Source organism: Corallococcus sp. AS-1-12, assembly GCF_020036995.1.
Classification (GTDB): Bacteria; Myxococcota; Myxococcia; order Myxococcales; family Myxococcaceae; genus Corallococcus.
In genome coordinates, this window is sequence record NZ_JAIQDD010000036.1 from 1 (window position 1) to 55,566 (window position 55,566).

Sequence of the window (55,566 nt, forward strand, 5' to 3'; positions counted from 1 at the left end):
CGCATGCCACGCGCCCGCACCCGCTCGCCCTTGCCCACGTGCACCCGCAGCACCTTCGGGTCGTGCTGGGCCTTGAGTCGCACCAGGAAGTGGGCTCCGGCCTCAATCGCGTCGAGGAAGCGGCCGGTGTCCGTGTACCCCAGGTCCATGAAGGTGAGCGTGCCGGGACTCAGCGCCTCGTCGGGCAGGGCGCGCGTGTCCTGCGTGCGCTGCGGCGTCACGCCGTCAGCCACCGGCAACTCGTCCTTCAGCGACACCAGCGCGTGCCACTTGAAGGCGGCGGGCCTCGCCTCGCTGGTGGACGGGGCCCAGTCCGCTGCCAGCCGCTGCAGCAGCTGGCACGTGGAGTCGGCCACCTGCACGTCCGTGAATTCGTCCAGCAGTGCCCCCAACTCGTTGAAGGGCTTGTCCTCGCCGACGGCCTCTCGCACGGCCTGGACGGCCCGGCTCGCCACCTCGCGCATCAACTGCCCGAAGGCGTGGTTGAAACGCTCGAAGAAGGCGCTGGGCGACAGCTTTTGCCCGGTGAGCGCGATGTAATTGGCGAAGGCCGTCGTCTGCGTGCCGGGCATGGGCGTCACCGCGGCCACGGTGGACTCCACCAGCGCCACCAGGTCCACCTTGCGCTGGCGCTGCAACGCCCCCAGCCGGCGCGCGGCCTCCAGGATGTCCTCGGCCGACACCAGTGCCCGCAGTCCCTCTGCCACCTTCGCCCTCGGAGTGCTCTTCTTCATGCCGATAGAATGTTCCTCGTCCCTCCGTTTCGACGGGCCTGCCTGCTCGGCTGCACCTATGTCTTTGATTCTGCTTTGCTTTTCGCCGCCGCGTTAAACGGACGCGGATGGGGGACCCAGAGGAAGCCAGGTGGCGTAATCCTCCGCATCCAAGACGAGCTGGACGTCTGTTGCCTCTGGCCAGAGATCCCAGGATATCTCCCACTCAATGGGCTTCGCGCCCCACTCCACGGGAGAGGGCATGCTCGGAACGATTGCCCCATTCACCGTGATGAATTGCTTACGGCCCTTGAGGTGCAAGGGTTCATCCACGCCAGGAAGTGGGAAGGTGAAGAAGTCCGCAGGGAACACGCTGGGAAACATGGGGCCAGCGACTGCGGACGGATAGGTTTGATCCAAGAGCCTTGCGACGGCAGCACAGCTGAGAAGGGTTCCCTGGTCGGTATAGCCTTTGAATTGGATGGTGGAGTCAGAAGGGAATGTCATGTGAGGCGTTGAGAAGGGACTGGCCGTCTCCGCGCATTTTCCCTCGTTTGATTCCACCACGCTCCCAGCGCTAGAAACCACATAGCTGGACGAAAGGTTGTAGAAGCCGGAGTCGACGCTGCTGAGGCCCATGGAGAGGAAAGGAATCATCATGACCCGCAGCGGGGCCTGATAGAAAAGTCTGTCCGACCAGGTGAGGTTATTGGCCGGCTCACCGATGCTGCCGGCCGAACGGGTTTTGACGCGGTAGGTGCCGACCCAGTTTGTGACGGAAAGGACTCGGTCCTTGGGCGTTTCGAGCGCTTGAAGCACGAACCCTGGGCTAGAGGATTCTTGGGCGGGCTTGTCCGGCGCTTGGCACGCCGCGAGGAATGCAAGGCCAATGATAAGGCTTCGGCGAAGCTGGGCTGTCATGCTGGGAGTGTCTGCCTGGGTGAGGGTGTCTTGAGTTGCAGGCTTTCAGACGCTCCCGAGGTCAATCCCTGAGCTTTGCCTTCAAATTATTTCCAGACGTCTTCTTTTCAGGCGGACTGTTCCAGCTTGCGCAGCGTCTCCACCAGCTTCTGCATGCGTTCGTGGTGCGTGCCGGGCCAGAAGACGCGCTGGCAGCCGGGACACTGCTGGAAATGCCTGTGGCGTTGGGTCACGCCTTCCGGGACGCGGCCCTGCACTTCTTCCGGCGTCGCGGTGGACAGCGGCGCGTTGCAGGCGATGCAGCGGGAGAAGGGCCTCATGCGCGACGTCAGGCCGTACCTCCGCACCACCTCCACCAATTGGTGCGCTGGATCCGTCTCCCGCGGGTAGTAGCCCAGCACCACCTCCGAGCGCTTCAGCACGCCCAGGTCCCTCGTGAGCAGCACCCGCGCTTCGTCGCGGGACACGCGCGCCAGCGTGTCGTCTGGGGAATCGTTGCGCCAGAGGGTGTCTAAGCCGAGCATCCGCAGGAAGCCCGAGAGCCTCCCCAACCCCACGTCCAGGATGAAGCGCGGCATGTCCGGGATGGGCGGGCCTACTCGTGCCACCCGCGGCGCTGACGGATCCGACGCCGGATACACGTCAATGCGCGTGTCCGCTTCCGCCCTGTCCCCGAAGCCCACCGGCTCGCCGTCCACCAACACCACGTCCACCTCCGGATGCGGCGGACCCAGCGACTCGATGAGGTCCTTCACGGACGGGCTGCCCTGCAGGACGTGCGTGAACGTCTGCCCCCGGCGCTCCGGTGCGACGAAGTCGTTCAGTGCGCCGTGGATCCGCACCGTGAGCTGCCGTGATGACATCCTGGACTCCTTGTGTCCTGCTGCGTCGTAGCCGGCGCCCTGATGTCTTCCTTTGAATCCCCGCCTTCCCCAGCTAAGGGCCGGTGAAACTCTCGGATTCTTGAAACACGATGATGCAATCCTCACGGGCGGTCAGGGGACAGCCTTCCTGCAAACTTCTATAATCACGCGCCAGTCGGCGTGCCGAAGCCGATGGGTCACCCCCTCGACACCCTCGGAAGCAAGGATCCAGGCCTCGTATGGCAATAAAGCTCTCCCCGTTCCTCCGCCCCTTCCTGGCGCTGGGTTTCCTGGCGCTCGCATGCGGCGAGGGTGACGAGCCCATTCCTCCTCCGGACGCGGGGACCTCCTCCGATGCCGGGACCCGCCCTGACGCGGGCACCACCGAGGATGCGGGCTCCGACGCGGGAGGGTCCACGGACGACGCGGGCACCACCGAGGACGCTGGGACCGACGTGGATCCGGGCACCGATGATGCCGGCACCACGGAGGACGCTGGCACCACGGAGGACGCGGGCACCACGGAGGACGCTGGCACCACGACCGACGCGGGCACCACGACGGACGCGGGCACCACGACCGACGCGGGCACCACGACCGACGCGGGCACCACGACCGACGCGGGCACCACGACCGACGCGGGCACCACGACGGACGCGGGCACGACGACGGACGCGGGCACGACGGATGGCGGCTCGGACTCCGAGGCCGGCTACACGCAGATCCGCCTGATGGCCGCCAATCTCACCAGCGGCAACGGCCAGGACTACGACCCCGGCCACGGCATCCGGCTGATGCAGGGCGTGAAGCCCGACGTCGTGATGATCCAGGAGTTCAACTACAAGACGGACTCGGCGGCGGACATCCGCGCCATGGTCGATATGACCTTCGGCCCGGGCTTCTACTACTACCGCGAGACCGGCGCGCAGATCCCCAACGGCATCATCAGCCGCTTCCCCATCATCGACTCGGGTGAATGGACGGACACCCAGGTGTCCAACCGCGACTTCGCCTGGGCCCGCATCGACATCCCGGGCCCGCGCGACCTCTGGGTCGTCAGCGTGCACCTGCTCACCAGCGGCTCCGGCGTCCGCAACACGGAGGCCACCAACCTGGTGAAGTACATCAAGGCCAACGTCCCGGAGAGCGACTACCTGACCATCGGCGGCGACTTCAACACCGACTCCCGCTCCGAGTCGTGCATCACCACCTTCAAGCAGGTGGTCGACACCGCGGGCCCGCACCCCGTGGACAAGAACGGCAAGGACGGCACCAACGCCAGCCGCAGCAAGCCCTATGACCACGTGCTCGTGGACGCCGACCTGCGCCAGTACCAGGTGCCCACCGTCATCGGGAGCAGCACCTTCACCAACGGCCTGGTGCTCGACAGCCGCGTGTACACGCCCATCTCGGAGATCTACCCGGCGATGAACACCGACAGCGGCGCGTCCAACATGCAGCACATGGGCGTCATCAAGACGTTCCGCACGCCCAACTTCTAACGGGCGCTCCGGAAGGCAACGCGGGCCGGTCATCGGGAGCTCCCCGGTGCCCGGCCCGTGCCGTTTCAGAGCATGTCGCTCCACTTGTGCCGGTGGCGCTCCAGGAAGCGGGCCACCGGCGGGATGCGCGCCACCAGCGGCGTCAGCACGAACACCGCGCCCAGCCGCAGCGGCTTGATGACCTGCGTGGCCACGTAGGCCGCGCCCCACGCCCCCGCCTGCGCCCCGGCGCCCTCCGGCTGGAAGCCGGCGCGGATGGCCGTCCAGAAGCCCACCATCGACAGGCCGAAGCTCAGCCAGTACAGGGCGAAGGCCACCGGGCCGTACTCCAGCAGCAACGCCTTGAAGCGAGCCATCAACGGCGGCTTCGCCGCGGGGGGCGTGGTGGTTTCGGGTGGGGCGATGTCGGGAGTGGAAGGTTTCACGTCGGGCTCAACAGGCGCCATGGGCGCACCATGCCCGAAACGGGCGGACTCCGGGAGGGAGAGGGCAGGCGGGCCGGCGGCCTGCGGCCCGGGTCCGGGTTGTCAGGGCTCCCGGGGGCGCGATAGAGGTTCGGACACCCCATGAAAGCCTCCCTCCGTCTCCTCCTCGTGGTGGTCCTCGCCGTGCTGGCGGCGGATCAGGTGACCAAGTACCTGGCCGTGTCCCGGCTGACGGAGGCGCTGGATGGACGCAGCGGCCTGTCGCGCGTGTCCGGCTTCCTGAGCGAGCGGAACCTGGACAACGACCCTCCGGTGGAGGGCGTGTTCCGCAAGAACACCCGGCCGTACCGCTTCATCGAGGACTACTGGCACTTCCGCTACGTGGAGAACCCGGGCGCGGCGTGGGGCATGTTCTCCAGCCTGCCGGAGACGGCGCGCAAGGCGTTCTTCCACGTGGTGAGCCTGGTGGCGCTGGGCTTCATCCTGACGCTGTACCGGAAGACGGAGCCGTCGCAGAAGATGGTGCGCGTGGCGCTGGCGCTCATCACCGGCGGCGCGCTGGGCAACTTCGTGGACCGGCTCATCCGGGGCTACGTCATCGACTTCATCGACTGGCACTGGCGCAACCAGCCGGGCATGCGCTGGCCCACGTTCAACGTGGCGGACGCGGCCATCTGCGTGGGCGTGGCGCTGATGCTGCTGGACTCGCTGCGCCGTCCGGAAGCCGCCGCCGCGCAGCCGCTGCCCCAGGGCAGCAGCCCGCAGCCGTGACGCGCGGGGGTGGGCTGGTATAAGCCCTCTCCGTGCCGCGCAAATACGTCATCCTCCTCGCCCTCACGCTGGGCGTCATCGTGCTGGACCAGTGGACGAAGTACCTGGTCGTGCGCGACCTCACCACCCGCTTCGACGGGGCCACCACCCTGTCGGAGCGGCTGGGCGCGTTCTACTCGCCCGCGCAAGAACCGGGCTTCCGGGGCCTGCACTTCCAGCCGAAGACGCACGTGGAGGTGGCGGAGAACTTCTTCCGCCTGCGCTACGCGGAGAACCCGGGCGCGGCGTGGGGCATGTTCCGCGACCTGCCGCCGCACCTGCGCGGCCCGCTCTTCCACCTGGTGAGCCTGGGCGCGGTGCTGCTCATCGTCTTCTACTTCCGGAAGCTGTCCGGCACGGACCCCACGGAGGTGTGGGCGCTGTGGGGCCTGCCGCTGGTGCTGGGCGGCGCGCTGGGCAACTACATCGACCGCGTGGCGCGGGCCTTCGTCATCGATTTCCTGGAGGCCCATTGGTACGACAAGGCCGCCTGGCCGTCGTTCAACGTCGCGGACATGGCCATCTGCATCGGCGTGGGCATGCTCGTGGTGGATGCCTTCGTGCGCAAGGAGAAGCCGGAGTCCTCCACTCCCGCGAAGGCCGCGTAGTGGCGTGACGGGGCGGGGAATGTCCCTGCCGCCCGTCCCGGTTGTCCCCGCCGTTCGTCCGGGCCTCCCGGGCCAGAGGTCCCCCCATGCTCCCCGTCCTGCTGCGCCTGTCCTTCACCACGCTGTGGATGCAGCTCCTGCTGTACGCCGCCGCGGTGGGGGTGGTGGCCTCCGTCGCCGTCAACGGCTGGAAGGGCACGCTGGGGCCGGTGGACGAGCAGACGGGCCAGGAGGGCCCCGCGCCGCTCCAGGACAAGCTCCTGCGCGCGGTGGGGTTCGCGGCGGTGGGCGGCTTCCTCGCGTACTTCGGCCTGAAGTACGCGCTGCCCGCGGACGCGTTCCCCGGCGGCAAGGGCGAGGGCATCCCACTGCACACCTACGGCCTGCTGCTGGCCCTGGGCTTCTCCACCGCGGTGGCGGTGGCGGGCCGGCTGGCGCAGGACGAGTGGCGCCGCGTGACGCTGGTGCCGGGCAAAGGATGGGTGGACACGGAGGGGCCCCAGAAGCGCGAGCAGGTGATGGACCTGGCGTTCTGGGTGCTGGTGGGCGGGCTCGTGGGCAGCCGCGTGCTGTTCGTGCTGGTGAACTGGCAGGACTACGCGCGGGACTGGACGCAGGTCTTCTCCCTGGGCGGCGGGCTGGTGTTCTACGGCGGCCTCATTGGCGCGGGGCTGGCGGCGTTCCTCTTCGCCCGCAGGTACGACCTGGACTTCCTGCGGCTGGCGGACGTGTGCATCCCCACCGTGTCGCTGGGGCAGTGCCTGGGGCGCCTGGGGTGCTTCTCCGCCGGGTGCTGCTGGGGCGACATGGCCGGGAGCCACTCGCACACGGGCGTCACCTTCCCGGGCTCCGGGCTGGCCCAGGACCTGTTTGGCCGGCTGGGGGACGCGTCCAGCCTGGCGTATGGCTCGCAGGCGGGTGACGGCCGCTTCGTGGTGGAGGCCACCGGGCAGGTGCTGCACGAGTGGGCGCCGGGCGCGGTGCGCATCTCCGACTGGGTGGCCCAGCATGGCACGACGCTGCCGGTGTACCCCACGCAGCTCTTTGAATCGGTGGGGCAGTTGGTGCTCTTCGTGGCGCTCCTGTACGCGCGCCGCTTCCGCCGCTTCCACGGGCACATCTTCGCCCTGTGGCTGATGGCCTACGCCTGCCTGCGCACCACGGTGGAGCTGTTCCGGGGCGACGTGGAGCGCGGCACCCTGCACGGCCTGCTGGAGTCGCTGGGGGCCCAGGGGCTGGCCGGGGCGGTGCCCCTGGAGGCCTGGTACAACGTGTCCACCAGCCAGTTCATCTCCCTGTGCATGTTCACGTTCGGTGCGCTGCTGATGGCGCGCCACCGACCGGCGGGTGAGGCCGCTGGCCTGGGGCCTACACCGTCGGCGGCCTGAGGTTGCGAGCCGCGCCCGGGTTGGGGACACTCCCGGGAACATGCCGCCGCCCGACAACGCACGGCCCGCCGCCAAAGGTGGGGCCCGGCCCGCGCAACAGGACGCCAGTTCCTCCAGCGAAGCCGCCCTCCAGCAGTGTGAGGAACTGGAGGCGGCCATCGCGGAGCTGCGCCACAGCTACGAGCAGTACTTCCTGGGCATGGAGCGGCAGGCGCCCATCCGCGCGCATGAGGACCTGAAGAAGCGGATGTTGAAGCTCAAGGGCGCCTTCATCCGCAGCACGTCGGTGAAGTTCCGCGTGCAGAGCCTCCACAACAAGTTCCTCACCTACGAGCGGCTGTGGACGCGCACGCTCCAGGAGATTGAAGCCGGCACCTACCGCCGCGACCTGGCCAAGGCCCGCCGCCGCGCCGGGACGAAGCAGGCCGGCGCCACGGGCGACCGCCCGAAGGGCGTGGTGGAGCTGCCCGAAGAAGTCGACGACATGGACTTCGAGGAGATTGAGGAGCTCACCGGCCGCCGCCCCATCAACGAGCCGAAGCTCGCCTCGGAGTACCTGGAGGCGCAGGCCCCGAGCGGCACGCCCTTCCGGGGGACTCCGGCGGTGGCGCCCGTCGCGGCGCAGCCGGCCGGCGCGCCCCGGGGCACGCCCGCGGGGCTGGTGCCGCCGAAGCAGTCGGTCCCGGCGGTGTCGCCCGTGAGCGGGCTGCCCTCCATCGCGCCCGTGGGGACCCCGGCGGCGGGGACGTCGAAGCTGCCGTCCGTGACGCCGGCGGTGGCCGCGGGGGGAACTCCGGCGGCGGGACGTCCGGCGGTGCCTCCGGGCATGGCCACCAAGGCTCCAGCGGCGGCCCCCCAGCAGCCCGCGCGTCCGGCGGCTCCTGCCGCGGCGGCGCCCCGTCCCGCGGCGGCCGGCCCCGGTGGCGGCATGTCCGACGACAAGCTGCGCGCGGTGTACGACGCGTACGTCACCGCGAAGCGCCGCTGCCAGGAGGACACGTCCAAGCTGTCCTACGAGTCGGTGGCCGCCACGCTGCGCAAGCAGGTGCCGGAGCTGCTCAAGCAGCACAACGCGAAGGCCGTGGAGTTCAAGGTCGTCATCAAGGACGGCAAGGCCTCGCTCAAGGCCGTGCCCAAGTAGCGAAAGGCGCGGCATGAACCACGACCTGGAGTCGCTCAAGGCGCGGGTGGCGCGCCTGTCGGTGATGATCTTCGACATCGACGGCACGCTCACCGACGGCCGCATCTTCTGGGTGCCCAACTCCGGCTGGACGCAGATGTACAGCGTGCGTGACGGCATGGGCATCAAGCGGCTCCAGGAGGCGGGCATCGAGGTGGCCGCCATCTCCGGCGGCGACAGCCTCTCCGCGCAGATGCGCATGCAGTCGCTGGGCCTGCGCCACGTGCACTTCGGCAGCCAGGACAAGGTGGCGCACTTCGAGAAGCTGCTCGGCATCCTCGACGTGTCCGCCGAGCACTGCGGCTACATGGGGGACGAGGTGGTGGACCTGCCGCTGCTCAACGCGGTGGGCTTCTCCGCCACCGTGCCGGAGGCGCCGGACGAGGTGCGCGCGCAGGTGCACTACGTGGCCCAGCGCGCCGCGGGCTTCGGCGCCGCGCGCGAGGTGTGTGAGTTCATCCTGAAGCACCGGGCGCGCTCCGCGCCCTGAGGGCGGATTCACAGCCTTCCTGCCCCACCGTCAAACCGGTGGGATGGGAAAGATGCCCAAACGTTCGCTCCTGGAAACGCCTACCTCCCGGCCTGGCGTTCGGGTTGTCGCTCCCAGGGCCCGTTCCTACCTTGCGCTGCCTGGACGGCCGGTGCACGGCCCGAGACACCTGGGAGGCGACGTGGGGATGCGGCGGATGTGGCTCGGACTGGCGGTGGCCGTGGGGCTCGCCGTCTCCACCGGATGCGGGCAGTCCCCCGAGGACTCCGAGGCGCGGCTCGCGGTCCTGGAGGCCGAAGGTCAACAAATGGACCAGGCCCTGGACGCGGTCGAGGACCGGCTGCTGGGCAGCCAGGGCCGGCTCGCCATGTGGAACGAGCTGGGGCGGCGCCACCAGGAGGTGAGCGCCATCCAGTGCAAGGTGGCCGACGCCCACATGGCCGCCATCCTCAAGCACGAGGACAAACAGAACCAGAAGGCGCGGGTGGTCAAACAGCGCAACTCGATGGCGTCCGTGGACACCGCCGTGCTCACGTCCGGCAAGGCGCCCTCGCGGCAGCGCAGCAACTGAGCTTGGGTTTCTAGCCGGGGATGCGCGCGGTGTGCTCGCGCATGCGCTTCTCCACCGCGATGACGCCCCGGAGGAAGATGCCGGGCGCCAGCCGCCGCAGCCGCCAGAACCAGCGCGCATCCGCCATGGGCAGCACGTGCGGCGCGTTCCGGTCCACCGCCTTGAGCAGCCGCGCGGCGACCCACTCCGGTCCAATCTTCGACTGGTCCACCAGCTTCACGCTCATCCGGCGCGTCTCCGGGTCGGAGTAGGGCGCGGCCGCGGCGGCGATGTTCGTGCGGAAGAACGTGGGGCACGCCACCGTGACGCCCAGCCCCAGCGGCCGCAGCTCCGCGTAGAGCGTCTCCGACAGCGCGACCACGGCCGCCTTGGACGTGTTGTAGGCCGCCAGGTTCGGCGCGTACACGAGCCCCGCCGCGGACGCGATGTTGAGCACGTGCCCGGAGCCCTGCTTCTTCAGCCGGGGCACGAACGCGTGGCAGCCGTGGATGACGCCCCACAGGTTCACGTCCAGCACGCGCTTCCACTCCGACAGGGGCAGCGTGCCCACCGCGCCGCCGGTGGCGACGCCCGCGTTGTTCACCACCAGGTCCACGCCGCCGAACGCCTCGTCCGTGGCGCGCGCCAGCGCCTCCACCGCGTCCGGGTCCGTCACGTCGCACGGGTGCACGCGCGCCTCGCCGCCCAGCGCCGTGACGCGGCGGGCGGTCTCCTCCGCGCTGGCCGCGTTCATGTCCGACACCATGACGCGCGCCTGACGGGCCGCCAGCGCTTCACACAGCGCGCGGCCCAGGCCGCTGCCGGCGCCCGTCACCACCGCGCGAGGACGAGAGGGAAGGCTCATGGTTCAGGGCTCCTGGGGAAAAGGGGGGGGAGGGCGTGACGCGACAGGGCTAGCACGGAGGGCGAAACGCGGCCATGCGCGGGTGCTCGCCGCCCCGGGTAAATCCTGTTTTCCGACGGGCGGGCAGGCGGGCGCACGGTTCGTGACCCGGGGGCGGAAGTTGGCTAGAACCCACGGCCGTGCAACGCGCCTTGGTGGCAGCAATGGCGGTCGCGGCGGCGGCGCTCCTGGGATGCAACGACCTGGAGAACTGCGGCTCGACGTCGGTGGACATCACCCGGACCGACGGGGGCCTCTACCGTTGCGTGACGTCCGAGGACTGCCCCAGGACGTCGCGCGTCTCCGTGTGCGTGACGGACGTCTCCTCGGAGCGCGAGTGCGTGCGCTGTGACGAGACGCGCTGCGTGCGCCTCATCCCGGAGGCGTGCCAATGACGCGACTGTCGCGTTGGGCGTGCGTCCTGGCGGTGGGGGCGCTCGCCGTCACGGGGTGCCGTGACAAGCCGGTGGACCACATGCAGCGCGCCCGCGACGCCATCTTCGAGAAGCGTCCGGACGAAGCGCTGGTGGAGTACCGCAAGGCCTACGAGATGCTGCTGCGCGACGAGTCCCCGGAGGCGCTGGTGATGCGCGCCCGGGCGCTCAAGGGCGCCGCCGACGTGTACTGGCTGGAGCAGCGCAAGGTGAAGGAGGCGGTGAGCGTCTACCGCCAGCTCATCCAGCAGTGCCCGGAGTCCCCGGAGGCGCTGGACGCGCGCATCATCCTGGCGGAGCTTCTGCGGGTGCACTACCGCGACCTGCGCGGCTCCATTGATCAGCTCACCGCCGCGCTGCACCGCAACCCGCCGCAGAGCGCGGAGCTGCAGTACCAGGTGGCCAAGACGTACTTCGAGCTCCAGGACTATCCGCAGTGCGAGCTGGAGGCGAAGAAGCTGCCGGACCGCTTCGCCACCAGCCCCTACGTGGACGACGCGCTCTTCCTCCAGGCGCAGGCCCTGGCCATGGTGGAGGGCAAGCGCCAGGAGGCCCTGAAGACGTACGCGGACCTGCGCACGCGCTTCCCGGACTCGGAGCTGGCGCCGTACGCCCTCTTCGAGATGGGCAAGCTGCGCGCGGACGCGGGTGACAACGAGAAGGCCATCGAGACCTGGGTGGAGTGCCTGAAGACGCACCCCGACCCGACGCTCGTGCAGGACGCCATCGCCCGGGCGCGCCGCCGCCTGGCCAACCTCACGGTGGAGGGGATTGGCAAGAAGGAGGTGGCGTTCGACCGCAGCAAGCAGGCGCGCACCTCCGTGGAGGCCATGGGGGGCAGCGCCGAGGAAGCCGCCCGGGACCGCGGCGACTGACTTCTCGCGTGGGAGGCATTCACATGAACGTGCTGGTGACAGGGGCCACGGCGGGCATCGGGCAGGCCATCGCGCGCCGCTTCGTGAAGGAGGGCGCGCGCGTCATCGCCGCCGGGCGGCGGAGCGACCGGCTGGAGGCGCTGCGGGCGGAGCTGGGTGAGCGGCTCCTGCCGGTGACGCTGGACGTGACGGACAAGGCGGCGGTGAAGGCGGCGTTCGCCTCGCTGCCGGCGGACTTCGCGCCGGTGGACGTGCTGGTGAACAACGCGGGGCTCGCGCTGGGGATGGAGCCCGCGCAGGCGGCGCGGCTGGAGGACTGGGACGTGGTGGTGGACACCAACGTGAAGGGCCTCCTGTACTGCACGCGTGAGGCGCTCGCGGGCATGGTGGCGCGCGACCGGGGGCACGTCATCAACATCGGCTCCATCGCGGGCGAGTTCCCGTACCCCGGCGGCAACGTGTACGGCGCGACGAAGGCGTTCGTGCACCAGTTCACGCTCAACCTGCGCGCGGACCTGCACGGCACCGCCGTGCGCGTCACGGACATCCAGCCGGGGCTGTTGGGCGGCACGGAGTTCTCGAACGTGCGCTTCCGCGGCGACGACGCGAAGGCCGCCGCGCTCTACGACAAGACGCAGCCGCTCACGCCCGAGGACGTCGCGGACACGGTGTACTGGGTGGCCACGCGCCCGGCGCACGTGAACATCAACGTCATCTCCCTGATGCCGGTGGTGCAGGCCTTCGGGCCGCTGCTGGTGAAGCGCGGCGGCTAGCTAGCCCGGCACGGGCAGCGCGGCTTCCAGGAGCGGCGCGGGCACCGACGGGTCGTCCGCGTCCGCCACCAGCAGCACGTGGACGCGGCCGCCCTCCACGCGCGCGTCCACGCCCTCCAGCTTCACGGGCGCGTCCACCGCGTCCAGGTACACGGGCGTGCCGTCCGGCGCGAGCACGCCCACCGCCGAGCCCTTCACCGGCCCATCCGCCACGCGGTCGCGCGAGGCCTCCGCCGTGGCGGTGAACACCACGCGCCCGTCCGGCAGCGGCGACGCGTCCGTGAAGGACAGCCGGACGCCGTTGGCCTCGCCCAGCTCCCAGCGGCGCACGGTGCGCACGGCCTCCGGCCCCATCACGCCCGCGTCCAGGCTGCCCAGCACGCGGTCCAGGTCCAGGTCCACCAGCGCGTCCACGCCGCCCTCGCCGTTGCCCCGGTTGAGCAGCCGCAGCCGCTTGCCCGCCACCGCCGCGCCTTCCACGTTGAGCGCCACCAGCTCGCGCTCCAACTGCGTGTAGAGGGACGTGCAGTCCACCGTGCGCGGTTCGCCCGCGAGCGTCCCGTCCGCGTTCAGGGGCAGCACCGCCGCGCGGCGCCGCGCGGGCGTGGACCCCGAGGGCAGGGCCAGGAGCGCCCCGTGCGCGAAGGACGCGGACGGGCCCAGCCGGCACAGCGCCTCCAGGTCCGGCTTCGCCGCCTTGCGCTCCGCGTGCCCCTCCGGGAGCTCCCCGGGGAAGAGGCGCACGGTGTGGCCCGGCGCGTCCCCCGTGGCGGGGAACACGGCCAGGTGGAGCGCGTCGTCCGCGACGACGTAGAGCCAGTCCCCGGCGCGCACCAGGCCGCTGGCGGCGGAGACGTGCGCGGGGCGGCCGGGGGACTCGGGCCGGGCGAGGGTGAGCGTGCGGCGGCGGGTGGTGGGAATCATGGGAGCTGGAGCGTCGCCGACTACAGCAGGGTGCCGCTCAGGAAGAGGCTGGCGGCCGTGAAGTAGATGACGAGTCCGGACACGTCCACCAGCGTGGCCACGAAGGGCGCGGACGCGCTCGCGGGGTCGAAGCCCACGCGCCGGAGGATGAACGGCAGCATGGAGCCGGACAGCGTGCCGAACATCACCACGCCCACCAGCGACACGCCCACCGTCATGCCAATGAGGAACGCGTGCTCGCCGTAGCTGTGGAACAGCCCCTGCCACACCATCACGCGGGTGAAGCCCACCGCGCCCAGCACCGCGCCCAGGGCCAGGCCCGTGGTGAGTTCGCGCCGGGCCACGCGCCACCAGTCCTTCAGCCGCATCTCCGACAGGGCCAGCGAGCGGATGATGAGCGTGGTGGCCTGGCTGCCGGAGTTGCCGCCGGAGCTGATGATGAGCGGGATGAAGAGGCTCAGCACGACGGCGCGGGCGATTTCGTGCTCGAAGTAGCCCATGGCCGTGGCGGTGAGCATCTCCCCCAGGAAGAGCACCATCAGCCAGCCGGCGCGCTTCTTGAGCATCGCCATGAAGCCCACGTCGAAGTAGGGCGCGTCCAGGGCCTCCATGCCGCCGACCTTCTGGATGTCCTCGGTGGCCTCCTCCTGGACCACGTCCACGATGTCGTCCACCGTGACGATGCCCTTCATGCGCCGCTGCTCGTCCACCACGGGCATGGCCATGAAGCTGTGCTCGGAGAAGGTGCGGCTCACCGCCTCCTGGTCCGTGTTCTCCGCCACGGTGATGACGTCGCGCTGCATGACGTCCGCCACGCGCTTGTCCGGCGCGGCCTGGAAGAGCTGGCGCAGGGACAGCACGCCCTGGAGGCGCTGCTCGGCGTCCAGCACGTAGGCGTAGTAGACGGTCTCCACCTTCTCGCGCGCCTGCTTGCGCAGGTAGCCGATGGCCTCGTCGATGCTCATGTCCGGGCGCACGCGGGCGAAGCGCGGGTTCATGAGGCCACCCGCGTCGTCCTCCGAGTACGCCAGGAGGACGTTCACCTCGCGGCGGCTGGCGTCGTCCAACTGCGACAGGATGGCGTCCACCTGCTCCGGCTCCACGGCCTGGACCAGGTCGGCCAGGTCGTCCGGGGGGAGCAGGCGGACCCAGGTGCGGCGCTCGCCCTGGGGGAGGCTGAGGATGAGCTCGCCCTGTTCGCGCGCGGTGAGGCCCAGGAAGAAGTCGTCCGCCACCGCCGGGGGCAGCAGGCGGAAGCCCTCCAGGCGCTCGTCCACGGAGAGCACGGCCCACGCCTCGTGAAGCTCGTCGGGGGACAGCGCGTTCTGGCTCTGGGGACTCTCCACCATGACGACGGCCTCGGAAGAAGAGGGGGAGGGTGCGCGCCTCGCTGCGATGCGCGCGGGCCTCTCTACACCCCTGCCGGGGGCGCGGCGAGCGGAAGGCGCGAAACATCGAGCGGAAAGTCCCGTCCGCCTGCCTGCCCATCCCACCCGTGTCCACGGGTTCACGGGAGGGCGCCCCGGTCCTGACGGGGCGCCCGGGGGTGGGTCAGGGCTTCTGCTGGATGAGCTCCACCTTGTAGCCGTCCGGGTCCTCCACGAAGGCGATGACGGTGGTGCCGTGCTTCATGGGGCCGGGCTCGCGGACGACCTTGCCGCCGGCCTGCCGGATGGCGTTGGCGGTGGCGTAAATGTCGCTGACGCCCAGGGCGATGTGGCCGTAGGCGGAGCCCAGCTCGTACTTCGCCGTGTCCCAGTTGTGGGTGAGCTCCAGGGCGGGGTGGGTGTCCTCCGGGCCGTAGCCGACGAAGGCGAGGGTGAACCGGCCGTCCGGGTAGTCCTGGCGGCGCAGGAGCGTCATGCCGAGCACGCGGGTGTAGAAGTCGAGCGACTTCTCCAGGTCGCCGACACGGAGCATGGTGTGGAGGATGCGCATGCGGTGGCTATAACCGCGGGGACTCAAGCTCCGCCAGCAGCAGCTTCACCGCGCTGCTCGCGCGCCGGGCGGATTGATCCGCATCGACACCCGGGGCCGCCACGAAGCGGGCGTACTTCCGCGCGCCCGCCGCGTCGAGGTCGGCGAATTCCTGGGCCAGGGCGGCGAGGGCCTGCTGGAACAGCGGATCCGTGTGGATGGGGCTTTGCCGGATGACGGGGGCGAGTCCGGCTTGTCCTCCGGGCCAGGACTCGACCATCCAGACGATGTCGTAGGCATCCTTGTTCTTGAGCCGGTTGCGCAGGGCGTCCACCTTCGCGGCGAGGTAGGCGGCTGGACCCGCGACCCTCAACCGCTGGCGCGTGCGGCCACCGCCTCCTGGAAGCGCGACGACGACTTCCTTCTCGACGAAGTCCCGGTCGATGAGGGTTCCGGTGGAGAGGACCAGCGCGGAGAGCTTTCCTCCCACGACGCCTCCGGGCCGGTACAACCGGCCTGCCTCGCGTCCGGGGGCCAGGGGGCAGAAGAACTCGACCGTGAGGGGATGGGTGACGCCCCCCTTCCAGCGCCAGCTCGAATGAGGATGCGGACGGAAGCCCGCGGCCTTCAGCGTCTGCTCCAGCCGCTCGTAGTGCCCCACTTCTCCTTCCACGAGCGCGACCCTCAGACAAAGGTCGAGGTCCTGCGTGCCGATGTGGGGCTCGAGTCCGGGACCCGGCTCGGGGACGAGCAGGGAGGGGACGAGGCCGCCGATGATGACGACGTGGGCGCCCGCGAAGCCGAACGCACGCACGACGTGTACAGCCTCCGCGAGCAGGGCCGAGCGGACCGAGGGGTCGTACTCGCCCAGGTGTCCGCCTTCAGTAACCAAGGACCTCCTCGCGGAAGTGCCGCGCGAGGTCCTCGCCCCGGCGCTCCGTGCGGACGTCCAGATAGATGCGCACGGGCGGCGCGAGCAGGACGCCATCCCGGGACGTGGATGCCCAGGTGCCGACCCTGCCCGTGTCGTGGATCAACATGAGGTTCGCTCCTCGCTCCGTCACTTCCGCGTCCAGGTGCTTCGCTGCCTGGTCCAGGGGCACCTCGGGTGAGATGCGGATGCGCGACACGGGGACGCTGGTGGGCCCGACGCCAAACATGCTGACCGCCGCGGACCCCGTGAATGCATGGGCGATGCCGGCCTTGCCGAGCCGCGTGCGGGTCTGTTGCCAAAGCTCCTCGGGACGCCGCGCATAGAGGGCCACGTGCAGGGAGCGCTCCCTGCGTGTCGCTGGAGCCTGCCGCTCGAGCCAGTCGAGCAGTCCGGTCCGATCCCGGACGGTGCGTCGCTTCGCGGGACCCCGGCCCTCCGCGCGGACCAGCTCCAACTGTTCGAGCCAGGTCAGCAGCTTGTGGGCCTGCCCCAGGGACACCGAGGCCTGCTCCGCGAACCGGGAAACGGAAAGCGGCTGTTCCTCCTGGAGGAGCACCTGCACGGCCCGGACGCCATGGACGCCAAGGGTCGCGGTGCCCGGGGGCTTGTCGCGCGCGGCGGTGCGCTCCGCCTCGATGTGGAGCAGCACTCCCCGGGCATGCAGGTGGAGATGGCCGCGCGAGTCCAGGTAGCCGACCCCCTGCGCCTCCAGCGCGTCGCGAACGTCCTTCTTGAGCCAGGGGCCGACGACGAAGGGGAGGTCCCGGGACGGTCGCGCCGTCGCGGGACGATGCGCCCCGAGCAGCAGCGGCAACTGGTCCACACGGAGGCCGGAGGCGGCCTCCAGCAGCGTGAACGTCGCCACTTCGCGGCCCTCCCATTCGAGGGACGGGCGCGCCGCGCCGCGCACCTGGAGCCAGGGGCGCGCCGGCAGCCAGGACATCAGCCTGGGAGGAAGATGGAGGATGGCGGGCATCTTTCGCTCGCAATGGCTCGTGGATGTTCAGGAAATCCAATTGCTTGGAAGCTGGATTTTCATTCCCGGGATAGATTCACTCAATGGTGAAAATGCGTCTCCAGTGAATATTGGCGGGGAGGGGCCATGCCTGGTCGTGCCCCAAGGGCCTGGACGTCGTGTGGGGTCGGTAGCGGCCAGGCATCCGAAGAGTGGCGGCGAGGCACGGCGGGGCGCGTGTTATGGAACCGGCCATGAAACACGCTCAAAGCCAGGCCCTCTTCGCCCGTGCGCAGGCGCGCATCCCGGGTGGCGTGAACTCTCCGGTGCGTGCCTTCCGCGGCGTGGGAGGCGACCCCGTCTTCTTCAAGGAAGGCTCCGGTGCGTGGCTCACCGACGTGGACGGCAACCGCTACGTGGACCTGGTGGGAAGCTGGGGCCCGCTCATCCTGGGCCACGCGTACCCGCCCATCGTGGAGGCCATCCTGGAGGCCGCGCGGCGCGGCACCACGTTCGGCGCGCCCGTCGCCTCGGAGGTGGAGTTCGCGGAGCTGCTCTGCGCCACGGTGCCCTCCGTGGAGAAGGTGCGCCTGGTCTCCAGCGGCACGGAGGCCACGGTGGCCGCCATCCGCGTGGCGCGCGGCTTCACCGGCCGCGACTACATCCTCAAGTTCGAGGGCTGCTTCCACGGCGCGGGTGACCCGTTCCTCGTGAAGGCGGGCAGCGGCGTGGAGACCCTGGGCCTGCCGGACTCGCCGGGCGTGCCCGCCGCGCTGGCGTCGCTCACGCTCACCGCGCCCTTCAACGACCTGGAGGCCGTGGAGCGCATCTTCAAAGAGAAGGGCCAGGACATCGCCTGCGCCATCATCGAGCCCGTGGTGGGCAACATGGGCGTGCTGGTGCCTCGCCCCGGCTACCTCGAAGGGCTGCAGAAGCTCTGCCAGAAGCACGGCGTGCTCTTCGTGCTGGATGAGGTGATGACGGGCTTCCGGCTGGCTCGCGGCGGCGCGCAGGAGCTGTACGGGCTCAAGCCGGACCTGACCACCATGGCCAAGGTGGTGGGCGGCGGCATGCCGCTGGGCGCGTACGGCGGCCGGCGCGACATCATGGCGAAGGTGGCGCCGGAGGGGCCCGTGTACCAGTCCGGCACACTGTCCGGGAACCCGGTGGCGGTGGCGGCGGGCCTGGCGTGCTTGAAGGCGCTGGCGGCGCCGGGGACGTACTCGCGGCTGGAGCAGTTGGGCCTGCTGCTGGAGGAGGGCTTCCGCGCGGAGGCGAAGGCGGCGGGCGTGCCGGTGACGGTGAACCGCGTGGGCAGCATGCTCACGGTGTTCTTCACGGCGGAGCCGGTGTTCGACTACGCGTCCGCGAAGAAGGCGGACACGGCGAAGTTCGGGCGCTTCTTCCACGCGATGCTGCAAGAAGGCGTGTACCTGCCGCCCAGCCAGTTCGAGGCGGCGTTCGTGTCGCTGGCCATCGGCGAGCCGGAGGTGGCGCACGTGCTCGCCGCGGCCCGCAAGGCGTTCCGCGCGCTTGGCGACGCCCGTTGAACCCGAGGCCCTGAGCGGGCCCGTGCGCTTCGGCCCCTACACCCTCGTGCGCCGCATTGGCGCCGGGGGGATGGGGGAGGTCTTCCTCGCGCGCGAGGAGGGCGTGGGGCGCGCGGTGGTGGTGAAGAAGGTGCTGCCGGGGCTGGTGGACAGCCGGCAGTTCGTGGGCCGCTTCCGCGACGAGGCCCGCGTGGTGGTGCGGCTGGCGCACCCGAACATCGCCCGCGTGTACGCGATGGGCGAGGTGGACGGGCAGTTGTTCCTCGCCATGGAGTACGTGCTGGGCAAGACGCTCAGCCGGCTCGCGTACCGCCTGCGGCAGCGTCAGCGGATGATGCCCCTGGGGCCGCTGCTCCAGATGGGCATCCGGCTGTGCGAGGGCCTGGCGTACGCGCACGACGCGACGGACGAGGCCGGGCACCCGCTGCACCTGGTGCACCGCGACCTGTCCCCCGCGAACGTGTGCGTGAGCTACGCGGGCGAGGTGAAGATCATCGACTTCGGCGCGGCGCAGTCCACGCTGAAGGAGCAGCAGACGGCGCCGCGCGTGGTGATTGGCAACCTCACGTACATGGCGCCGGAGCAGGCCCGCAAGCGCACGGTGGACCGCAGGGCGGACCTGTACGCGGTGGGCGTGGTGCTGTGGGAGCTGTTCTCGTGGAAGCCGCTGTCGCAGCGGGGGGACCCGCTGGAGCGCTGGCGGCGCGCGGCCTATCCGCAGTGGGAGCCGGCGGGGCGCTACCGGCCGGACCTGCCGCGCGCGGTGGACGCGTTCCTGGCGCGCGCGCTGGCGTCCGAGCCGAACGACCGCTTCCCCACGGCCACGGCCATGGCGGAGGCCCTGGGCGCGCTGAAGGAGAAGCTGGCGCCCAACGTGACGGACCAGGACCTGGTGCGGCTGATGTCGGCGGCCTTCCCGCGCGAGAAGGTCATCGAACAGCAGATGCTGGACGACCTGTTGCGCGAGCAGCCCGAGCGCGCGAGCACGCGTCAGGAGTTCCCGTCCGTGCTCGCGCCCCCCGGCGCCATGGACGCGGCGGAGGCGCTCCGGGCACAGGAGGACATCGCGACGGAGGCGCTGGACGCGGCGAGGCTGCGGCAGGCGGAGGGCGCGGGCCTGGAGCCCGGAGCGCGGGACGCCTCGAAGCCACCGCCGCCGGAGCACTCCTCCGTGGGCGAGCGGACCGAGGCCCTGGACGCGGCGAAGGTGGAGCAGGCGCTGCGCGCGGCGGCGGCGGCGCAGCGGCTCCGGGCGGAGTCCGGCGACGCGGCGGAGCTGCCGCGCAAGGCGCCTCCGGCGCGGCTGCACAACCTGGAAATCACCATGGACGCCTGGCTGCCAGGCATTGGCGCCGCGGAGCCCACCACGCCGGGACTTCCTCCCCAGACCCCGCCGGCGGCATCCCCGCCATGGACTCCCGGGCCCGGCGAGGACGAGGCCACTCCCCAGGAGGCCCCCGGCCCCTTGGAGTCCCGTGGGGGCCCGGGCTCCGAGGACACCACCGACCCCGGGGAGCGCACCCCCGCGCCCACGGAGTCCTCCTCGGGCAGGCAGGCCGCGGTGGAAGAACCGCCCCGGCCGGATTGGAATCCGGACGCGGACGCGAAAGACTCCGCTCCACACCTTCGAGCGTCTCACAGTGAGGGGCCCCCCCCGGCCCCGGAGGACTCACCGATGCAGAACCGCCCCTCGCGCCCGGGCTGGACTCCCGGCGCAGGCAGTGAGGACTCCACCACCAACGAGCGGCCCGCGCGCAAGAGCGCCACGGGCCTTCCCGCCGCCGGCAAGGGCGGCTGGACCCCGGGCTCCGGCGAGGACGACGCCACCGAGGGCGCCGGCCCCATGGCTTCGCGCCCGGACATGGACGACGACGCGGACGACGAGGGCACCGACGTCGACAAGCCCGGCCGCCCGAAGGCGAACCCCGCGCCGCGCGCCCCCGCATCCCAGCCCCGTCCGCAGACCTCGGTGGGCCCCGCGCCGCAGTCGCGTCCCGCCACGTCGGTGGGCGCCGCCCCCCAGGCGCGTCCCGCGGAGGCGTTCCCGGACGCCACCCGCCCCATGTCCCAGGACGAGCTGCCGGTGCCCTGGACGCCGCAGGGCGCGGGCGAGGCCACCGAGGCCCTGGAGGCCGCGAAGATCTTCGGCGCCCTGTCCCAGACGGCGGGCAACATGCCGGCCTACCTGGACGAGAAGGCCACCCCCTACGTCCCGCCCAAGGAGGCCCCGCGCCGTCAGGCCCCCGTCGTGGACGAACGGCCCCACGAGACGCGCCCCATGCAGGTGCGCACCAAGACGCGCGAGACGCTCGTGGGCTACGACATGGACATCTCCGAGGCGCTCCGGCAAGCGGAGCTGAAGCGCCGCGAAGCCGAGCTCGCCGCCCAGAAGCGCGACAAGAAGAAGCCCGTGAAGAAGGCCCCGGGCGGCAACCCGCTCCAGGGCCTGTGGCCCCTCCCGCCCCAGTACCGCTTCTGGGCCATGCTCCTGGTGGTGGCCCTGGCGTGCGGCCTGGGCTTCGGCGTGATGTGGCTCTTGCTGAGCGGCGGCGAAGGCGGCGCCTGATCAGTCCAGCGCCGGCAGCCGGTACTGGACGCCCAGCGACACCGTGGCGGTGCTCAGCCAGTTGCTCGTGAAGCCGTCGCCGAACTCGTCGTCGTTGTCGTCCGACGTGCCTCGCGCGCCGCCGCCCAGGTAGCGCAGGTTGAGGAACACGTCGATCTGCTCGGTGACGCGCACGCCGCCGCGCAGGCTCGCGTCCAGCAGCGCGCCCGTGGTGGCCGAGTCGCTGTCGCCGTTGATGATGGCCGCCGGCGCGTAGCTGCCATCCGCCTCCAGCCCCACCCACCAGTTCTGGCTCAACGGCCAGCGCACGCGCACCTTGAGCAGCGGCACCGGCCCCACGTCCCGGCTGGTCCGCCGCAGGGTGCCGTCCGCGGAGGTGAAGACGAACGTCGCGTTGCGGAGCTGGAGCGAGGCGCCCACGGACAGCTCGCGCTCGGGGCCGCCGAGCAAATCGTAGAGGTAGCTGGCCCGGTAGAACGGGAACGCGTAGCGCACGTCCAGCGGCGTGTTCTCCGGGAACGTGAGCTCGTCAATGGTGACGTCCCGCCGCAGCACGACCTGCGTCTGGATGTCCAACGGCTGCACCAGGAACACCAGCGTGTGCCGCCCGCGCAGGGACAGCTCCGCGCTCAGGCGCACGAACGTGTAGAGGTTGTCCTGCCCGCCGTCCTCCGGGAAGCGGAAGAGGGTGCCGTCGCTCCCCTGACGCAGGCTGTGCGCCAGGACGTCCAGGAAGCCCAGCTCCGCCACCGCGCGCAGCTCCACGCGCGGCGCCTCCTTGCGCGGCACGTCCTCCGCCGCGCGAGCGGAGCCCGCCATCCCGGACAGCCACGCCACCACCCCTGCCAACACGGCCTGCGACCCGCGCATCGTCTTCCCCTGGGAAGTGCATCCTCGAGGCCGGCAGCAGACGCGACCGGGACGCGCGAAGGGGACTTTCGAGCGGGGACTGTTCACTCCCGCGCGCACCGCTGCGTCAGGCGCCCGTCAGGGGCAGGGGCGGCGCCACCGGCGGCTCCAGCGGCAGGAAGAGGCGGAAGATGGTGCCCCTGCCCGTCTCCGGCGCGTCCAGCGACACCTGGCCCACGTGCGAGTCGATGATGCGCTTCACCACGGCGAGCCCCAGCCCGGTGCCCTGGGCCTTGGTGGTGAAGAAGGGCTCGAAGACGCGCGCGCGCAGCTCCGCCGGGATGCCCGGCCCCGTGTCGGAGATCTCCACCTGCACGCCGGGCCGGTCCATCCACGCCTTGCGCGCCACCACGCGCAGCGTGCCGCCCTGGGGCAGCATGGCCTGCACGGCGTTGAGCGCCACGTTGAGGAAGCACTGGCGGATGAGCCGCTCGTCCACCGTCACCGGCGGCACGTCCTCCTCCATCACCCACTCCACCCGCACCGGCGGCGGCGAGGTGCCGCCCACGTCGGAGAGCGCGCTGCCCACCGCCTCCTCCAGCAACTGCGTCACCGACACGGGATACAGGTGCGGCGACGGAGGCCGCGCGAACGTGAGCAGGTCCGCGACGATGCGGTTGAGCCGGTCCGCCTCCTCCCCCACGATGTCCACCAGCGGGAGGGCCGGGCTCTCCGGCCCGATGATGCGGCGGATGGTGGCCACCGAGTTGAAGATGGCGCCCAGGGGGTTGCGCACCTCGTGGGCCACCACCGCGGACAGCTCGCCCAGCGCCACCAGCCGCTCGCGGTTCACCAACTGCTCCTGCGCGCGCGCCAGCTCCGCGTAGCTCTGCTTCAAGTCCTCCACCAGCCGCGCGCCCTCCAGCGCCAGCGACAACTGGTTTGCGATGGCGTCCGCGCGCTCCAGCTCCGCGGGCGTGAAGCGGCGGGGCCGGCGCGTCTCCACCATCACCGCCACGCCCACCATCTGGTCGTGCACGGCGAGCGGCAGCACCATGTAGGCCAGGGCCTCCGCGGCGCGGCGCAGCTCGTCGTCCACCCGCGTCTCCAGCCGCGCGTCCTCCACCCGGAGCGGCTGGCGCGTGCGGAACACCTGGCCCGCGAGCGAATCCGACGACAGGTCCAGCGGCACGTGGCGCCCCACCAGCTCCGGGTGGCTGCCCGTCGCCGCGCGGATGGCCAGCCTTTCGCCCTGGGCGTCCGGCAGCAGCACGTACGCGTCCGGCACGTCCACGATGCGCGCCAGGCTGGTGACGCCCGTGGCCAGCAGCCGGTCCAGCTCCAGCGTGGCCGCCAGCGCCTTGCCCACCTCGTGCATCAGCGCCAGGTCCTCCGCCCGGCCGCGCACCTCGTCCAGCAGCCGGTGGGACTCGATGGCCGCCGCGAAGTGCGTGCCCATGGCCTGGAGCGTCTCCACCTCCAGCGCGGTGAGCCGGCGGCGCCCGTGGAACAACACGCTCAACGTGCCCACGCCGCGCGAGCGCACCCGCAGCGGCACCGACACCAGCGTCTGGAACGCCAGCGCCCGCAGCGCGTCGCGCGTGGGCGCGGGGCACGTCTCCGCGTCCAGCACCTGCACCGCGTCCGGCATCCCGCCCGGGCGGGGCAGCGACCCCAGCCGCGCGCGGCGCACGCGCGCCACCGCGTCCTCGGACAGGCCTCGCGCGTAGACGAGCTCCAGCGGCTCGCTCGACTCGTGCCGCGTGTCCGCGGGCAGCAGCAGGCACACCGCGTCGCAGCCCAGCAGGCCGGAGATCTCCTCCGTGCCGGAGCCGAAGAAGGCGCGCGGGTGCGGCGCGGACGCGGCCTGTGACGCCAGCCGCCCCAGCGCGGTGAGCGCCGTCGCGCGCACGCTCAGCCGCTGGATGGTGCGCGCCGCGTCCAGCGCGGAGGACACCTGCTGGCCGAACAGCCGCACCGCGGCCACGTCCTCCTCGCTCAGCCAGTCCGCGGCCAGCACCAGCATGGCCATGGGCGCGTTCTCCACGTCGATGCGCACGCCCACCGCCCGGTGCGTCTCCACGCGCCGGAACACCGCCAGCACCGCGTCCATGCGCGCTTCGGACACGAACCGGGACGCCTCCACGCCCAGGTCCTCCACCCACGCATCCCCGTCCCGCCAGGTGCGCACCAGCGCGGGCGACCAGCCGCCCGGGGCCTCCACCCGCACGCGGCCTCCCAGCGACGGCGCGTGCGGCACCAGCCGGGGGGACAGCCCCGCCACGGACAGCTCCACGCCCACGCCCCGGGGCGTCAGCCACGCGAAGCCCAGCTCCAGCGCCTCCAGCCCCCGGAACACCTCCTCGCGCACCGCGTCCTCGGAGTGCAGCGCGCGCACCGCGCCCCCCAACTCCGCCAGCCGCCGCAACACCATCCGGCGCCGGACCCGGGACGTCACGTCCCGCACCTGCACCACCCAATCCCTGGCATGCGGATGCACCGTCAGCTCCACGCGCATCCCGTGATTGCCCACGGCCAGCCACGCCTCGTAGGTGCCCGCCACGGGCGAAGACCCCAGCCGCCGCGCCAGCCGGTCCGCGGGGTCCTCCAGCGGCCCCGGCTCCCACAGCAGCGTCGTGACGGGCCTTCCCAGCAGGTGCTCGCGCGCGAGGCCCAGCAGGCGGGACAGCGCCGCGTTGGTGTGGATGAGCAGGCCGTCCCGAAGCACGAACACGCCCAGGGGCATGTCGTCGAAGAGGCGGTACACCGCCTCCGGCTCCTCGGAAACCGTCCCCACCCGACGGTTCGTGCGCTCAGTGCTCCTCACCCCCCCACCTTCGCACCCCTGCCCCCCCGCGGTGAAGCCACCCCCGCCCGTCAATCGACCACCAGCGCACACCCGCCGCTCCCCGCCCTGGAGCGGCGCGGCGCCTCACGACCCGGCACGTTCTCAAACCCTCTCATGACGCCCCAACCTGAATCCTTGCATGTATTGACAGGGTTTATGAGAACACCTAGAAACATGGAAATGTGACAGTGCGGTTTCAAAGGGGAATGTCTTGAACCTGCCCCACGCGGCTTCCGGCGTCATCGTCCAGCAGCAAGGTGAAGCCTTCTTCCTCCTGGACACGGAGGGCGGTGAGGTCTTCCGGGTGAACGAGACCGCCGCGCGCATCTTCGAGCTGTGCCAGGGCGACACGTCCCTGGAGGGGGCGGTGGCGTCGCTGGCGCTCCGGCTGGGCGCCGCGGGCCAGGAGGAGGCCATCCGCGCGGACGTCCAGCGCACCGTGACGCAGTTCCAGGAGCTGGGGCTGTGCGAGCCCTCGCGCCCCGTCTGACTTTCGCCGTCCGCTGAAGGGTGTCTTCCCCTCGTGAGAGGGACAGGCCGGGCCATGTCCTGGCCCTTGGGAATCCCGTGTGCCCGGGTCGCCCCGGGTGCGCGTGATGCCAGACGTGAGACGTGTTTCACGGCTGGAGTGAAGCACCGGAGTGTTGGCAGGCAATGTCAGACCCCCTGTCCACACTCCGCCATGTTTCACCGCAGTGGCAGTGAACGCAGCAATCCATCCAGGAGAAGCACCATGTACATCCAGTCCCAGATCGTCCGCGTGTCCGCGTCGTCCGACAAGTGCACCTGCTCCAACGGCATGGTCATCGCCGCGACGACCGTGAGCGCGGAGTAGTCGCTCCCGTCGTTTCCCAACTCCAGACATCCATCCCAGGAGAACCACCATGTACATCCAGTCCGAGATCGTCCGCGTTTCCGCCGCCACCGACAAGTGCACCTGCTCCAACGGCATGGGCGTGATCGTCATCGCGGAGTAACGCGTTTCACGGCCGGGAGGAGGGCCTGTGGTCCTCCTCCCGGCTGTGTCTTTCCCCGAAAGCGCCGACACGCCCCCGCCCCGCCATGCTGCCCGCATCCACGCAGTTGTTGCTCTTCACCCAGGCGGACGTCGGCGGACACGCGCTCTTTCGAGTCGTGCCCGTGGAGGTGTCCGTGCGCCCCGGCCAGGGACGGCTGTGGACGGACGTGTCGCGGGGCAATGCCTTCACCCCCGCGTGGCAGGACCACGCGCGCCACCTGTCGGCGGTGGGCCGCGCGCGCTACGCGCTGCCGTGGGAGCAGACCGACCTGCACGTCTCGCCGCGCGGCCGGAACGTGACGCTGGATGGCCGGAGCGCGTCGCTGCCGCTGTTCGTCGCGTGGGTGGCGCTGCTTTCGGGCCTGCCGCTGCCGTCGCCCTTCCTGGGCACGGGCGTGGCGCTGGAGGCGCATGGGGAAGCGCTCGCGCCCGCGCCGCGCGAGTTCCTCCAGGGAAAGCTGGGCGTGGCGCAGGCCTACGTGACGCAGGTGTTTCCGCGGGCGGGGCGGGTGGCGGTGTTCGTGCCGGAGGGCAGCGCTTTCGACGCGGCGCCCCTGACGGCGCTGGACGTGCGGCCGGTGCCCACGCTCACGAAGGCGGTGGAGGCGGTGCTGGGGCTGAAGCCTCGCGCCGCCGGAGCCGACGCCGGGGAAGGGGTGGGGGGATGATCCGCCAGGGCGTGGGGGCCATCCGGGAGATGGTCGGGCTGACGCGGGGGCTGGGGAACCTGCGGGTGATGCTGGGCTCGGGGCTGTTGGGCATGGCGGCCTCCGGCCTGCTCAACCCGGTGATGCCGTTGTACCTGCGCTCGCGCGGGCTGGGCTTCCAGGAGATTGGCGCGCTCTACACGGTGGGGGCGCTGCTGCCCATCTTCGTGCAGCCGGTGCTGGGGGCGCTGTCGGACCGCCATGGGCGCAAGCCCTTCGTGGTGGGGCTGTCGCTCGTCACGTCGCTGATGGTGCCGGCGGTGGCGCTGGTGGACGACCCGCAGCCGCTCGCCGCCGTGATGATCCTCAAGATGCTGCTGTCGCGCAGCGCGGCGCCGGTGTCCAACGCGATGGTGGCGGACTTCGCGCCCGCGAAGCAGCGCGCCACGCTCTTCGCGCTGCTGGATGCCACGTCCAACCTGGTGTTCGTCGCCGCGCTGTTCGCGTCCTCCGCCGTCATCCGCGCGCTGTCGGTGGCGGGCACCTTCTTCCTCGCGGGGGGCCTGTTCCTCGCGGGCAGCCTGCTGCTGCTGGGGCTGGATGAGCCGGCGCGTCCTCCGCGCGCGGAAGGAGTGCGTGGGGGCGCGGGGTGGGGCCTGGTGTTCCGGGGGCTGTGGTCTCCGTTCACCTACGTGAAGGAGCGGCCGGGCGCGGCGGCGCTGTTCCTCTGGCAGTTCTTCTTCACCTTCGCGCTGGCGCTGTTCCCCACGTACCTGCCGCTGTACGCGGTGGAGCTGGGCGCGCCCCGGGAGGCGGTGGGGCCGCTGGTGGCGGCGTCGTGGCTGACGTACGCGTTCGCGCAGCCCTTCGGCGGGCGGCTGTCGGACCGGCTGTCCCGGCGCGTGGGCCTCATTGTGCCGGGCCTCGCGGGCATGGCGGTGATGGCGGCGGTGCTGGGGGCCGCGGGGTGGCTGCCGGACGGCGCCGCGCTGGTGACGCTGGTGGGGGCCTGGGTGCTGCTGGCCATCCCCGACGGCCTGCACCGCTCCTCCGCGTCCGCGCTGGTGGTGGAGCAGTCCCCGGCGCCCTCCGAGCGCGGCCGGTTCATGGGCGCGCTGGGCGCCTGCGGCGCGCTGGCCTCCGTGCTCGCGCCCGTCACCTACGGCTTCGTCGCGCAAGCGGCCGGCATCGGCTTCACGTTCCTTCTTTCCTCGGTGTCCCTCGTGCTGGCGCTCGGCTGTGTGTCGCGCGTGCGCGAGGCGTCCTCACCCGTCACCCCTCCACCGGCCCCCGTGGCCGCCCTCACCCCCACCTCGGAGCCCGGATGAGCCCCCTTCGCCACGTGTGTCGCTGGGGCACCGCGCTGTTGGCCGCGCTGGTGCCCACGCTGGGACACGCTGATTCGACGTACAAGGTCACCGCGACGCGGACGCAGGACGCCATCACCATCGACGGCAAGGGGGATGAGCCCGCGTGGCAGGCGGCCCCGGAGATTTCCGGCTGGTACCTCACGCGCGTCAACTACGGCAAGCCCGCGCCGGACGACACCAAGGTCCGCATCCTCTACGACCAGGACAACCTCTACTTCCTCTTCCACTGCATCGACTCCAAGCCGGAGCGCATCACCGGCTACACGGTGCAGAACGAGGGGTTCCTCCACCAGGAGGACAACATCACCATCATCCTGGACACGTTCCTGGACCACCGGAACGCGTACTACTTCTGGACCAACCCGCTGGGCGTGCGCACCGACGGGCGCATCGTGGATGACGGCGAGGCGTTCTCCACCAACTGGCGCGGCGAGTGGGAGACGAAGTCCAGCATCGTGAAGGACGGGTGGATTTCAGAGGTGCGCATCCCGTTCGCCAACTTCCAGTTCGAGACGAAGGACGAAATCTCCTTCGGCATGCTCCTGGACCGCGAACAGTCGCGCAACCAGGAGTGGAGCAACTGGACGCCGGACGGCGTCAACAGCGCGAAGGTGAGCCGCTACCCGCACCTGGAGGGGCTCAAGGGCATCAAGCCGCGCAGCATCTTCAGCATCACCCCGTACGTGGCCACCACGGTGGCGCTCAAGACGACGGACGACCGGGGCGTCTTCCGTCCCAACGTGGGCGCGGACGCGCGCATCGACCCGACGCCCTGGCTGGCGGTGAAGCTCACCGCCAACCCGGACTTCAGCGACGCGGAGGCAGACCAGAGCTTCCTCCTGCTGGACACGGACCAGCCGCTCCTGCCGGAGCGCCGCGCGTTCTTCACGGAGAGCGAGCACCTCTTCATCGCGCCCATCAACGTCTTCACCTCGCGCCGCATCGCGCTGCGGCCGCATGACCGGGTGTGGGGCGGCCTGCAGCTCACCGGCAAGCTGGGGGGCTTGAGCTTCTCGATGATGGACGTGCAGCACCGCGACCTCACCGGCCGGGACGCCAACGGCCGTGAGGTCTTCGAGAACGTCAACTCCGGCGTCATCCGCTTGCAGCAGGACATCGGCAAGCGGTCGATGATCTCCCTGGTGGCGCTCAACCGCAGCGGGCGGGGCGGGCTGTTCGGGGACTCGGACTTCCAGACGGTGGGCGTGGACGGCAACTTCCACGTCTTCGAGGAGTTCTTCATCCAGGCGCAGGCGCTGAAGAGCTGGAGCCCGCTGGGCAACGAGGACTCGGACGCGTACCACGTGGGCCTGCACCGCTTCGACACGCTGTCGGAGTTCTGGTTGCAGTTCGAGGACATCGGGAAGAACTACGCGAACCCGCTGGGCTGGACGCCGGTGGTGGACAAGCAGGGCTACAACTCGCGCCTGTTCCTGAACCCGTTCCCCGGGTGGCGCTTCCTGCCCCGGCTGGACGTGACGTGGGACTCGCTGTGGCGCCGCAACCACGAGGGCGAGCGCACGCGCTGGCGCAACCGCCTCAACGTGCAGCCCTACCTGCACCACGACTTCGCGCTCTACCTGGAGGGCATCTACGACGACAACCTGGGCTTCCGGGACCGGCTGGGCACGTTCGGCTTCACCCTGTTCCCGCACGACTGGCAGAGCTACACGCTGACCGCCGTCGCCGGCCGCTTCCTGGGCGGGGAGATCCGCGGCTTCAACGGCGCGGCGAACATCAAGATTGGCCCGCACATCGTCGCGCGCTTCAGCGGCTTCTACACGCGCAACTTCAACGTGCCGACGAACAGCGACCTCTACGGCACCTCCGGAGACGGCTACAGCTTCTCCGGCTACGCGCAACTGCGTTACCACTTCAGCCCGGACCTCTACGCGCGCCTGACCTTGCAGAAGGGCGGCGTGTACGAGCTGGCGGACTACAACTCCGTGAAGGGCACGTTCCTGGACGCGATGGTGGGGTGGCACTACCGCCAGTGGAGCGACATCTTCCTCGTCTACACGGATCAGCCCTTCGGCGGCTCCCAGGAGCGGCGGATCCTCTCGAAAATCTCCTTCAACTACTGACCTGTCCCAAGGGCCATCCGCATGACCTCCGCCGACCCGCAGAGCCTCAAGCGCCGCTACGACGAGGTGTCCCCGAAGTACGACCAGGGCGCGCCGGACGCCACGGCCATCAAGCTGTTCTGGCTGACGTACGAGCACCTCACCTGGAAGCCCGTGGAGGCGCTCCTGCCGAAGGACGGCACGGCCTGGCGCGTGCTGGACGCGGGCGGCGGGGGCGGCAAGTTCGGCACGCGCTTCGCGGAGGCCGGTCACCACGTCACCGTGCTGGACATCTCACCGGGCATGCTCGACGGCGCGAAGGCGCAGTTCGCCGCGAAGGGGCTGCTGGACCGCGCCGCCTTCGTGGAGGGCAACGTCGCGGCGCTGGAGCTGCCGGACGCGGCCTTCGACCTGGTCTTCTGCGAAGGCGACCCGGTGTCGTACTGCCTGGACGCGTACCCGCGCGCGGTGAAGGAGCTGGTGCGCGTGGCGAAGCCGGGCGCGCCGGTGGTGCTGGGCGTGGACAACCGCTACGAGGCGTTCTCCGGCTACCTGAAGCTGGGCAAGCCGCAGGAGGCCTTCCGCACGCTGCACGATGGCCGCACCACATGCCCGTATGGCCTGCCGGTGCACGCCTTCACGGTGCGCGAGCTGGAGCGCGCGGTGGCGGACGCGGGCGCGGAGCTGCTGGAGGTCTTCGGCAAGCCGGTGATGTTCTTCGACATGCTCAAGGCGATGGCGGCCGCGCACGGCGGCACCGCGGAGAGGCCGTGGGACGCGTGGGCCGCGCGCGAGGAGATATTGGCGTTGCAGGAGAAGCTGGCGCACGAGGGCTTCGCCGTCCTGGGGCAGCACCTCCAGGTGATGGCGCGGCGCAAGGGCTGACGCCATGGGCCTCCCCTTCCTGGGCGTGGGGCTCAGCTACCGCTGGGACCTCAATCCGCACCTGGCGCGCGGCAACCCCGGCGTGGACTGGCTGGAGGTGACGCCCGAGCACTTCCTGCCGCTCACGCCGGACTCGGAGCGGCGGCTGGAGCTGCTCGCGAAGCGCTACCCGCTGGTGGGCCACAGCCTGGAGCTGTCGGTGGGCTCGGACGGCGTGGACGCGCCCGGCTACCGCGAGGGCTTGAAGCGCATCCGTCACGTCACGAAGAGCGTCTGGCACGGGGACCACCTGTGCTTCACGCGCGTGGGCAACCTGCCCCTGCGCGCGCTGACGCCGGTGCCGCTGACGGAGGAGGCGGTGGCCACGTGCGTGCGCAACGTGAAGGCGGCGCAGGCGGACCTGGACGTGCCCTTCGTGGTGGAGAACATCGCGTATCTCTTCCACACGCCGCTCAACACGCTGGATGAAGCGGAGTTCCTGCGCCGCGTGGTGGAGGGCGCGGACTGCGGGCTGCTGCTGGATTTGCACAACCTCCACTGCAACGCGGTCAACCACGGGTTCGACCCGTATGCCTTCCTGGACCGTCTGCCATTGGAGCGCGTGGTGCAGGTGCACCTGGCCGGCGGCGTCACGGTGGAGGGGTTGAGATTGGACAGCCACTCCGCGCCGTCGCCGGAGGAGGTGTGGCGCTTGTTGGAGTACGTGGCGCCACGCAGCCCGGTGCGAGGGGTGAACTTCGAGATGGACAGCGGCTTTCCTCCCTTCTCGCGGCTGGTGGAGGAGCTGGCCCGCGCGCGCGCCATCCTCCAGCGCTGCGGTGCGAGCGCGGCATGAGCTACCCACGAACCTTGGAGGTCCTGGCGCGGCTGCACGTGGATCCCCGCTTCCGTGAAGCGTGGCGCCGCGATGCCCCCGGCGCCCTGGCCCCGCTGGGCCTGACGCCGTCGGACGCGGAGGCGCTCCAGCGGGTGGAGCCGGTGGTGGTGGAGCGCGCCGGCCGGATGATGGACTTCCACCGCACCGAGCGCGTGCGCGAGCAGCTCCCCTGGGTGGATGAAGCGAAGCGGCCGGAGCTGGGATGGCTGCGCGCGCGCTTCCTCCAGGACGTGCCGCCGGAGGTGCTCAACCGCGAGGAGGCCATCGCCTACTGCCGCTTCCTGGAGGCCGGTGAGCACGCGAAGCTGCCCGCGTACGTGCCTCAGTTGGCCCGGTGCGAACGGCTGCGCCTGTCGCTCGCGTGGGGGCTCGTCCCCATGCCGGCGTCAGGGCTGTTCGTGGAGTCCTTCGACCACCCGGTGCTCACGCTGCTCGCCGCGCTGGACGCGCCGGGCTGGCCCCCGGTGGAGCCGAAGCCCACGCGCGTGGAGTACCTCAAGGTGCCCGGCCTGCCCGCCGTGATGCCTCGCGAGCTGCCGTCACCTTGAGGTGCCCCGTGCGCCTTCAGTGCTTGCGGTGGTGCGTCTTCTCGTAGGTGCCCATGAGCTGGGTCTCCCCCACGATGTGCCCCTGCATCGCCTTGAGCAGCTCCGTGCGCGTGGGCTGGTTCAGGTCCGGCAGCACCGTGTCCAGGGCGTACAGCTTGAAGAAGTACCGGTGGCTCCCGATGGGAGGCATGGGGCCGCCGTAGTCCTGCCGGCCGAAGTCGTTGCGCCCCAGCTTCACCCCGTCGGGCAGCACGTCCAGGGTCGCCCCGTCCGGGATGTTCTGGGCGTTGACCGGGAGGTTGTAAAGGACCCAGTGGCAGAAGGTGCGCTGGGGGTTCGCCGGGTCCGGCGCGTCCGGGTCTTCCACGATGAGGGCCAGGCTCCTGGCCCCGGCGGGGAGGTTCTCCCAGTGCAGGGGAGGCGCCTTGTCGTCCCCCTCGCCGGTGTAGGCGATGGGGATGGGCATCCCGTCCTTGAACTTCGGAGAGGTGAGCTCGAGCGGCTTCGGCATGCGTGACTCCTCGGGCATGAACGGCCAACGTGACCCCCGCCAAGCTGGCGATGCCGCGGGCCCGGTGCTGAGAGACGGAGGGCGCTCCGCCCGGCCGCCCGTCACCTCCCTGGGGCCTGGCCGCCGCTGATCCACCGGGCGCCCCCCGGGACGCCTGCTCCTTCGAGCCTTATTACAGAGGAGAAGCCACCCCTCCGGCCCGGCGCCGTGATAGCTGCGCTTGCGGGTGCGGCAACCGCTGCTGGCGGTGGGGTGGCCCGGGTCCGCGTACCGGTTGCACGCGCCGCGCATTCGGTGCTAAGCGGCGCCCGCGCGTGTATGGGCGGGGTCGGGGTTGGTGAAGGAAACCCAAGACTTTCCCGGGGTTTGGTGAGGCGTCCGCATGGCAGACCAGGAGCCTCGCAAGCAGGAGGACGCGCCGGGCAGTGAGCTGGGCGAGACGGCCCGGCAGATGCGGGCGGCGGAGCCGTACATCTCCGCGGTCTGGAAGCTGGTGGGCGGGGCGGTGGTGGGGGTCCTGGGAGGGTTCTTCCTGGACCGGTGGCTGGGGACGTCGCCCTGGCTGCTCCTGGGCTTGAGCCTGGTGGGGATTGGCGTGGGGTTCTACGGCTTCCTCCACGCGATGGCGCGGCTGGGGAAGCGCAAGTGACGGGGACGGGCGGACAGCCGAAGCGGGACCCGTTCTGGTCGCACGCGGGGCTGGCGGCGGCGGTGATGGGCGTGGGCGCGGTGGTGGCGGCGGCGCTGCCGAAGGTGACGGAGGACCGGGTCTCCGCGCTGCTGGGCGTGGGCATCGCGGCGGTGACGGGCGTGCTGGCGCTGGTGCTGAAGCGGCGCGCGGCGATGCAGGCGGATTTGAAGGCGGCGTTGAAGGTGGTCGGGGTGGTCTTCGCTCTCAGGGGCGTGGGCGTCGGGGTCGGGCTGGCGTGGGTGGTGTCCCGGGGTTTGAGCGCGATCGCGTTCGTGGGCGGCTTCTTCGGCGTCTACTTCGCGCTGCAGTGGATTGAAGTCAGCTACGTGATGGCCGCGTCGAAAGACACGGCGGGCGGAGACGAGTGATGCGCAAGGCAATGGTGCTGTTCGCCTGTCTGTTCGCGGGCGCCGTGTGGGCCTCCGACCCGGCCGGCGAGCACGGTTACGCGAACGAGTCCAAGGACGCCGAGGGCGAGGACGTCGCCGGCTACATCCTCCACCACGTGGCGGACTCGAACGAGTACGAGTTCGAGGTCCCCCTCAGCCACAACCACATCCCCATCCACCTGCCGCAGATCCTCATCCCGCTGAGCGAGGGCGCCTGCACGCCGGTGGCCGACCCGCACGGCGGCGGTCACGGCGAGGTCTACCCGGGCCTGGGCGCCGGCTGCCTGGACCTCTCCATCACCAAGCACACGGTGATGATGTGGCTGGCGGCGCTGCTGCTCATCGGCTCCATCCTCATCTGGAGCAACCGCGACAAGACGAAGCTCGTGCCGCGCGGCGCCGGGGCGAACCTCTTCGAGATGCTCGTGCTGTTCGTGCGCGACGAGCTGGCCATCAAGAACATCGGCAAGGAGGAGGGCCCCCGGTACGTGCCCTACCTGCTCACCGCGTTCTTCTTCATCCTCTTCATGAACCTGCTGGGCCTGTTCCCCTGGATGGCGACCGCCACGGGCAACATCGCGGTCACCTGCGGCCTGGCGCTGTGCACCTTCTTCGTCACGCAGGCGGCGGGCATCCGCGCGGCGGGCATCGGCGGCTACCTCAAGCACCTGACGGGCGGCGTGGCCCCCTGGCTGTGGCCCATCATGATTCCGGTGGAGTTCCTGGGCCTGTTCACCAAGCCCTTCGCGCTCACCATCCGTCTGTTCGCCAACATGCTGGCGGGCCACATCGTCATCTTCTTCCTGCTGGGCCTCATCTTCATGCTCCGCAACCCCGCGGTGGCGCTGGTGAGCGTGCCGTTCGCCTTCGGCATCTACCTGCTGGAGCTGTTCGTGGCCTTCGTGCAGGCGTACGTGTTCACCATGCTGTCGGCGCTGTTCATCGGGATGAGCGTGGCCATGGGCCACCACCACGACGAGCACCACGAGGGTGGCGCCAGCCACGACCACGGCAAGGCCCACCACGTCGGCTGAGCCGCACAAGTTGACGGGGCGCACGTCGGTGTGACGGCGCGCCCCGGTTGAAGACCCGGCGGTTCGAAAGGCCGCCGGAGGTAGTCCTGAAGGGATTTCACGACCCCCCCACAAGCGGGTCCCGCCTCACGAAAGAAGACGTGCTCCCATGACCAACCTCGCTCTTGCCTTCCTCGCCGCCGGTATCGGCGCGGGTCTCTCCATCATCGGCGCCGCGCTCGGCATCGGTAAGCTGGCCGCCGCCGCCATGGACGCCACGGGCCGTCAGCCGGCCGCCGGTGGCGACATCCGCACCACGATGATCATCGCCGCGGCCCTCATCGAAGGCGCCACGCTGTTCGCGCTGGTCGTCTGCATCCTGCTCGCCATCAAGCAGTAAGGCCGGCAGGTCGCAACGGGAGCCGGCGTCCGCTTCGGGAAGAAGGGGCGCCGGCGTTCCGGCTCGCAGTGCGCAGCACCTGTGTCACATGAAGTCTCCCGCATCCTCCCTCTGCCTCTTCGCTTCACCGGGACCCGCCATGTTCCTGCCCTCTGTCCTCGCCGCCAGCAGCTTCGTGGAGGTCCGTCCGGGCCTCATCTTCTGGACCATCGTCACCTTCGTCATCGTCCTGCTGGTGCTGCGGGCGAAGGCGTGGGGGCCCATCCTGTCGCTCGTCGAGGAGCGCGAGAAGCAGATCTCCAACGCCATCGAGAGCGCCAAGCGTGAGCGCGCCGAGGCGGAGAAGCTGCTCGCCGACCAGAAGACGGCCATCGCCGAGGCCCGCCGCGAGGCCGCGGAGACCACCCGCCGCGTGCAGGCGGACATGGAGAAGTTCCGCGACGAGCTGATGGCCAAGAGCCGCAAGGAGGCGGAGGAGCTGAAGCTGTCCGCCCGCCGCGAGATTGAAGACCAGAAGGCCAAGGCCATCGCGGAGGTCCGCGCCATGGCCGTGGACCTGGCCATGGAAGTGGCCGGCAAGCTCATCAACGAGCGCATGGACGACGCCAAGCACCGCGCGCTGGCCGAGCAGTTCGTGCAGGGCCTGCCCGGCGCCACCAGCGCCACGGCGACCCGCCGCTCGGCCTAAAGGCCGGGAGTCTTCCGCCGCGCCCGCCTGTTCCAGGAATCCATCATGGCTCTCTCCATCGGCATCGTCGGTCTGCCCAACGTGGGCAAGTCCACCCTGTTCAACGCCCTGTCCGCCGCGGGCGCGCAGGCGGCGAACTATCCGTTCTGCACCATCGAGCCGAACGTGGGCGTGGTGCCGGTGCCGGACGACCGCCTGGACCAGTTGTCGGCGCTCGTGAAGCCGCTGAAGAAGATCCCCACGTCGCTGGAGTTCGTGGACATCGCCGGCCTGGTGCGCGGCGCGTCCAAGGGCGAGGGCCTGGGCAACCAGTTCCTGGGGAACATCCGGCAGGTGAACGCGGTGCTCCACGTGCTGCGCTGCTTCGAGGACGACAACGTCACCCACGTCGAGGGAGGCGTGAACCCGGTGCGGGACCGGGACGTGGTCGACACGGAGCTGTGCCTCAAGGACCTGGAGACCGTGGAGAAGCGCCGCGAGCGCTCGCTGAAGAACACCAAGGTTGGCGGCAAGGCGGGCGAAGAGGCCAAGGCCGAGGTCGCGCTCCTGGAGCGCATCAAGGCGAAGCTGGATGAAGGCGTCACGGTGCGCGCGCAGAAGCTCACCGACGAAGAGAAGGCGGCCATCCAGGACCTGTTCCTGCTGACGGACAAGCCCGTGCTGTACGTGGCGAACATCAGCGAGAAGCAGATTGGCAAGGAGGACGCGGACCCGCGCGTGCAGGCGGTGCGCGAGATGGCCGCGAAGGAGGGCGCGGGCGTGGTGGTGCTGGCGGCGGCGCTGGAGTCTGAAATCCAGCAGCTCCCCGAGTCCGACCGTCCCGGCTTCCTGGCGGACTCCGGCCTGACGGAGCCGGGCCTGCACAAGGTGGTTCGCGAGGGCTACAAGCTGCTGGGCCTGTGGACGTACTTCACGGTGGGCGAGCAGGAGTGCCGCGCCTGGACCATCCACAAGGGCTTCAAGGCGCCGCAGGCGGCGGGCGTCATCCACTCCGACTTCGAGCGCGGCTTCATCAAGGCGGAGGTCTTCTCGTGGACCGACCTGGTGAAGCTGGGCAGCGAGTCGGCGGTGAAGGAGAAGGGCCTGCTGCGCGTGGAGGGCAAGGAGTACGTCGTGCAGGACGGCGACTGCATGCACTTCCGCTTCAACGTCTGACGCGGGGCCTTCCCCATTGTGGGAAGTGACGACGGGCGCTGCCTTCCACTCACGGAAGGGGCGCCCGTTTCGTTTGCTAGCGGGGACCGCTCAGCCACGTATAGCCCCAGAGGCCCACGGCCAGTGCGGCCAGCACGGTGGAGAGGATGGCCGAGCGCTTCGTGCGGCCGGCGGGGTCCGGGTGGTTCAGGGCGTACTTCCACACGCCGCCCACGCGCAGGCCCAGGAAGAGGAGCAGGAGCACGGGGCCCACGACCTGCCAGCCCTCGGGGCGCTTGAGGATGACGATCCACGAGGCGATGAACGCCACGTTGCCGAGCAGCATCAGGGCGGGATAGGGCAGGGTCGGGCGGGAGGTGTTCACGGGGCCGCCAGTGTGCGCACGGGAGCCCGGAGCACCAAACGGAAAGCCGCGCGGCGTGCACGCCATGTGACAGCCGTTTGAAATGTTTCACGGTGCTACCGGGCGGGGGCTTCCACGTAGCGTGCGCGGGGGCGGAGCAGGTGGCCCTGTTCCCGCTGCTCCAGGACGTGGGCGACCCAGCCCGCGGTGCGTCCCAGGCTGAAGAGCACGGTGGCGGCGCCGGAGGGCAGGCCCAGCGCGTCCGCGAGCATCACCAGGCCCCAGTCCAGGGACGGTGGGGGATGGCCGGCGTCGCGCATGGTGTCCATGACGGCGCGGGCCACGCGGACCCTGGGGGCTTCGGGCTTCACGCTCAACGCGGCGGCGACGAGGGGCGGCGTGCGCGGGTCGCCCTTCAGGTAGAGGCGGTGGCCGAAGCCCGTCACGGCTTCGCCCCGGCGCAGGCGGCCGTGGACGACCTGCGCGGCGCGCTCCGGGCGGCCGACCTCCGCGATGAGCGCTTCCACGCGGTCGCAGGCGCCGCCGTGGCGGTGGCCGGAGATGGCCGCGAGCGCCGCGCTGATGCACGCGTACAGGTCCGCGCCGGAGGAGGCCGTCACGCGGGCCGCGAAGGTGGAGGTGTTCAGCTCGTGGTCGGCGCAGAGCACCAGCGCCAGGTTGATCAGCTCCGCGGTCCGCTTCGGCTTCGCGTCCCAGGCCGTGGCGAGTGAGGCGGCCACCGTGGGTTCCTTCAACGCGCGAGCCACGCGGCCGGGAGCCTGGGCCACGCAGACCCAGGCGCCCAGGTGACGGATGAGCCTGCGCGCGCGGAGCATGTCCTGCTCCACGGGCGCGGCGAAGCGGCCCGCGTCGTTCGCGGCGAGGAGCGGCACCAGCGCCGCGAGCGCGGAGAGGGGCGGGGTGTCTCGCGGCAGCATGGCCGCCAGGGCGGTGGGGGTGACGGGCGATGGCTGCGCTTCCGGCGCGGGCCATGCGGTGGGCTCCCGCGGCAGGTGCCCGGTCCACAGCAACTCCGCCACGTCCTCGAAGCGGTGGCCTCGCGTGGCCAGCGCCACCGCGTCGTGGCCCCGGTACGCGAGCCCCTCTTCGCTGATGCGTGACACCGACGAGTCGATGACGGGCTCGCCCCAGCGCAGGGCTCCGGACGCCACCGCCGCGTGGCCCGCGCGGGCGTCGTGGCGCGTCTTCAGCCGCTCCACGTCCGCGCGCAGGTAGCGGTTCTCCTTCGTGCCCTTCTCCGGCACGCACCGCACGAGCCCCCGGCTGACGTAGGTGTAGAGCGTCGCCCGCTTCACGCCCAGCAGGGCCGCCGCCTCCTCCGCGCGCAGCAGCTCCTCCTCAACTGGATGGTCGAATCGAGATTGAGAACGTCCCCCTGCGCGACGCACCATGTTTCACGTGCCTCCCGGGCGCGGAGTCTCGACTCGACTGGACCCTCCTGTCGAGCTGGGCCGCTCGTGGGCGAGGCATGACCTGGCGGGGAGAACGACCATGAACGTGGATTTCGGACGCACGTCGTCGGACTACGCGAAGCACCGGGCAGGCTTCCCGGAGGCCTTCTACACACGGCTCGAACAGGACGGCGTGCTCACGCCCGGCCTGCGCGTGCTCGACCTGGGCACGGGCACCGGCACCGTCGCGCGCAACCTGGCCCGGCGCGGCTGCGACGTCACCGCCCTGGATGTGTCCGCTCCGCAGTTGGAGGCCGCGGCCCGGCTCGCCCGCGACGAGGGCCTCGCCGTGGACTTCCGTGAGGCGCCCGCGGAGAACACCGGCCTGCCCTCGGGGACCTTCGACCGCGTGTTCGCGGGCCAGTGCTGGCACTGGTTCGACCGCGCCGCCGCCGCGCGCGAGGTGTTCCGCCTGCTCAAGCCCGGCGGGAAGCTGATCCTCTGCCACTTCGACTGGACCGCCCTGCCCGGCAACCTGCTGGAGGCCACCGAGGCCCTGGTGGAGCAGTTCAGTCCCCGCGTCCAACTGGCCGTGGACCACTTCGGCCAGGGCGTGGGCCTCTACCCGCAGTGGTTCCGCGACGTGGGCGTGGCCGGCTTCCAGTCCCTCACGTCCTTCACCTTCGACACGCTCACGCCCTACACCCACGAAGCGTGGCGCGGACGGATGCGCGCCAACGCGCGGATCGGCGCCATGCTCGCGCCCGAGCAGGTGGCCCGCTTCGACGCCGCGCTGGCCGCGCTCCTCGCCGCGCGCTTCCCCCAGGAGCCGATGTCCGTTCCCCACCGCGTGTTCGCGCTCGTCGCGGAGCGCCCGTGAAACAGGAGCCCCCCATGGCCTCGCCCCACCTCATCCACGCCGAAGACGTTCCCTGGACCGAGCTCGCCCACGGCCGCCGCGTGGCGCTCAAGCGCAAGCAACTGGGCGCCGCCGCGCACGGGCGCAAGCTCGGGTGCAGCCTGGTGGAGATTCCGCCGGGCCGCCGCTCGTGGCCGCTGCACTACCACCTGGGCAATGAAGAGGCCGTGTACGTGCTGTCCGGCACGGGCTCGCTGCGCCTGGGCACGGAGACGCTGCCCGTGCGCGAAGGGGACTACGTCGCGCTGCCGCCGGGCGCGGAGTGCGCGCACCAGCTCATCAACGACGGCCCACAACCGCTGCGCTACCTGTGCTTCTCCACCATGGAGGCGCCGGACGTGCTCGTGTACCCGGACTCGAAGAAGGTGGGCGTCTTCGCGGGCGCCGCGCCCGGGGGCGACAAGGCCTCGCGCACGCTGCACGCGTACCTGCCCCTGGACGCGCAGGTGGATTACTGGGAGGGCGAGGAGCCCTGATAGGGTGGCCCCGCCATGGCCTCCCTGCTGGATGCGCTCGACCGCGAGCGGCTGCTCAAGGACCCCGCCGCCGCGTCCGGGCTCGTCCCGAAGGGCGAGCCTCCCCACGTGTCGCTGCTGCGGCTGTGCGACGCGGGCCTGCTCGTGGGCGGGCTCACCGTGGGGTACGGCGTCCGGCCGGATGAGCTGGTGGGCCCGCTCACCGCGGCCATGGGCGGCGCGGCCCGCAGGCTCAAGGTCGTGGACGTGCGCGAGCGCCCCGCGCTGGAGCTGCACGTCGCGGCGGGCGACGTCACGGAGCGCTGGGAGGTGGAGGACGTGTCCGCGCTCGTGCACAACCTCAACGACCTGTACCGCGACGCGGCCGACGTGCGCGCGGTGGCGGTGCTGGGGGAGTGGGAGGACTCGCTGCAACTGCTCTGCGTCGAGCGCCGCGCCCTGGGGCGGCTGTTGCGGCAGCCCTTCTTCGCGCCCCTCAACGCGCGAGGGCTCCAGGACCTGATTCCGTCCCGCTGAAGCCGGGGGCCTCCCTCGACCCCGGACGGCCGGTGGGGCACCATGGGGGCATGCGCATCACGCTGGCTCTCATCGTTGGATTGCTCCTGGCGCAGGTCGCTCGCGCGGAGCCGGATTCCTTTGACCTGGGCACCGGACGCGACGGCGCGCTCACCCTCGCCACGGGGCAGGGCGTCGCCCTGAGCGAGCACGCCCCGCTGGGAAAGAGCGTCGCGGCGGGGGGGCTGGAGCTGGCCGTGTCCGGCCTCAAGATCGCCGCCGGCGACCTGGTGATGATCCACGAGAGCACCGGCCTGTCCTCCGCGCCTGACGTGGGCAACACGAAGCCCGTGTCGCTGGTGGGGTCGGTCACGGTGGGGCGCTGGGAGCTGGCGCGGGTGGAGAAGGTGTCGGCCACCACGCCCGCCGTCCTCACGCTGACCGCGCCGCTGCGCTACGCGTACGCCACGGGGCGCGCCCAGGTGGTGCGCGTGGCCGAGTACTCCGACGTCAACATCCAGGAGGGCGCGCGGCTCACCGTGACGCCGTGGAACGGCCGGTCCGGCGGCATCCTCGCGATGCTGGTGCGCGGGAAGGTGGTCAACGACGGCCGCATCGACGCGGATGGCCTGGGCTACCAGGGCGGCGTCTTCCAGCCTGACACCGCCGACCTGACGGGCTGCACGGCGATGGAGCTGGAGCAGGGCAAGGGCGGCGCCGAGCGCGGCGAGGGCGTGGCGGGCACGGTGTCCCGGACCGGGCTCGCCAGCGGGCGCGGCAACCTGACCAACGGCGGTGGCGGCGGCATCTGCGCGGCGGCCGGCGGTGGCGGTGGCGGACACGGCGGGGTGGGCGGTTTCGGTGGGCGCACGTCCGCGGGGGACGGCGCGCGCGACCAGGGCGGGGTGGGCGGCGCGCCGCTGAGCTACTCCCTCTTCGAGCGATTCACGTTCGGCGGCGGAGGCGGCGCGGGGCAGGGCTTCGACACGGCCGGCTCCAACGGCGCCGCGGGCGGCGGCGTGGTGTTCATCCGCGCCAGCGCGTTCGACGGCAGGGGCGTCTACAGCGCCTCGGGCTCGACCGCGGGGGCGTCCGCGGGCAACGACGGCGCGGGCGGTGGCGGCGCGGGCGGCGCGGTGGTGCTGCGCGCGGTGGAGTTCGTGAACTGCGGCGGGGTGGAGGCGCGGGGTGGCGCGGGCGGCAACACCCTGATGGACAAGCAGCCCTTCGGGCCGGGCGGGGGTGGCGCCGGGGGCCGCATCCTGCTCGAGGGCAAGAGCATCGCGTGCGCGCCCAACGCGAGCGCGGGCAGCGCGGGCGTGTCCGGCTATCCGGGCGCGGGTTCGTACGGCGCGGGGCCGGCCTCCGCGACGTCGGATGGCGGCACGCCCCCGGCCGGCACGTCCACCGGGACGGTGGATCAGGTGGTCCAGTCCTTCCAGGTGCCCGTCACGCCCGCCATCACGGCGCCCGTGTCGGGCGAGGCCTCCACCACCACGCGCCCGCGCTTCGAGGGGACCGCGGGCACGACCGGGCCTATCGTCCACCTGGTCGTGGATGGGCGGGAGATTGGCGCGGTGGTGCCGGGCTCGGACGGCCGCTTCACCTTCGACCCCTCCACGCCGCTGAGCGCGGGCGCGCACGACGTCGTCGCGTGGGCGGAGGCGCTGGGCGTGGCGAGCAAGGCCTCCACGCCGGTGCGCTTCAGCACGCCCGCGGTGGTGCTCGCGGACGGCGGCGTCGTGCAGATGGCCGTGCTGGTGGTGCCCTCGAACGGGGACACCGTGGGGCCCACGCCGCTGTTCGCCGGCACCGCGCCCAACGGCGTGAACGTGGGCGTGGTCATCGACGACGGGCCGGACATCCTCGTGCCGTTGGACCTGCTGGGGCGCTTCCGCTACCAGGTGCCGGACTCCGCGCCGCTGGGCGTGGGGCCGCACAAGGTCACGGTGCACTCGCACAACGAGGCGGGGGATGACGGGCCGTACTCCGACGTCGTGGGCTTCGAGGTGGTGGTGGCCGGCGCGGACGGCGGCACCGACGCGGGCACGGTGGATCCGGCGACGCCCATGGTGCTCGTGCCCGAGGAGGGCGCCACGGTGGATCCGGCCTTCATGTTCGTGGGCGTGGCGCTGCCCGGCACGTCCGTGCGGCTGGAGCTGGACGGCGCGGCGCTCGCGACCGCCACCGCGGACGCGGAGGGCGTCTTCCGCCACGTGCTGACGGCGGACACCGCGCTCGCGACGGGGGCGCACAAGGTCGTCGCGCAGGTGGTGACGGCCCAGGGCGAGGCGGGGCCGCGCTCACCGGAGGTGGGCTTCCAGGTGCGAGGCCCCACGGACCTGGACGTGGGCTGCGGCTGCGGGTCCGCGCCCGCGGGGATGATCAGCCTCTGGGCGCTGGTGGGCCTGGGCGCCCTGGCGCGCCGCCGCCGTTCGTCGAGCTGAGCCGGAGCGGAAGGGGCCCTCCAGGCGTCCGGCCGGGTCGGCGGGCGCGCCATGAGGGTGGCCGTTATCTACCCGCGCTCGAAGGCGTCCCGGCTCCCGGGACGACAGGGTGGCGCGCGTGACGACGGACGTGTCCTCGGAAGAAGCTCCCTCCCGGCGGGCCCGGCGCCCGGCCCGGGCCCCGGCCTGGCGGTGGATGGTGTCCCTGCTGCTGGGGTTGGGCCTGCCCGTCGCGCTGCACGTCTACATCGGCCTGCGCCTCTTCTCCGCGCCCGGCTGGCCCGCCCCCTGGGCCGCCGTGGGCTGGGGGCTGCTGGGCCTCTGCTTCCTCGTCCTGCTGGCGGGGTTCCGCGCCGCCTCGCGCCGGAGCGAGGCCACCGGCTTCACCCGCGTCATCCAGTGGGGCGCGTACCTCTGGCTGGGCGCGTTCGGCGTGTTCCTCACCGCGGTGCTCGCCTCGGACGTCGTGGGCGCCGCGCTGTCGCTGTCCGGCGCCGTCACGGACATGCACGCGCTCGCCCGGGGCCGCGCGGCCGCCGTGCTGGGCACCGCCGTGCCCGCCGTGGCCTTCGCCTTCGTCACCGCGCGCGGCAGGGCCCGCGTGGAGCGCACCACCGTGGCCCTGAAGGACCTGGGCCCGGGCCTGGACGGCCTCCGCGTCGTGCAACTGTCCGACGTGCACGTGGGCCCCACCCTGGACGGCGTGTGGCTCCAGCGCGTGGTGGACCAGGTCAACGCCCTGGCGCCGGACCTCGTCGCCATCACCGGCGACCTGGTGGACGGCTCCGTGGACGCGCTGCGCGACCAGATGACGCCGCTCGCGTCCCTCAAGGCCCCGCTGGGCGTCTACTACGTCACCGGGAACCACGAGTTCTACCACGGCGCCCGCGCCTGGATGGCCGAGGTCTCCCGGCTGGGCATCACCGTCCTCACCAACGAGCACCGCGTCGTGGAGCGCGGCGGCGCGAGGCTCGTCGTCGCGGGCGTCACCGACCATGACGCCGGCCACATGGATCCACCCCTGGCCAGCCGCCCCGACCTCGCGCTCGCCGGTGCCCCGCCGGACGTGCCCCGCCTGCTGCTGGCCCACCAGCCCCGCACCGCCCTGTCCCTCCAGGGCCTGCGCGTGGACCTCCAGTTGTCCGGCCACACCCACGGCGGGCAGATCTTCCCCTTCATGTTCTTCGTGAAGCTCCAGCAGCCCGTCGTCCGGGGCCTGGCCACCGTCGCCGGGACCCGGGTCTATACGCACCGCGGCACCGGCTACTGGGGGCCCCCCCTGCGCCTGGGCCCCGCTCCGGAGATCGCATCCCTCACCCTGGTAGGAGCTCCCCGTTCTGACGGTGATTCAAGCCAAGCTTGATATTTCCGTTCTTGCTGCTTATTGTTCGGGACGTGGCCACCGCACCGTCTTCCCTCCTTGTCCCGGAATTCGCTTTCAGCCGTCCCACGGTGCCCGGGGTGCCGGGTGCGCGGCGCGGGACCCGGGTCCCGGCCGCATCGCCCCGGACGGGGAAGGCGGCGCCGGTGCTGCTGGTGGTCTCCGAGGCCCCCGAGGTCCGGCTGGCGGTGGCGCGTGAGGTGGGGCTGGCGTGCCGGGTGGTGACGGCGCTGGGGGCGACGTCGGCGGACCGGCGGCTGGACATGGGCGTGGCGGTGGACGGGCTGGTGCTGGACCTGGACGCGGATCGCCGCGTCGTGAGCGACTTCCTCTGCCGTCTGGTGGACCGGGGCTTCCACGGTCCGCGCATCCTCCTGTCCTCCGGTTTCCGTCCCGAGGCGAGCGCCACCTTCCTGACGGCCTGTGACACCCACTTCGCACTCGGCCGGCCCTGGCGGGCCGGTGAGCTGCGCACGCTCCTGGAGAGGGTCCTTGGGGTCTCCCACCTCGCTCAATCCGCAAGCCGTCCGTGAGTCCCGCCGTGACGCTCCCCGCCTGGCGCCGTTGACGGCGCGGGTGGCGGACGCGGGCCACGGGCTGTTCACCGGCATCGCCGGGGCGTCCGCGGGCGCCGCGCGCAGCGCGTACCTGGCGCTGGTGCTCTTCGCCAGCGGCATGGCCCGCTGCGCGACGGGGCGCTCGCGGGACGGGCTGCCGCAGCTCAAGCGCTGCCTGTTCCGCGTGGCGCAGGTGCCGGTGGACCTGGTGCTGATGCTGGGCGGGCGCGTGCTGTCCGCCGTGCAGGTGGTGTCGGGCCTGGAGCCCGTGGGCCGCCGGCTGACGGACGCGGAGGTGGACCGGCTGCGTCCCATCTTCGGCGACAGCCTGGACTACCGCTGCGTGCGCGTGAAGGAAGGCGCCCTGGGCCTGCTGGGCCTGCCGGGCCGCGCGTTCGCCCACGGGGACGTCCTCTTCATCCCGCCCGGCTACGGCGCGGTGGGCTTCCGGCTGCTGGTGCACGAGCTCACGCACGTGTGGCAGCACCAGCACGGCGGCACGGGCTACCTGAGCGGCGCGCTCGCGGCCCAGTACCTGGGGGACGGCTACGACTGGCGCAAGGCCGTGGGCCACCGGCGCTGGGCGGAGCTCAACCCGGAGCAGCAGGCGCAGTTCATCGAGGACGCCGCCGACGCGCAGCTCATCCCCCACGTGGGCCGCCCCACGCCCCAGCAGCGGCTGCGCGGCTGGAGCGACGCCGCCCTGTGCCTGCTGGACGAGGCCCTGGACTGCCTCTACGCCGGACGGGGCGCCCCCTAGGGCCTTCCCCCAGGCGGCCCGGCGCAACCCCGGGCCCCGAACCCGGACAATCCCCCAGGACTCCCAGGACGCGTGTGTCGTTTCATGTGGGCTAATGGACCCGTGAACGGCGCGCTTCCCGTGGACGGGGGAATGCGGGACTACCTGCCATATAGGGATGGGCCCGGGTGACGTGGCGGGTTATAACGACCTCTGAACCGTTCCGGCGGTGGCGGGGTCGCGAGCCTTGCGGCCACCCCACCGGACGTCACGTGCAAGGTTGATGTGGTGAAAACCCACCCCCGAGGTCGTCTCGCATCCGGCCGCGTCCGGAAGAAGCCCCGTGTGGCGCCCGCGTCGGCGGCGGCGCTGTCGCGGCGGCAGTTGGAGCGCAAGCTGGCGGTCAGCGTGGGGGCGGCGGCCCGGGCCGCGCGGCTGCGGGCTGGCCTCACGCAGGCGGACGTGGCGGATCGCGTCGGCATCGCGTCGGAGGTCTACGGCCGGCTGGAGCGGGGCAAGATGATGCCCAGCGTGCCCACGCTGTTCCGCCTGTGCCTGGCGCTGCAGTTGTCCGCGGACGCGTCCCTGGGGCTGGCCCTGGCGGCGGCGGCGGGCGCGGGGCTGTGGGAGGAGGACTCCACGGACAAGGACGACCTGCCGGAGATGCGCCGCCTGTTGCGCGCGGTGCGCCGGCTGCCGCGCCCCCAGCTCAAGCTGATGAGCCTGGTGGCCAGCGCCATCCTGCCCACGCGCCGGTAGGGGCCTCCCGGCTCCGGCGGCGGCTCTTGGGGCTCAGGGAGCCGACGCGGGAGGGCGGGCCGTGCCCTTGCGCGGATCGGCTTGCGTCACCCGCCACACCCAGCCGGACGGGGTGGGGTCGCGCTGCGCGGTGTTCACGTCCACCGCGTACACGTCCAGGGTGTGCTCGCCCAGGGGCAGGTCCTTCAGGCGCCACGGGGATTCGCAGGGGATGTAGAGGCTGCCGTCCAGCGAGCACCAGAACACGGGCTTCAGCGTGGTGGCGGTGAAGACGAAGGTGGCCTCCCTGGAGGGCGTGGCCCCGGGGGGCCCTTCGTCGATGAACGTGTCCGGCCCCTCATTGCCCGCGCGCGCCAGCGACGGCGGGAAGAGCAGCGGCATCAACATCAGGCACAACAGCAGTGACGCGAGCAGTCCGTGGGGAAGGTAGCGCAGGGACGGCGGGGGAATCATAAGCAGGCTCGCGTGACGCCGGACGCCGCGCGCACCCTGCCTTGGAGCATGTCGTGGAAGAGAGGTCTGGGAGGGGTGGGGCGTTCCACCATGGGCATGGCGTCCGGGGAATGGGAAAGGGCGACTTCCTGGAAGGTGGGGATGGATCCGAAATGGGGCGCCCCGTCCCGGGGAGTGGCCCCGGCATCCACGGCGAGACGTGACGCGCGGAGACAATGTCCTCCAGCGGAAAGGGCGCGGCGCGGGCGGGGCCCCGGCCGGGCGGTGATGGCACGCGTCACGGCGCAGCGCTTGTCAGGGCGGACATCCCCTGGCCTCATGGGCGCTGGCCGGGACCTTCCTTGCACGAACGCCATCGCCCATGACCTTCGCGAAGAGGAGCACGCCCTGGCACGCCGCCGCGCTGGCGCTTTCCCTGGGCCTGTCGTGCCTGGCGCTCCCCGCCCGGGCCCAGGCTCCTGAACCGGACCCTGGCAGTGCCCGCCTGGGCGACACCCTGGACGCGGGCCTGCCCGTCACCCAGGAGAACCTCACGACCGGCGCGGCCCCGCGGAGCATGGACGCGCCGTGGACCGAGGGGGACGGCCCCCAGGACGGGGGCACGGGCACGGTCGCGAAGGAGGCGGAGCTCCAGCGCACCCCGGACGGCGGCTGGGCGGTGGAGCCCGGCGCGGCTCCGCCGGGGCAGGCAGGCGGCGCGGACGCGGGCCCCGCCCTGGCCGCCTTCGTGCCGCCCGCGCTGGTGCGGGACTCGCCCGCGCCGTACCCGCCCCGGCTGGTGGGCGAGGGCGTGGCGGGCACGGTGAAGCTGGAGCTGCTGGTGGACGAGGCGGGCGAGGTGGACACCGCCACGCTGGTGGAGGGCGTGCACCCGCTGCTCGACGAGGCCGCGCTGCACGCGGCGCCCTCCCTGCGCTTCTCCCCCGCGATGATGGAGGGCCAGCCCGTCGCGGTGCGCCTGTTCTTCGAGTACCGCTTCGAGGCGCCCGTCCCGGTGGCCACCTCCACGGACGGCGGCACGCTGGCGGGCTCCGAGCTTCGGGGCCCCATCACCCTCAAGGGCCTGGTGCGGCAGAAGGGCAACCGCCGGCCGCTGATTGGGGCGACGCTGGTGTCGGACGCGGCGCCGGACTCGCCGGTGCAGACGGACGAGAACGGCCGCTTCGAGGCGCGCTTCCCCACGGGCGGCCAGGCGGTGCGCGTGTTCGCCCCCGGCCACAAGCCCGGCCTGTTCCGCGAGGCGCTCAAGTCCACCGAGTCGCTGGAGGTCGTCTACGGCCTGGAGCCGCTCGTGGTGAACCCCTACGAGACGGTGGTGCGCGGCGACCGCGAGCGCACGGAGGTCAGCCGCATCACGCTGCACGACGCGGAGCTGCGCGAGGTGCCCGGCACCATGGGCGACCCGTTCCGCGTGGTGATGCTGCTGCCGGGCGTGGGCAGCATGCTGTCCGGCGTGGCGTACCCGGTGGTGCGCGGCAGCCAGCCCGCGTCCACGGGCTACTTCCTGGACGGCATCCGCATCCCCATCCTCTTCCACCTGTTCCTGGGGCCCGCGGTCATCCACCCGGACTTCCTGGACGCCATCGACTTCTATCCGGGCTCGCCGCCGCCGCAGTACGGCCGGCTGATGGGCGGCGCCATCGACGGGCGCCTCACCCGGCCTCGCGACGACCGCGTGCACGGCAGCGCCTACGCGGACTTCATCAACGCGGGCTTCTTCATTGAGACGCCCTTCAAGTCCACCGGCACCAACGTCAGCCTCGCGGGCCGCTATTCCTATACGCCGTGGATCATCGCGCTCGCGGCCAATCAGTTGCAGGACCCGCCGCCGCCGGGGCGCACCAACCCGAAGGTGGTGCTGGACTTCTGGGACTACCAGGCCCGCGTGGAGCAGGACGTGGGGCGGGGCAAGCTGCGGCTGTTTGCCTTTGGCTCGTCGGACACCTTCGGCTCGGAGGCTCAGGACGACCAGGGCGACACCGCGCTCCAGTCCGTCGCCTTCCACCGCGTGGACCTGAGAGGCCGCCACCCGCTGGGCAAGGGCGAGCTGGAGGTGGGCGGCACCTGGGGCCTGGACCGCTTCGCCGTCGTGTCGCGCGGGCCGGACAACGGGAACGAAATCTACATCGACCAGGACAACTTCTCCGGGCGCCTGGGCTACAGCGTGCCCTTGGATGAGCGGCTCCTGCTGCGCGCGGGCGCGGACCTGGAGCACAAGCGCGCCATCGTGGACGTGCTCACGGTGGAGAACGGCCAGCCGGTGGACGAGGACACGGTGCGCGTGCCCGTGGCGCTGGCCACCTTCACCGGCGCGTACGCGGAAGGCGTGTGGACGCCCGACGACAGATGGACGGTGGTGCCCGGCCTGCGCCTGGACAGCTACCACCTGTCCGGCGGCTTCGACCACAAGGTCATCGAGCCGCGCCTCACCGTGCGCCACAAGCTCACCGACACCGTGACGCTCAAGGGCGGCGCGGGCCTCTTCCACCAGCCGCCCACCACCCTCATCAGCCTGCCGGTGGTGGACGTGGGCAGTCTGTTGTTGGGCCTCCAGGAGGGCGTGCAGCTCTCCACGGGCGTGGAGTGGAAGGCCTTCGACACGTGGGAGGTGGGGCTGGACGTCTACGTGAACCCCATGCTGCGCACCATCGAGCTCACGCCCTTCTCCGACGAGGGCCTGACGGACGACATCGGGGACCCGGGAGATCCGGACGTCATCGAGCCCCCGCCCTCCGGTGGGGGGCCCCCTCGCCAGGACGGCTTCCGCCGGGTGCGCGCGCGGCAGATTGACGTGGATGGACCGCCGGTCAGCCGGGACGACTGGGACCTCCCGGACTTCACCAGCCACGGCCTGGCGTATGGGTTGGAGCTGCTCATCCGCTACCCGCTGGGGAACAACTGGTTCGGCTGGCTTTCGTACAGCCTCCAGCGCAGCACGCGGCGCACCACCTTCTTCCGGTATGACTCGTCAGGTCGGGCCGTCTCCGAGGACTCCGCGGATCTGCCCTTCGCGTTCGACCAGACACACATCCTGAACCTGGTGGTCAGCCACAAGTTCTCCAACAACATCACCCTGGGGGGCGTGCTCCACTTCAACAGCGGACGTCCGGAGTACGGCACCCTGGGGAGCCAGACGCACCGCGAGGGCGTGGACGCGGACGGCCGCCCCGCGTGGGTGCAGGTGGATCGCGATCGGGTGGACCGGCTGCCGCCCTTCTTCCGCTTCGACCTGCGCGTCTCCAAGGCCTGGGCCTACGAGACGTTCAGCCTGGAGGCCTACCTGGACATGCTCAACGTCACCCTCAACACGGAGACGCTGGGCTTCGACTACCTGGGCGGCGGCTACAGCCGGCAACCCCTGACCAAGAGTGCGGTGGGACTGCCCATCGCCCTGCCCATCATCGGCGTCAAGGGCCGGTACTGACCTGCCCTGGAGGGCAGGTCCACTGCTCGGGGGTGAACCGATTTTCGCGCCCCCTGCCCTCCAGGGCTGCTCCACTCTTGGCCAGATGTGTCAGTATTCCGTGAGACGCGGGTTTTTCCAGCCTGCCCGGCACCGACGTGAAGGGTGGGGGAACAGACCTGTAGCGTCGGGGGGAGCACGATGATGGGTTTGTCCTGGGGGCCGGGAATGGCTCCGGCATGGGAACTGCCCGCTGACAGCGAGACGCCCTGCATCCTCCTCGAGCCGTTGTACGGGGAGACAGGCGAAGCGCTCGACTTCCGGTGGACGTCCATGAACGTCCCGGCGGAGGGATGGGTGCGCTCCCTGGAGCTGGGCCGTCACGTGTCCCTGTGGACGCGGGAGGGCGCCGCGCTGTTCGACGTGGCGACGTTCGTGCGCGTGCTGATGCGCGGTGTGCCGCACGTGGGGATGCTGCCGGGGGACGCGGCGGGGCGGCGGTACGTGGTGGTGCGGCACGCAGAGGGATTGGCGCTGTGGCTGCTGCCTCGCGACGAGGGCCAGGCGGCGGACGCGCACCAGGCGGAGCGGGAGCGGGCGGCGCGGCAGGAGGTGGAGGCGGCGCTGGCCCGGGCGGAGCAGACGGTGAGCGCGCTGCGCGAGGCGGAGGAGCGCTACCGGCTGGCCACGCGCGCCACGCATGACGTGCTGTGGGACTGGCACTTCGCCACGGACCACGTGCGGTGGGACCCGGGGACGGGGAACGCGTTCGGCCACGCCACGTCCGTGCTGGAGCATAAGCTGGGCTGGTGGGGCGAGCGCGTGCACGACGACGACCGGGACCGGGTGGTGGACCGGCTGGTGGAGTTCGTCGCGTCCACGGGCGACGTCTGGAGCGAGGAGTACCGCTTCCAGCGCGCGGACGGCAGTTGGGCGCACGTGCTGGACCGGGGCGTGCTGGCGCGCGACGACGAGGGGCGCCCGGTGCGGATGATTGGCTCCATGATGGACGTCACCGAGCGCACCCGCCAGATGGAGACGATGGTGGAGGAGGCGCGGTTCCGCGAGCGCTTCATCGGCATCCTGGGGCATGACCTGCGCAATCCGCTCAACGCCATCGTGCTGTCGGCGCGGGCGCAGAAGCGCCGGGGCCCGCTGGAGTGCACGCCGGAGCAGCACCGGCAGCATGCGCAGCGGATTGAGGCGTCCGCGACGCGCATGGGGAACATGATCGCGGACCTGCTGGATTTGACGCGCGCCCGGCTGGCCGGCGGCATCCCGCTGCGCAAGGGCCCCACGGACCTGGGGGCGGTGTGCCAGCAGGTGGTGGACGAATTGTCCGCGGCGTACCCGGACCGCGCGGTGGCGGTGGACGTAGACGGCAAGGCGGAAGGGGAGTGGGACGCGGAGCGGCTGGCGCAGGTGCTCTCCAACCTGGTGGGCAACGCGCTGGAGCACGGCAGCCCGGACGCGCCGGTGTTCCTGCGCTGCTGGGCGAAGGGCGAGCACCAGGTGCTGGAGGTGCAGAACCCGGGCAACCCCATCCCGGAGGAGCTGCGCGAGCGGCTGTTCGATCCGTTCCGCCAGGGCGAGGGCGAGCGCGAGCAGGGCGGCCGGCGCAACAGCGGGCTGGGGCTGGGGTTGTTCATCGTGAAGGAGATCGTCCAGGCGCACGGGGGGACGGTGGAGGTGACGTCGAATCAGAAGGAGGGGACGACGTTCACGGTGCGGCTGCCGCGGCCGCCGCGCCCGAAGGCGAAGGCGAAGTCCGGCCGGGGTCGGACGCGAACCGCCTGATCTTTTGGAAGGGGTGAGCGTTCGCCTCCGTGCGGTGAGGGAAGGAGCGTCCGCCGCCGCACGCCGCGCGTGTTGTGCGAAGGACCGAAGGGGATGGGCCGGGAGGGCAGGGGCGCTGCTCGCTTCGTCGGAGTGCGTTTACCGGTTGATCAGGCCGCACGGCTCGTGAGGCCAACCCACGCGGAGGCAGTCCCCATGCATCTCCCTCGCCCTGTTTCATTCCCTTCCTCTCCCTGGGTGGCGCTGTGTCTGGCCGCGGCGCTGGTGGGCTGCGGCGCTCCCATCGAAGACGCCGCCGAGGCGACGGGCCGGTCCTCGGACGCGCTGGTCTCCACCAATGGGCTGACGGTGAATGGCCTGACGGTGAATGGGCTGACGGTGAATGGGCTGACGGTGAATGGGCTGACGGTGAATGGGCTGACGGTGAATGGCCTGTCCACGAACGCGTTCCAGAGCTGGTTCAACCAGGACCCCGCGTCGTCGGAGATGGTGATGCGTTACGTGGTGAAGTGCGCGATGGCGGCGGGGATGCGCCTGACGTACCAGTCGCCGGCCACGGGGAAGAGCTACCAGTGGGACGGGAGTCTGGGATTGTCGCCGGGGTGGGCCGGGGGGCAGCCGGCGACGGTGGCGGAGCAGCAGGTGGTGAGCGCGTGTCTGGCGGCGCACGCGAACAAGTACGGCGTGCACGTGAACATCTCCGTGCTGGGGCGCGACGCGGTGGGCGGGGCGATGCCGTACTCCACGGACGAGCTGAGCACCTACAACGAGAAGGAGGCGTGCTTCTTCGGCAACCTCTTCACGAACGAGGGCGTGTTCGCTGCGAACGACGGCGCGTACCTGGACTACGACGAGAGCACGGTGCGCACCTGCGGCCTGTCGTCCTGGAGCGAGACGACGGCGTGCACGCCGATGAAGCACGTGGGGGCGTGCCGGTACTACTGCACGCTGGACACCACGCGGACGTACTACACGCGCTGCACGTACAACGGCGTGAACTACCGGCCCATCACCACGCGCATGCTGCCCCAGGACATCTACCGCTGCGGTGACGGCGTGTGCCAGTTGACGGAGAAGTGCGGCACCAGCAACACGGCCGATAGCTGCGCGGCGGACTGCGGCGCCTGCCCGTAGTCATGACTCGCGGCCCCGGGAGGAACGGGTGCCGCGGCGGTGTTCGGGGCGGGCGTTGAGGGCTCCCAGCGGGTCCGCCCGCTAGAAGATGCCGGGGAGGGGCCGGTCGCGGCCGGGGGTCCTGGGGGCCTGGCGGGGGTCCTTCGGCGGCTCCACGCGGGGCCCGAGGATGGCTGGCAGGGAGGCGGTGCGCCTGCCCACGTACAGCAGGCCCTGGAGGCTTTCGTTGGCGGACGTTGGCTGCAGCAGGATGTGCGGGCTCTGGCCGGGGAGGGCGGCCACCTTGGGCGCGGGCGTCGCGCCCACGATGCCGCAGACCCGCTTGCTGTCGCGGTCCAGGTCACAGCCCCAGCGCAGACCCTGCGCGTAGCTCATCTCCAGCACGACGAGGGAGCGGTGCTCCTTCATCAGGTGCGCCATGGGCGTGAAGGACGGGTCCCACTGCGTGCCCTTTTTCATCTGGGTATGCGTGTTGACCGCGAGCACCACCTGGACCTCGTCTGGCTTCGCGGCCCGGCGCTTCGTCCAGACCTGGGCCTGGGCGGCGTCGCGTTCGCTGCCGTTGAGCACGTCCGTGTCGTAGGCCACCACCGTCACCCGCAGCCCCGCCGCGCGCAGGGCCCGCACCGCGGTCGATGAGATTCCAGGCGCAGCGTCAGGGCCTGCTCCAGGTCCAGGTCGCGGGTGCCGTGCTGGGCGCCGCGCGGCATGGACAACCGCTTGGTCTGCGCGTCGTCCTGGTCGAAGTCCACCTCCTTCACGAGGGGATTCGAGGTCTGCTCCCATCGCTCCGTGGCGACCTTCCACCACAGCTTGCGCCACTCGACGTCATTGCCAGTGGTCTGCTGGGTCATGCGGAAGATGCGCACGACGGACTGACGTGTAGCCCCGCGCTTCCAGCAGTTCACGCGTGGCCGCGAGCGCCTCCGTCAGGGATGTGGTTCTTTTGTGTGATTGTCATTGATTCCAGCTCCAGGTCTCCGGGTCCCAGCGGGTGATGGAGGCTCCTTCCAGGACGGGGTCGAGGAAGCGCTTCGCGGCTTCGGTCACTTCTTCAAGCGTGGGCCAGGGGAGCTGGTTGTCCTGGGCCAGGTCCTCGTAGGCCATCTCCCAATCCTTGGAGGGAGAGGCAAGGGCGCCCGGCAGTGGATGGGTATTCCGGAAGTCGAAGGTCAGCTTGAGCGCTTGTCGCAGCCGCTCTGCCTCCAGTGACTTCCGTGCCTGCGCCAGCAGCGCGAGGTCGGGCAGGTCCTTCACGCGGGAGTTCGGCCGCAGGCGAGGCATCGTGTATGCGTGCAGCTTCTCCGCGAGATGGGTTTCGACGGGGTAGAGCCGCAGGCGGGGCGGAGCGATGTTCGCGAAGCCGAGCACGTCGGGGGCCGTGACCTCATCCGGCGTTCCCAGCATGGGCTCCCCAAAGGCGACGTCCACGTCGAAAGGGCGGCTGTAGATCTTCTGTGCGAGCCTGCACTCCGCGCGAAAGCGCAGGCCTTCATAGCGCATGCCCTCATTCTGGATCTTGGGATGCTCGTGATCCGGGCGGACCTCGAACGAAAAGAAGTCGCCAAGCTCGTGCCTTCCGGCGTCCTGCAGTTGGAGCAGCAGTCCGCTGGGGTCGCCTTGGATGCGAAGGTCGATATCCTTCGTGGCTCGCGCCCTTTCGATTCGAGGCCTCCGCGCGAAGCCGCAGTTCCAATGCCTGCTTGAAGGCCGCGGGCGAAGCATAGGTGCGGCCCGTCACGCTCCGAGTCCTCCAAAGGGCTTCAGGGCCTCCTCCACGGTTGGGAGGGCGCCCCTGACCATGCCGCGCTGCAGGGCTTGCAGCGCGGCCTGGCGCATCAGGTCTGGAGTGAGCGCGCCCCTCGCGCAGTCATCCAATGTCCTAGAGGGAGTCGTGACCCGCACGGCCCCCACCCACTGGCGCTCGGAGTCGAGCAGGTCTGCGTAATGGAGCACGACGGGCTTTGGCACGCGCAGGCGGCGCGTCTTCCACGCCTCCGGGAGCGTCAGGTGGATC

56 protein-coding genes (1 of these 56 only partly in view) are annotated in these 55,566 nt (G+C 71.2%); 36 read left to right on the top strand and 20 right to left on the bottom strand.

What is annotated here, in order from left to right; genetic code table 11:
- The 3 genes from K8556_RS34745 to K8556_RS34755 form a co-directional block, all read right to left on the bottom strand.
- Positions 1-734, bottom strand: a 734-nt coding sequence (locus K8556_RS34745) for a transposase (RefSeq protein WP_223744410.1), incomplete at its 3' end; no start/stop codon positions are given.
- A gap of 93 nt (positions 735-827) precedes the next feature.
- Positions 828-1,634, bottom strand: coding sequence for a hypothetical protein (locus K8556_RS34750; RefSeq protein ID WP_223744411.1), 807 nt, complete (start codon positions 1,632-1,634; stop codon positions 828-830).
- A 107-nt stretch (positions 1,635-1,741) separates the two neighbouring features.
- Positions 1,742-2,497, bottom strand: coding sequence for a Mut7-C ubiquitin/RNAse domain-containing protein (locus K8556_RS34755; RefSeq protein WP_223744412.1), 756 nt, complete (start codon positions 2,495-2,497; stop codon positions 1,742-1,744).
- A gap of 239 nt (positions 2,498-2,736) precedes the next feature.
- On the opposite strand from K8556_RS34755, the gene K8556_RS34760 reads away from it, so the two are divergent.
- Positions 2,737-3,999: an endonuclease/exonuclease/phosphatase family protein gene (locus tag K8556_RS34760; protein ID WP_223744413.1), complete on the top strand. Its 1,263-nt coding sequence runs from the start codon at positions 2,737-2,739 to the stop codon at positions 3,997-3,999.
- Between the two features lie 65 nt (positions 4,000-4,064).
- Here the strand turns inward: K8556_RS34760 and K8556_RS34765 are convergent, their stop codons facing one another.
- Positions 4,065-4,424, bottom strand: coding sequence for a hypothetical protein (locus tag K8556_RS34765; protein ID WP_223744414.1), 360 nt, complete (start codon positions 4,422-4,424; stop codon positions 4,065-4,067).
- A 141-nt stretch (positions 4,425-4,565) separates the two neighbouring features.
- Here K8556_RS34765 and lspA (K8556_RS34770) point away from each other — a divergent pair, with 141 nt between their 5' ends.
- From lspA (K8556_RS34770) to K8556_RS34795, 6 genes are all read left to right on the top strand, one after another.
- Positions 4,566-5,195 (top strand): signal peptidase II, encoded by a 630-nt coding sequence (gene lspA / locus K8556_RS34770; RefSeq protein WP_223744415.1) that lies wholly within the window; start codon positions 4,566-4,568, stop codon positions 5,193-5,195.
- Between the two features lie 32 nt (positions 5,196-5,227).
- On the top strand, positions 5,228-5,842 hold the full coding sequence (lspA, locus tag K8556_RS34775; RefSeq protein WP_223744416.1) for a signal peptidase II: 615 nt from the start codon (positions 5,228-5,230) through the stop codon (positions 5,840-5,842).
- Between the two features lie 86 nt (positions 5,843-5,928).
- A complete protein-coding gene (locus K8556_RS34780) occupies positions 5,929-7,230 on the top strand; it encodes a prolipoprotein diacylglyceryl transferase (RefSeq protein WP_223744417.1) in 1,302 nt (433 codons plus the stop codon).
- A 40-nt stretch (positions 7,231-7,270) separates the two neighbouring features.
- Positions 7,271-8,371, top strand: a complete 1,101-nt coding sequence (locus tag K8556_RS34785; protein WP_223744418.1) for an MXAN_5187 C-terminal domain-containing protein — start codon at positions 7,271-7,273, stop codon at positions 8,369-8,371.
- Positions 8,372-8,384: 13 nt separating this feature from the next.
- Complete coding sequence (locus tag K8556_RS34790) at positions 8,385-8,900, top strand: HAD family hydrolase (RefSeq protein ID WP_223744419.1); 516 nt, start codon at positions 8,385-8,387, stop codon at positions 8,898-8,900.
- 196 nt (positions 8,901-9,096) lie between these two features.
- Entirely contained in the window at positions 9,097-9,471 is a 375-nt protein-coding gene (locus tag K8556_RS34795) for a hypothetical protein (protein ID WP_223744420.1), read from the top strand.
- Between the two features lie 10 nt (positions 9,472-9,481).
- Here K8556_RS34795 and K8556_RS34800 read toward each other — a convergent pair whose 3' ends face one another.
- A complete protein-coding gene (locus tag K8556_RS34800) occupies positions 9,482-10,315 on the bottom strand; it encodes an SDR family NAD(P)-dependent oxidoreductase (protein ID WP_223744421.1) in 834 nt (277 codons plus the stop codon).
- 179 nt (positions 10,316-10,494) lie between these two features.
- Between K8556_RS34800 and K8556_RS34805 the strand changes: the two genes are divergently transcribed.
- The 3 genes from K8556_RS34805 to K8556_RS34815 are packed head-to-tail and all read left to right on the top strand — an operon-like array spanning position 10,495 to position 12,436.
- Complete coding sequence (locus tag K8556_RS34805; RefSeq protein ID WP_223744422.1) at positions 10,495-10,749, top strand: hypothetical protein; 255 nt, start codon at positions 10,495-10,497, stop codon at positions 10,747-10,749.
- On the top strand, positions 10,746-11,663 hold the full coding sequence (locus K8556_RS34810) for a tetratricopeptide repeat protein (RefSeq protein WP_223744423.1): 918 nt from the start codon (positions 10,746-10,748) through the stop codon (positions 11,661-11,663). Before K8556_RS34805 ends, K8556_RS34810 begins: the two co-directional genes overlap by 4 nt.
- 23 nt (positions 11,664-11,686) lie before the next feature.
- Positions 11,687-12,436, top strand: coding sequence for an SDR family NAD(P)-dependent oxidoreductase (locus K8556_RS34815; RefSeq protein WP_223744424.1), 750 nt, complete (start codon positions 11,687-11,689; stop codon positions 12,434-12,436).
- On the opposite strand, the gene K8556_RS34820 is transcribed toward K8556_RS34815, so the two are convergent.
- The 5 genes from K8556_RS34820 to K8556_RS34840 all read right to left on the bottom strand — a co-directional run bounded on the left by K8556_RS34820 (position 12,437) and on the right by K8556_RS34840 (position 17,187).
- Positions 12,437-13,360 (bottom strand): hypothetical protein, encoded by a 924-nt coding sequence (locus K8556_RS34820; protein ID WP_223744425.1) that lies wholly within the window; start codon positions 13,358-13,360, stop codon positions 12,437-12,439.
- A gap of 20 nt (positions 13,361-13,380) precedes the next feature.
- Entirely contained in the window at positions 13,381-14,709 is a 1,329-nt protein-coding gene (gene mgtE, locus K8556_RS34825) for a magnesium transporter (protein WP_223744426.1), read from the bottom strand.
- A gap of 202 nt (positions 14,710-14,911) precedes the next feature.
- Positions 14,912-15,298 (bottom strand): lactoylglutathione lyase, encoded by a 387-nt coding sequence (gene gloA, locus K8556_RS34830; protein WP_223744427.1) that lies wholly within the window; start codon positions 15,296-15,298, stop codon positions 14,912-14,914.
- 7 nt (positions 15,299-15,305) lie between these two features.
- Complete coding sequence (locus K8556_RS34835; protein WP_223744428.1) at positions 15,306-16,169, bottom strand: hypothetical protein; 864 nt, start codon at positions 16,167-16,169, stop codon at positions 15,306-15,308.
- On the bottom strand, positions 16,159-17,187 hold the full coding sequence (locus K8556_RS34840; RefSeq protein WP_223744429.1) for a hypothetical protein: 1,029 nt from the start codon (positions 17,185-17,187) through the stop codon (positions 16,159-16,161). The genes K8556_RS34835 and K8556_RS34840 overlap by 11 nt, the downstream gene beginning before the upstream one ends.
- Positions 17,188-17,420: 233 nt before the next feature.
- On the opposite strand from K8556_RS34840, the gene hemL reads away from it, so the two are divergent.
- Positions 17,421-18,716, top strand: coding sequence for a glutamate-1-semialdehyde 2,1-aminomutase (gene hemL / locus K8556_RS34845; RefSeq protein ID WP_223744430.1), 1,296 nt, complete (start codon positions 17,421-17,423; stop codon positions 18,714-18,716).
- Complete coding sequence (locus tag K8556_RS34850; RefSeq protein WP_223744431.1) at positions 18,700-21,282, top strand: serine/threonine protein kinase; 2,583 nt, start codon at positions 18,700-18,702, stop codon at positions 21,280-21,282. Before hemL ends, K8556_RS34850 begins: the two co-directional genes overlap by 17 nt.
- On the opposite strand, the gene K8556_RS34855 is transcribed toward K8556_RS34850, so the two are convergent.
- Both K8556_RS34855 and K8556_RS34860 read right to left on the bottom strand, forming a co-directional pair.
- Positions 21,283-22,152: an outer membrane protein gene (locus K8556_RS34855; RefSeq protein WP_223744432.1), complete on the bottom strand. Its 870-nt coding sequence runs from the start codon at positions 22,150-22,152 to the stop codon at positions 21,283-21,285.
- 106 nt (positions 22,153-22,258) lie between these two features.
- Positions 22,259-24,928 (bottom strand): GAF domain-containing protein, encoded by a 2,670-nt coding sequence (locus K8556_RS34860; RefSeq protein WP_223744433.1) that lies wholly within the window; start codon positions 24,926-24,928, stop codon positions 22,259-22,261.
- 262 nt (positions 24,929-25,190) lie between these two features.
- Between K8556_RS34860 and K8556_RS34865 the strand changes: the two genes are divergently transcribed.
- From K8556_RS34865 to K8556_RS34895, 7 genes are all read left to right on the top strand, one after another.
- Positions 25,191-25,469 carry a PqqD family protein gene (locus K8556_RS34865; protein ID WP_223744434.1) on the top strand — a complete coding sequence of 93 codons (279 nt, stop codon included), beginning with the start codon at positions 25,191-25,193 and terminating at the stop codon, positions 25,467-25,469.
- A gap of 572 nt (positions 25,470-26,041) precedes the next feature.
- On the top strand, positions 26,042-26,665 hold the full coding sequence (locus K8556_RS34870) for a hypothetical protein (protein WP_223744435.1): 624 nt from the start codon (positions 26,042-26,044) through the stop codon (positions 26,663-26,665).
- Positions 26,662-27,972: an MFS transporter gene (locus tag K8556_RS34875; protein WP_223744436.1), complete on the top strand. Its 1,311-nt coding sequence runs from the start codon at positions 26,662-26,664 to the stop codon at positions 27,970-27,972. Before K8556_RS34870 ends, K8556_RS34875 begins: the two co-directional genes overlap by 4 nt.
- Entirely contained in the window at positions 27,969-30,098 is a 2,130-nt protein-coding gene (locus K8556_RS34880; protein WP_223744437.1) for a carbohydrate binding family 9 domain-containing protein, read from the top strand. The genes K8556_RS34875 and K8556_RS34880 overlap by 4 nt, the downstream gene beginning before the upstream one ends.
- Positions 30,099-30,119: 21 nt before the next feature.
- A complete protein-coding gene (locus K8556_RS34885; protein WP_223744438.1) occupies positions 30,120-30,962 on the top strand; it encodes a class I SAM-dependent methyltransferase in 843 nt (280 codons plus the stop codon).
- Positions 30,963-30,966: 4 nt separating this feature from the next.
- Positions 30,967-31,797, top strand: coding sequence for a DUF692 family multinuclear iron-containing protein (locus K8556_RS34890; protein WP_223744439.1), 831 nt, complete (start codon positions 30,967-30,969; stop codon positions 31,795-31,797).
- Positions 31,794-32,387, top strand: a complete 594-nt coding sequence (locus tag K8556_RS34895) for a hypothetical protein (protein WP_223744440.1) — start codon at positions 31,794-31,796, stop codon at positions 32,385-32,387. The genes K8556_RS34890 and K8556_RS34895 overlap by 4 nt, the downstream gene beginning before the upstream one ends.
- Positions 32,388-32,403: 16 nt before the next feature.
- On the opposite strand, the gene K8556_RS34900 is transcribed toward K8556_RS34895, so the two are convergent.
- On the bottom strand, positions 32,404-32,898 hold the full coding sequence (locus K8556_RS34900) for a YbhB/YbcL family Raf kinase inhibitor-like protein (RefSeq protein WP_223744441.1): 495 nt from the start codon (positions 32,896-32,898) through the stop codon (positions 32,404-32,406).
- Positions 32,899-33,280: 382 nt separating this feature from the next.
- On the opposite strand from K8556_RS34900, the gene K8556_RS34905 reads away from it, so the two are divergent.
- The 6 genes from K8556_RS34905 to ychF all read left to right on the top strand — a co-directional run bounded on the left by K8556_RS34905 (position 33,281) and on the right by ychF (position 37,234).
- Entirely contained in the window at positions 33,281-33,547 is a 267-nt protein-coding gene (locus K8556_RS34905) for an AtpZ/AtpI family protein (protein ID WP_223744442.1), read from the top strand.
- Positions 33,544-33,957: a hypothetical protein gene (locus tag K8556_RS34910; RefSeq protein ID WP_223744443.1), complete on the top strand. Its 414-nt coding sequence runs from the start codon at positions 33,544-33,546 to the stop codon at positions 33,955-33,957. Before K8556_RS34905 ends, K8556_RS34910 begins: the two co-directional genes overlap by 4 nt.
- Positions 33,957-35,012 (top strand): F0F1 ATP synthase subunit A, encoded by a 1,056-nt coding sequence (gene atpB, locus K8556_RS34915; protein WP_223744444.1) that lies wholly within the window; start codon positions 33,957-33,959, stop codon positions 35,010-35,012. The genes K8556_RS34910 and atpB overlap by 1 nt, the downstream gene beginning before the upstream one ends.
- 148 nt (positions 35,013-35,160) lie before the next feature.
- Positions 35,161-35,391 carry an ATP synthase F0 subunit C gene (locus K8556_RS34920; protein WP_120560834.1) on the top strand — a complete coding sequence of 77 codons (231 nt, stop codon included), beginning with the start codon at positions 35,161-35,163 and terminating at the stop codon, positions 35,389-35,391.
- Positions 35,392-35,530: 139 nt separating this feature from the next.
- Positions 35,531-36,079: a F0F1 ATP synthase subunit B gene (gene atpF, locus K8556_RS34925; RefSeq protein WP_223744445.1), complete on the top strand. Its 549-nt coding sequence runs from the start codon at positions 35,531-35,533 to the stop codon at positions 36,077-36,079.
- 45 nt (positions 36,080-36,124) lie between these two features.
- Entirely contained in the window at positions 36,125-37,234 is a 1,110-nt protein-coding gene (gene ychF / locus K8556_RS34930; RefSeq protein ID WP_223744446.1) for a redox-regulated ATPase YchF, read from the top strand.
- Between the two features lie 76 nt (positions 37,235-37,310).
- On the opposite strand, the gene K8556_RS34935 is transcribed toward ychF, so the two are convergent.
- Both K8556_RS34935 and K8556_RS34940 read right to left on the bottom strand, forming a co-directional pair.
- Positions 37,311-37,598 carry a hypothetical protein gene (locus tag K8556_RS34935; protein WP_223744447.1) on the bottom strand — a complete coding sequence of 96 codons (288 nt, stop codon included), beginning with the start codon at positions 37,596-37,598 and terminating at the stop codon, positions 37,311-37,313.
- A gap of 95 nt (positions 37,599-37,693) precedes the next feature.
- Complete coding sequence (locus K8556_RS34940) at positions 37,694-38,989, bottom strand: citrate synthase (RefSeq protein WP_223744448.1); 1,296 nt, start codon at positions 38,987-38,989, stop codon at positions 37,694-37,696.
- A 100-nt stretch (positions 38,990-39,089) separates the two neighbouring features.
- Between K8556_RS34940 and K8556_RS34945 the strand changes: the two genes are divergently transcribed.
- The 8 genes from K8556_RS34945 to K8556_RS34980 all read left to right on the top strand — a co-directional run bounded on the left by K8556_RS34945 (position 39,090) and on the right by K8556_RS34980 (position 46,762).
- Complete coding sequence (locus tag K8556_RS34945) at positions 39,090-39,869, top strand: class I SAM-dependent methyltransferase (RefSeq protein WP_223744449.1); 780 nt, start codon at positions 39,090-39,092, stop codon at positions 39,867-39,869.
- A 14-nt stretch (positions 39,870-39,883) separates the two neighbouring features.
- The gene (locus tag K8556_RS34950) at positions 39,884-40,384 is read left to right on the top strand and encodes a cupin domain-containing protein (protein ID WP_223744450.1); all 501 of its coding nucleotides are present in this window, start codon (positions 39,884-39,886) and stop codon (positions 40,382-40,384) included.
- A gap of 15 nt (positions 40,385-40,399) precedes the next feature.
- A complete protein-coding gene (locus K8556_RS34955) occupies positions 40,400-40,900 on the top strand; it encodes a hypothetical protein (RefSeq protein ID WP_223744451.1) in 501 nt (166 codons plus the stop codon).
- 50 nt (positions 40,901-40,950) lie between these two features.
- Positions 40,951-43,326: an MYXO-CTERM sorting domain-containing protein gene (locus K8556_RS34960; RefSeq protein ID WP_223744452.1), complete on the top strand. Its 2,376-nt coding sequence runs from the start codon at positions 40,951-40,953 to the stop codon at positions 43,324-43,326.
- A 196-nt stretch (positions 43,327-43,522) separates the two neighbouring features.
- Positions 43,523-44,689 carry a metallophosphoesterase gene (locus tag K8556_RS34965; protein ID WP_223744485.1) on the top strand — a complete coding sequence of 389 codons (1,167 nt, stop codon included), beginning with the start codon at positions 43,523-43,525 and terminating at the stop codon, positions 44,687-44,689.
- Between the two features lie 164 nt (positions 44,690-44,853).
- Positions 44,854-45,240 carry a hypothetical protein gene (locus tag K8556_RS34970; RefSeq protein WP_223744453.1) on the top strand — a complete coding sequence of 129 codons (387 nt, stop codon included), beginning with the start codon at positions 44,854-44,856 and terminating at the stop codon, positions 45,238-45,240.
- Positions 45,200-46,024: a DUF4157 domain-containing protein gene (locus K8556_RS34975; protein WP_223744454.1), complete on the top strand. Its 825-nt coding sequence runs from the start codon at positions 45,200-45,202 to the stop codon at positions 46,022-46,024. The genes K8556_RS34970 and K8556_RS34975 overlap by 41 nt, the downstream gene beginning before the upstream one ends.
- A 324-nt stretch (positions 46,025-46,348) precedes the next feature.
- On the top strand, positions 46,349-46,762 hold the full coding sequence (locus K8556_RS34980; protein ID WP_223639461.1) for a helix-turn-helix transcriptional regulator: 414 nt from the start codon (positions 46,349-46,351) through the stop codon (positions 46,760-46,762).
- A gap of 33 nt (positions 46,763-46,795) precedes the next feature.
- On the opposite strand, the gene K8556_RS34985 is transcribed toward K8556_RS34980, so the two are convergent.
- Complete coding sequence (locus K8556_RS34985) at positions 46,796-47,215, bottom strand: hypothetical protein (protein WP_223744455.1); 420 nt, start codon at positions 47,213-47,215, stop codon at positions 46,796-46,798.
- Between the two features lie 556 nt (positions 47,216-47,771).
- Here K8556_RS34985 and K8556_RS34990 point away from each other — a divergent pair.
- The 3 genes from K8556_RS34990 (at position 47,772) to K8556_RS35000 (ending at position 53,549) form a co-directional block, all read left to right on the top strand.
- Positions 47,772-50,639 carry a TonB-dependent receptor domain-containing protein gene (locus tag K8556_RS34990; RefSeq protein ID WP_370640016.1) on the top strand — a complete coding sequence of 956 codons (2,868 nt, stop codon included), beginning with the start codon at positions 47,772-47,774 and terminating at the stop codon, positions 50,637-50,639.
- A gap of 207 nt (positions 50,640-50,846) precedes the next feature.
- Positions 50,847-52,415, top strand: coding sequence for an ATP-binding protein (locus K8556_RS34995; protein ID WP_223744457.1), 1,569 nt, complete (start codon positions 50,847-50,849; stop codon positions 52,413-52,415).
- Between the two features lie 195 nt (positions 52,416-52,610).
- Positions 52,611-53,549, top strand: a complete 939-nt coding sequence (locus K8556_RS35000) for a hypothetical protein (RefSeq protein WP_223744458.1) — start codon at positions 52,611-52,613, stop codon at positions 53,547-53,549.
- An 81-nt stretch (positions 53,550-53,630) separates the two neighbouring features.
- Here K8556_RS35000 and K8556_RS35005 read toward each other — a convergent pair whose 3' ends face one another.
- The 4 genes in view from K8556_RS35005 to K8556_RS35020 are tightly spaced (at most 49 nt apart) and all read right to left on the bottom strand, a layout consistent with a single transcriptional unit that may run on beyond the window.
- On the bottom strand, positions 53,631-54,176 hold the full coding sequence (locus K8556_RS35005; protein WP_223744459.1) for a hypothetical protein: 546 nt from the start codon (positions 54,174-54,176) through the stop codon (positions 53,631-53,633).
- Positions 54,143-54,457 (bottom strand): hypothetical protein, encoded by a 315-nt coding sequence (locus tag K8556_RS35010; protein WP_223744460.1) that lies wholly within the window; start codon positions 54,455-54,457, stop codon positions 54,143-54,145. The genes K8556_RS35005 and K8556_RS35010 overlap by 34 nt, the downstream gene beginning before the upstream one ends.
- Positions 54,458-54,506: 49 nt before the next feature.
- Positions 54,507-55,274: a nucleotidyl transferase AbiEii/AbiGii toxin family protein gene (locus K8556_RS35015; protein ID WP_223744461.1), complete on the bottom strand. Its 768-nt coding sequence runs from the start codon at positions 55,272-55,274 to the stop codon at positions 54,507-54,509.
- Between the two features lie 12 nt (positions 55,275-55,286).
- A protein-coding gene (locus K8556_RS35020) for a type IV toxin-antitoxin system AbiEi family antitoxin domain-containing protein (RefSeq protein ID WP_223744462.1) crosses the window boundary here: on the bottom strand, positions 55,287-55,566 show its final stretch. The gene runs 302 nt beyond the window's last position; the window shows 280 of its 582 coding nt (coding positions 303-582); its start codon lies off the right edge, out of view; it ends in the stop codon at positions 55,287-55,289.

Coding starts and splice junctions, on each gene's coding strand:
- K8556_RS34750 (WP_223744411.1), bottom strand. CDS start 1,634: ATGACAGCCCAGCTTCGCCGAAGCCTTATCATTGGCCTTGCATTCCTC.
- K8556_RS34755 (WP_223744412.1), bottom strand. CDS start 2,497: ATGTCATCACGGCAGCTCACGGTGCGGATCCACGGCGCACTGAACGAC.
- K8556_RS34760 (WP_223744413.1), top strand. CDS start 2,737: ATGGCAATAAAGCTCTCCCCGTTCCTCCGCCCCTTCCTGGCGCTGGGT.
- lspA (WP_223744415.1), top strand. CDS start 4,566: ATGAAAGCCTCCCTCCGTCTCCTCCTCGTGGTGGTCCTCGCCGTGCTG.
- K8556_RS34780 (WP_223744417.1), top strand. CDS start 5,929: ATGCTCCCCGTCCTGCTGCGCCTGTCCTTCACCACGCTGTGGATGCAG.
- K8556_RS34785 (WP_223744418.1), top strand. CDS start 7,271: ATGCCGCCGCCCGACAACGCACGGCCCGCCGCCAAAGGTGGGGCCCGG.
- K8556_RS34790 (WP_223744419.1), top strand. CDS start 8,385: ATGAACCACGACCTGGAGTCGCTCAAGGCGCGGGTGGCGCGCCTGTCG.
- K8556_RS34795 (WP_223744420.1), top strand. CDS start 9,097: ATGTGGCTCGGACTGGCGGTGGCCGTGGGGCTCGCCGTCTCCACCGGA.
- K8556_RS34800 (WP_223744421.1), bottom strand. CDS start 10,315: ATGAGCCTTCCCTCTCGTCCTCGCGCGGTGGTGACGGGCGCCGGCAGC.
- K8556_RS34810 (WP_223744423.1), top strand. CDS start 10,746: ATGACGCGACTGTCGCGTTGGGCGTGCGTCCTGGCGGTGGGGGCGCTC.
- K8556_RS34815 (WP_223744424.1), top strand. CDS start 11,687: ATGAACGTGCTGGTGACAGGGGCCACGGCGGGCATCGGGCAGGCCATC.
- K8556_RS34820 (WP_223744425.1), bottom strand. CDS start 13,360: ATGATTCCCACCACCCGCCGCCGCACGCTCACCCTCGCCCGGCCCGAG.
- mgtE (WP_223744426.1), bottom strand. CDS start 14,709: ATGGTGGAGAGTCCCCAGAGCCAGAACGCGCTGTCCCCCGACGAGCTT.
- gloA (WP_223744427.1), bottom strand. CDS start 15,298: ATGCGCATCCTCCACACCATGCTCCGTGTCGGCGACCTGGAGAAGTCG.
- K8556_RS34840 (WP_223744429.1), bottom strand. CDS start 17,187: ATGCCCGCCATCCTCCATCTTCCTCCCAGGCTGATGTCCTGGCTGCCG.
- hemL (WP_223744430.1), top strand. CDS start 17,421: ATGAAACACGCTCAAAGCCAGGCCCTCTTCGCCCGTGCGCAGGCGCGC.
- K8556_RS34855 (WP_223744432.1), bottom strand. CDS start 22,152: ATGCGCGGGTCGCAGGCCGTGTTGGCAGGGGTGGTGGCGTGGCTGTCC.
- K8556_RS34870 (WP_223744435.1), top strand. CDS start 26,042: ATGCTGCCCGCATCCACGCAGTTGTTGCTCTTCACCCAGGCGGACGTC.
- K8556_RS34875 (WP_223744436.1), top strand. CDS start 26,662: ATGATCCGCCAGGGCGTGGGGGCCATCCGGGAGATGGTCGGGCTGACG.
- K8556_RS34880 (WP_223744437.1), top strand. CDS start 27,969: ATGAGCCCCCTTCGCCACGTGTGTCGCTGGGGCACCGCGCTGTTGGCC.
- K8556_RS34885 (WP_223744438.1), top strand. CDS start 30,120: ATGACCTCCGCCGACCCGCAGAGCCTCAAGCGCCGCTACGACGAGGTG.
- K8556_RS34890 (WP_223744439.1), top strand. CDS start 30,967: ATGGGCCTCCCCTTCCTGGGCGTGGGGCTCAGCTACCGCTGGGACCTC.
- K8556_RS34895 (WP_223744440.1), top strand. CDS start 31,794: ATGAGCTACCCACGAACCTTGGAGGTCCTGGCGCGGCTGCACGTGGAT.
- K8556_RS34900 (WP_223744441.1), bottom strand. CDS start 32,898: ATGCCGAAGCCGCTCGAGCTCACCTCTCCGAAGTTCAAGGACGGGATG.
- K8556_RS34905 (WP_223744442.1), top strand. CDS start 33,281: ATGGCAGACCAGGAGCCTCGCAAGCAGGAGGACGCGCCGGGCAGTGAG.
- atpB (WP_223744444.1), top strand. CDS start 33,957: ATGCGCAAGGCAATGGTGCTGTTCGCCTGTCTGTTCGCGGGCGCCGTG.
- K8556_RS34920 (WP_120560834.1), top strand. CDS start 35,161: ATGACCAACCTCGCTCTTGCCTTCCTCGCCGCCGGTATCGGCGCGGGT.
- atpF (WP_223744445.1), top strand. CDS start 35,531: ATGTTCCTGCCCTCTGTCCTCGCCGCCAGCAGCTTCGTGGAGGTCCGT.
- ychF (WP_223744446.1), top strand. CDS start 36,125: ATGGCTCTCTCCATCGGCATCGTCGGTCTGCCCAACGTGGGCAAGTCC.
- K8556_RS34940 (WP_223744448.1), bottom strand. CDS start 38,989: ATGGTGCGTCGCGCAGGGGGACGTTCTCAATCTCGATTCGACCATCCA.
- K8556_RS34945 (WP_223744449.1), top strand. CDS start 39,090: ATGAACGTGGATTTCGGACGCACGTCGTCGGACTACGCGAAGCACCGG.
- K8556_RS34950 (WP_223744450.1), top strand. CDS start 39,884: ATGGCCTCGCCCCACCTCATCCACGCCGAAGACGTTCCCTGGACCGAG.
- K8556_RS34955 (WP_223744451.1), top strand. CDS start 40,400: ATGGCCTCCCTGCTGGATGCGCTCGACCGCGAGCGGCTGCTCAAGGAC.
- K8556_RS34960 (WP_223744452.1), top strand. CDS start 40,951: ATGCGCATCACGCTGGCTCTCATCGTTGGATTGCTCCTGGCGCAGGTC.
- K8556_RS34965 (WP_223744485.1), top strand. CDS start 43,523: ATGGTGTCCCTGCTGCTGGGGTTGGGCCTGCCCGTCGCGCTGCACGTC.
- K8556_RS34985 (WP_223744455.1), bottom strand. CDS start 47,215: ATGATTCCCCCGCCGTCCCTGCGCTACCTTCCCCACGGACTGCTCGCG.
- K8556_RS34990 (WP_370640016.1), top strand. CDS start 47,772: ATGGACGCGCCGTGGACCGAGGGGGACGGCCCCCAGGACGGGGGCACG.
- K8556_RS34995 (WP_223744457.1), top strand. CDS start 50,847: ATGGCTCCGGCATGGGAACTGCCCGCTGACAGCGAGACGCCCTGCATC.
- K8556_RS35000 (WP_223744458.1), top strand. CDS start 52,611: ATGCATCTCCCTCGCCCTGTTTCATTCCCTTCCTCTCCCTGGGTGGCG.
- K8556_RS35015 (WP_223744461.1), bottom strand. CDS start 55,274: ATGCTTCGCCCGCGGCCTTCAAGCAGGCATTGGAACTGCGGCTTCGCG.